This is a genomic window from Paraburkholderia phenoliruptrix, assembly GCF_902859825.1.
Classification (GTDB): domain Bacteria; phylum Pseudomonadota; class Gammaproteobacteria; order Burkholderiales; family Burkholderiaceae; genus Paraburkholderia; species Paraburkholderia phenoliruptrix.
Genome location: NZ_CADIKB010000048.1, coordinates 1 through 40,644 on the forward strand (window position 1 = coordinate 1; position 40,644 = coordinate 40,644).

The 40,644-nt window shown below is 59.1% G+C and carries 36 protein-coding genes; 26 read left to right on the forward strand and 10 right to left on the reverse strand.

The features are described from left to right. On the forward strand, positions 1-734 hold a 734-nt coding region (locus tag HV711_RS29000; protein WP_175145470.1), incomplete at its 5' end, for a DUF3443 family protein. Positions 735-937: 203 nt separating this feature from the next. On the opposite strand, the gene HV711_RS29005 is transcribed toward HV711_RS29000, so the two are convergent. Next, entirely contained in the window at positions 938-2,548 is a 1,611-nt protein-coding gene (locus HV711_RS29005) for a replication initiation protein (RefSeq protein WP_035479913.1), read from the reverse strand. 602 nt (positions 2,549-3,150) lie between these two features. Between HV711_RS29005 and HV711_RS29010 the strand changes: the two genes are divergently transcribed. Further along, complete coding sequence (locus HV711_RS29010) at positions 3,151-3,678, forward strand: hypothetical protein (RefSeq protein WP_035479915.1); 528 nt, start codon at positions 3,151-3,153, stop codon at positions 3,676-3,678. Positions 3,679-4,186: 508 nt separating this feature from the next. After that, on the forward strand, positions 4,187-4,471 hold the full coding sequence (locus HV711_RS29015) for a hypothetical protein (protein WP_035479917.1): 285 nt from the start codon (positions 4,187-4,189) through the stop codon (positions 4,469-4,471). Between the two features lie 347 nt (positions 4,472-4,818). Here the strand turns inward: HV711_RS29015 and HV711_RS29020 are convergent, their stop codons facing one another. The 3 genes from HV711_RS29020 to HV711_RS29030 all read right to left on the reverse strand — a co-directional run bounded on the left by HV711_RS29020 (position 4,819) and on the right by HV711_RS29030 (position 9,058). Beyond that, entirely contained in the window at positions 4,819-5,853 is a 1,035-nt protein-coding gene (locus tag HV711_RS29020) for a ParB/RepB/Spo0J family partition protein (RefSeq protein ID WP_035479919.1), read from the reverse strand. 13 nt (positions 5,854-5,866) lie between these two features. Beyond that, on the reverse strand, positions 5,867-6,532 hold the full coding sequence (locus HV711_RS29025; protein WP_035479921.1) for an AAA family ATPase: 666 nt from the start codon (positions 6,530-6,532) through the stop codon (positions 5,867-5,869). 1,188 nt (positions 6,533-7,720) lie between these two features. Further along, complete coding sequence (locus tag HV711_RS29030) at positions 7,721-9,058, reverse strand: replication initiation protein (RefSeq protein WP_082201438.1); 1,338 nt, start codon at positions 9,056-9,058, stop codon at positions 7,721-7,723. Positions 9,059-10,117: 1,059 nt separating this feature from the next. Here HV711_RS29030 and HV711_RS29035 point away from each other — a divergent pair. Both HV711_RS29035 and HV711_RS29040 read left to right on the forward strand, forming a co-directional pair. Continuing rightward, positions 10,118-10,321, forward strand: coding sequence for a hypothetical protein (locus HV711_RS29035; protein WP_035479922.1), 204 nt, complete (start codon positions 10,118-10,120; stop codon positions 10,319-10,321). Between the two features lie 318 nt (positions 10,322-10,639). Next, complete coding sequence (locus tag HV711_RS29040; RefSeq protein WP_244142755.1) at positions 10,640-10,993, forward strand: YcbK family protein; 354 nt, start codon at positions 10,640-10,642, stop codon at positions 10,991-10,993. Between the two features lie 11 nt (positions 10,994-11,004). Here HV711_RS29040 and HV711_RS29045 read toward each other — a convergent pair whose 3' ends face one another. Beyond that, on the reverse strand, positions 11,005-11,907 hold the full coding sequence (locus tag HV711_RS29045) for a PD-(D/E)XK nuclease-like domain-containing protein (protein WP_035479925.1): 903 nt from the start codon (positions 11,905-11,907) through the stop codon (positions 11,005-11,007). A 124-nt stretch (positions 11,908-12,031) separates the two neighbouring features. Between HV711_RS29045 and HV711_RS29050 the strand changes: the two genes are divergently transcribed. The 6 genes from HV711_RS29050 (at position 12,032) to HV711_RS29075 (ending at position 17,453) form a co-directional block, all read left to right on the forward strand. Continuing rightward, entirely contained in the window at positions 12,032-12,433 is a 402-nt protein-coding gene (locus HV711_RS29050) for a hypothetical protein (RefSeq protein WP_035479927.1), read from the forward strand. A gap of 1 nt (position 12,434) precedes the next feature. Beyond that, positions 12,435-13,184, forward strand: coding sequence for a hypothetical protein (locus HV711_RS29055; RefSeq protein WP_035479929.1), 750 nt, complete (start codon positions 12,435-12,437; stop codon positions 13,182-13,184). 66 nt (positions 13,185-13,250) lie between these two features. Continuing rightward, the gene (locus tag HV711_RS29060) at positions 13,251-14,516 is read left to right on the forward strand and encodes a recombination directionality factor (protein WP_051224061.1); all 1,266 of its coding nucleotides are present in this window, start codon (positions 13,251-13,253) and stop codon (positions 14,514-14,516) included. Positions 14,517-14,819: 303 nt separating this feature from the next. Continuing rightward, the gene (locus HV711_RS29065) at positions 14,820-15,434 is read left to right on the forward strand and encodes a hypothetical protein (RefSeq protein ID WP_175145472.1); all 615 of its coding nucleotides are present in this window, start codon (positions 14,820-14,822) and stop codon (positions 15,432-15,434) included. Beyond that, positions 15,431-16,126: a bactofilin family protein gene (locus HV711_RS29070; protein WP_051224065.1), complete on the forward strand. Its 696-nt coding sequence runs from the start codon at positions 15,431-15,433 to the stop codon at positions 16,124-16,126. Before HV711_RS29065 ends, HV711_RS29070 begins: the two co-directional genes overlap by 4 nt. 79 nt (positions 16,127-16,205) lie before the next feature. After that, entirely contained in the window at positions 16,206-17,453 is a 1,248-nt protein-coding gene (locus HV711_RS29075; protein ID WP_082201439.1) for a carbon-nitrogen hydrolase family protein, read from the forward strand. Between the two features lie 61 nt (positions 17,454-17,514). Here the strand turns inward: HV711_RS29075 and HV711_RS29080 are convergent, their stop codons facing one another. The 3 genes from HV711_RS29080 to HV711_RS29090 are packed head-to-tail and all read right to left on the reverse strand — an operon-like array spanning position 17,515 to position 20,551. Then, the gene (locus HV711_RS29080) at positions 17,515-17,913 is read right to left on the reverse strand and encodes a hypothetical protein (RefSeq protein ID WP_035479934.1); all 399 of its coding nucleotides are present in this window, start codon (positions 17,911-17,913) and stop codon (positions 17,515-17,517) included. A 43-nt stretch (positions 17,914-17,956) separates the two neighbouring features. Then, the gene (locus tag HV711_RS29085; RefSeq protein ID WP_035479937.1) at positions 17,957-19,798 is read right to left on the reverse strand and encodes an ATP-dependent helicase; all 1,842 of its coding nucleotides are present in this window, start codon (positions 19,796-19,798) and stop codon (positions 17,957-17,959) included. 3 nt (positions 19,799-19,801) lie between these two features. After that, a complete protein-coding gene (locus tag HV711_RS29090; RefSeq protein ID WP_051224071.1) occupies positions 19,802-20,551 on the reverse strand; it encodes a hypothetical protein in 750 nt (249 codons plus the stop codon). Between the two features lie 672 nt (positions 20,552-21,223). On the opposite strand from HV711_RS29090, the gene HV711_RS29095 reads away from it, so the two are divergent. The 15 genes from HV711_RS29095 to ltrA all read left to right on the forward strand — a co-directional run bounded on the left by HV711_RS29095 (position 21,224) and on the right by ltrA (position 38,887). After that, positions 21,224-21,487, forward strand: coding sequence for a hypothetical protein (locus HV711_RS29095; RefSeq protein ID WP_035479940.1), 264 nt, complete (start codon positions 21,224-21,226; stop codon positions 21,485-21,487). Continuing rightward, a complete protein-coding gene (locus HV711_RS29100; protein WP_035479943.1) occupies positions 21,484-22,107 on the forward strand; it encodes a hypothetical protein in 624 nt (207 codons plus the stop codon). The genes HV711_RS29095 and HV711_RS29100 overlap by 4 nt, the downstream gene beginning before the upstream one ends. A gap of 61 nt (positions 22,108-22,168) precedes the next feature. Next, positions 22,169-23,284 carry an AAA family ATPase gene (locus tag HV711_RS29105; protein WP_035479946.1) on the forward strand — a complete coding sequence of 372 codons (1,116 nt, stop codon included), beginning with the start codon at positions 22,169-22,171 and terminating at the stop codon, positions 23,282-23,284. 2 nt (positions 23,285-23,286) lie between these two features. Next, entirely contained in the window at positions 23,287-23,892 is a 606-nt protein-coding gene (locus HV711_RS29110; RefSeq protein WP_035479947.1) for a hypothetical protein, read from the forward strand. Positions 23,893-23,902: 10 nt separating this feature from the next. After that, positions 23,903-24,931 (forward strand): hypothetical protein, encoded by a 1,029-nt coding sequence (locus HV711_RS29115; RefSeq protein WP_035479948.1) that lies wholly within the window; start codon positions 23,903-23,905, stop codon positions 24,929-24,931. Between the two features lie 16 nt (positions 24,932-24,947). Further along, positions 24,948-25,421, forward strand: a complete 474-nt coding sequence (locus tag HV711_RS29120; protein ID WP_051224074.1) for a single-stranded DNA-binding protein — start codon at positions 24,948-24,950, stop codon at positions 25,419-25,421. Between the two features lie 112 nt (positions 25,422-25,533). Further along, positions 25,534-25,761 carry a hypothetical protein gene (locus HV711_RS29125; protein WP_035479949.1) on the forward strand — a complete coding sequence of 76 codons (228 nt, stop codon included), beginning with the start codon at positions 25,534-25,536 and terminating at the stop codon, positions 25,759-25,761. Between the two features lie 400 nt (positions 25,762-26,161). Continuing rightward, positions 26,162-29,002 (forward strand): ribonucleoside-diphosphate reductase subunit alpha, encoded by a 2,841-nt coding sequence (locus tag HV711_RS29130; RefSeq protein WP_035479950.1) that lies wholly within the window; start codon positions 26,162-26,164, stop codon positions 29,000-29,002. Positions 29,003-29,083: 81 nt separating this feature from the next. Continuing rightward, positions 29,084-30,157 carry a ribonucleotide-diphosphate reductase subunit beta gene (locus HV711_RS29135; RefSeq protein ID WP_035479951.1) on the forward strand — a complete coding sequence of 358 codons (1,074 nt, stop codon included), beginning with the start codon at positions 29,084-29,086 and terminating at the stop codon, positions 30,155-30,157. Between the two features lie 85 nt (positions 30,158-30,242). Then, positions 30,243-30,674 (forward strand): hypothetical protein, encoded by a 432-nt coding sequence (locus HV711_RS29140; protein WP_175145474.1) that lies wholly within the window; start codon positions 30,243-30,245, stop codon positions 30,672-30,674. A gap of 423 nt (positions 30,675-31,097) precedes the next feature. Further along, on the forward strand, positions 31,098-32,426 hold the full coding sequence (locus HV711_RS29145; protein WP_051224077.1) for a ribonucleotide reductase barrel domain-containing protein: 1,329 nt from the start codon (positions 31,098-31,100) through the stop codon (positions 32,424-32,426). A gap of 213 nt (positions 32,427-32,639) precedes the next feature. After that, a complete protein-coding gene (locus tag HV711_RS29150; protein WP_035479954.1) occupies positions 32,640-33,740 on the forward strand; it encodes a DUF3150 domain-containing protein in 1,101 nt (366 codons plus the stop codon). Between the two features lie 57 nt (positions 33,741-33,797). After that, a complete protein-coding gene (locus HV711_RS29155; protein WP_035479958.1) occupies positions 33,798-35,927 on the forward strand; it encodes a VWA domain-containing protein in 2,130 nt (709 codons plus the stop codon). A gap of 59 nt (positions 35,928-35,986) precedes the next feature. Next, on the forward strand, positions 35,987-37,060 hold the full coding sequence (locus tag HV711_RS29160; RefSeq protein ID WP_035479960.1) for a DUF7146 domain-containing protein: 1,074 nt from the start codon (positions 35,987-35,989) through the stop codon (positions 37,058-37,060). Between the two features lie 462 nt (positions 37,061-37,522). Further along, positions 37,523-38,887, forward strand: a complete 1,365-nt coding sequence (ltrA, locus tag HV711_RS29165) for a group II intron reverse transcriptase/maturase (protein ID WP_035479983.1) — start codon at positions 37,523-37,525, stop codon at positions 38,885-38,887. 208 nt (positions 38,888-39,095) lie between these two features. On the opposite strand, the gene istB is transcribed toward ltrA, so the two are convergent. Next, positions 39,096-39,851, reverse strand: coding sequence for an IS21-like element helper ATPase IstB (gene istB, locus HV711_RS29170; RefSeq protein ID WP_035479962.1), 756 nt, complete (start codon positions 39,849-39,851; stop codon positions 39,096-39,098). Positions 39,852-39,865: 14 nt separating this feature from the next. Beyond that, a partial coding sequence (locus HV711_RS29175; protein WP_175145476.1) for a Mu transposase domain-containing protein occupies positions 39,866-40,644 on the reverse strand: 779 nt, incomplete at its 5' end.

The following is a 40,644-nucleotide window of genomic DNA, read 5'->3' on the forward strand; positions in this document are numbered from 1 at the left end:
GGTTCTCCTTGGTTCCCTGTTCGGGAGGTTGGTCCTGGAAACCCGATTCTCTCGGATTCCACTGGCGAACCGCCGCCTTCAACCTTCAACTACGCCTGGGACATTGCCCAACGACGTCGCCGGGATGGTACTTCGCCTGTCCGGCCAACGCTACGACATGCCCTTCCACAACCGTTGCCCTGACAGACCAGGTGACGAATCCCGTGAGCATGTTTGCGCGCGACAACAATGGAGTCGTGCTGACGCTGCCTAGTGTTCCGTCGACAGGCGTGTCAAGTGTCACCGGGACGCTGACTTTCGGCATCGACACACAAGCCGATAACGCACTGGGATCCGCGAAGGTGTACACGCTGAACAGCAACTATGATCTGAGCACCGCGTTCAACGGCAATACATTCTCCGAATCATTCCTCGACAGCGGTTCGAACGGGCTCTTCTTCGACGACTCGATCACCACCTGTTCCGGGAGTTGGTTCTATTGTCCTTCCTCGACCATGAGTTTCTCGGCGGTGATGCAAGGCCTGAACGGCAACAACGTCTCGCTGAATTTTGACGTGGGTAATGCAGAGACAATGGTCGGCAATGGGGCGTACGCGATGAACGATTTCGCAGCTCAAGGCGGCTCGGCGAACATCTTCGATTGGGGCCTCCCCTTCTTCTACGGCCGGTCGATCTTTACCGCGATCGCAGGGACGGCTAATTCGGGCGGCACAGGACCGTTCTTCGCATTCTAGGCGCCCTTGCCCGCTTTTCTGAAAACCGGCCTGCTCGGCCGGTTTTTTTTCGTCTCATTGCTGCAAAATCGCCGGCTTCCTCTTATAAGCCGGTGTCCGGACGAATCTCCGATTCGTCCGCACGGGTGGGTGATGGCCGCGAAGGCGTATATAACCCACAAAGGTGAGGCTTTTCGGGATGCCTGCGCGCTGAGCGGCGCTGCCTACGCTTCGGCGTCTCCAGTCGATTGGGTAGTGAACTGCCATACGAGCCAGGTCTGGAAATCCCTGTCATGCAGTTCCGGAAGCCAGTGCTGAAAGAGGTCCTGCCGGGCGTTGATTAGCCACTGCTGGAAAAGGATGAGCCAAGCGGCACGGGTCTCTCCTTCCTTGTACAGCGCTCGATCGGCAGGACTGGCTTTCAGGTGCGCCTGAATAAGTCGGTTGCGCTCATCTTCAGGCAGCGACTGCAACCCTTTCGCGACCAACGAACGCTGATGCGACTTGAACCTGGCTTCCAATGCCTCTTGCCGGCGCTGCAACTCGGTCTGCTTTTGGAGGCGACGCGCCTCTTCCAGGGCCTTCTGATCTGCTTCCTCCGTCTGGTTCTGCTCATTCGACACATTGCGGAGGATTGCGCGGAAGAACGCCTCGCGGGACTGGATCTCCTCGCCTCGTGCTTTCAGCCGCGCCTCCGAGACCGCCATGCGGGACATTGCTTCTTTGACTTGGGGATGGGTATAGAGCTGGGCCAAGGTCGACATGTCCTTTTCCGTGAAGCCCATTTCCTTCAGCTTCTGGATGGTGTCATCTGGCCAACCAAGGGGCAGTTCGAAAGCTTGCTGGCGCTTTTCCGTGAACCTGAACCGCAGTTTGGTAACCTTGCGTCCGGACTTGAACTCTTCGACCGCGATCGTGTGAGTCAGCGCCGGGTGGGCGTTTAGCATCGCGATCGCCGGATTCAGATAAGTTCGCTTGAACTCGCCGTACTCGCGGGCCTGCTTTTCTTTCTTCTCTCCGATGATGACGAACCGCGAAGGCCCAAGAATCAGGTCAATCCACGTCGCGAGATCCAGAATCGGGGTGACCTTGGCGTTGGTTCCTATATACCGCCACGCGTTTTGGTATAAGCCGAACGCGGCCTCACCCGAGCCTGCATCACGCCCGAAGCTTGCCATTACCGACCAGTTGAGGTTCGCCCACATCGTCGGCTCGAGGAACCACAGAAGCACCTCGGGTTCGAACGCAAACCGGGTGATCCCAGCCTGATTGCCGACGCCCTTGTCGCGACGGATAATGAATGCAGCGATAGACTCGAACTCTACCTTGCCATCCTCGCCTAGCACATTCCAGATGAACTGGAAGTTGAGCAGTTCCGCGAGAGTGTCGTATATCCGATCCTTGTTCGTGGTAGATAGCCCTGCGAGCTCGGCTAGTCGGTGAGTACGGATTTCGAACAGGGGTGCCGCGCGATCTTCGCGGATCTTTCGGATCAGCGTTTGCGCTGCTTCCCGGCCGCGTGCGCGCAAGTCGAGTTGCACGGCAAGCGCGAGCGCGTCCATCAGTTTGCGGGCAGACAGCTTCAGGTTTTTGTCGCGCTGGACCGGAATAGCGTGAATCGCTGCGACGGGCTTCCGATACGTGCCGGGACGCTCGGGCAGGAACAGTTCGTCAGCCGAAAACAGCGGCGTCTGTGGCGTGCCCGGCTCCCCGTCACGCGCCAGTACCTCATAGCTGTCGCTATCCGGAGCGTTGTCCGGCTCCAGCCATTTAAGTTCGAGTTCGGGGTTCGGTTGTTCTGGTGCGGGGGATTGTCGGAGCGGCTTCTTTGGCATCGGTGCTGTGGTGTGGTCGCATGGCGAAACGCGTGACCATGATAGCGTCTTATGATGGTGAAGACCAGCGTTGGCCAACCATCGAGTGAGTTATCCACCGATTGCCTATGCCAAAATACCATCGAATAGGCTACTGAACATCATGGCTATGCCTAACTGCCATCGATGCCACGGCGGACCTACCATCATGGCCCGGCATAAGCACCATCCAGCCTATGCCAAAACACCATCATTCGGGCGGCAAAGCCTTGCCAGGCGGGGTTTCGGAACGTTGGAAGTGGGGAAGCTTTGAGAATCTATGTCTGGAACACATACGGTGGGTCCAGTATAAACATCCAACCCAAAACCCGCTCCGGTCTGGCCCTTATGGGACGTGGACATTCGCTCCAACCGCTGTCTCTGCCCCCGGTTCACGTCATTGATGGTATAGCCGCATAGCCTAAACACCTATGCTGCGTACCGCGGCTGCGTGGCTAAAAATGGTATTTCAGCATAGGGAATGCTATACCGGCCGGGTCCAGGCCCATCTGCATAGCCTGTTCCGGCGCATTGACTAGCCGCACATAACCTATGCTGATACACTCCAGACTGGAATCTGGACTATGTCATCTGACCTCAACGACGCGAATGCGCGCTTTCTGCTTGGCGAAGCCGTCCGGCTGCTCACGCAGTCGGGCGTGACCGGCGTTGCGCTGGCCGAATTCGTTCTTGGCTTTACGCCAATCGTGAATGAGAGGCTGGCGTCCATAGCGGCGGCAACATCGACCACCGCGGCCGGCGAGCGAGTAACGCGGGCCGACGTGAAGGACGCAGTGAAAGAGGCGCTGCAGGAAGTGGTATCTGCAACTGGTGAAGGTCAGGAAGGGCGAGCGAAAAAGCGGCAACGACGCAAGTCGGTTCCGGTGCGGCTCGCCGACGGCAGGCGAACGTCCCTATGGCTCGATACCGATCTCGTCGACAGACTCAAGGAGAAGACCAGCTCGCCGGCGGAGGCACGTCAAGTTCTGGGCGAACTCGCTGGTGCAGTGCCTGATTCCACAGAAAAGAGCAAGTCATCCTGGGTCGAGGAACAACTGGCCAAGCGACTGATGCTGCTCGAGGCGATGCCCACTACCGCCCACGCAAACTGATCGGACGCTTTGAGGCGCGACAATCGTAGTTCCTGTCAGGAAGCTATTCCTTGACTTTCTCGCTCCGCTCGAAAACAATAGGCCCATTGATGTACCGAGCAGCTGGAACTCGCACCTTTTCGAGCCCTTCCTAGAAAGCAGACCCTCCCGCGGAGATCTTGGGAAACGCATCAAGGCATTTCCCAAGATTTTCCAGGCCCTCCTGGGTTTGCACGCTTCCTCCGTTGCAAGCTGAATTCGGTGCACTTTGCGTGTACCCGGTTTTTCCGCGAGACCCACTGGATCTCGCTCGTCCCTTGGCGGACGGCTTGCTACTTCGGTAGCCTAGAAAATCCTTCGGGATTTCCTGTCTGACGTCGTCGTTTCTGGCGACTCGTCATCTGTAGTACCACTGCCGATGGCTGTATCTCGATTTGATCGAGATGTGGCTCAGGCGTGTTCTCAACCCGCGCGGGGACTCGATTCCCTCGTGGGGACGACGTCTTCGCAAGCTCCTTCGGAGATTGTCATGTCGAACGTCGTCCTGTCTGAACGTGCCCTGCGTCGTCAAGCTATTTCGGAGGCTCACAGCCACCTCCTCGAGGTCGCCGAGAAGTATCCGGAAAAGCTGCTCGAGAACTTCGGAAAGTATCCGTCCCTTGTGGGCGACCTTGCTTGCCTCGAGGAGGTTGTCGAAATTCTCGTGGAAAAGGGCTTTGGGAAGCAGTTGGAACTGCTGTGTGACGCGCCCGGGATCGGGCGCTATGCGAGCAGCGTTATCGCTCGGTTGGTTCTGATGCCGGCTCAGCCGTAATCAGTTCCCCTTCTGCAAGCCGTGCAAGAAACTCCGCGTCTGCGGAGTTTCCTTGTGCGGCGAGCAGATGGTAATGGTCGGCAGTTCGCTGGATGGCGGCGTTGTACTCTCGGACCGTGGCTGGCGCTTCGTGCCTACCGGTTAGCACCTTGAAGAACCGCGACTCGCTCGCATTCAATCGCAGTTTGTCTTTCAGACGTAGCATTCCTTCCCTCCCCTCCTTCCCTTCTGTCCCGTATCAAACCGGACATGCCGGTTCTGTACCAAGTTCGCTGGAACGCGTTGCTGGCGCAGCACAGAGGGTGTTAACGGCAGGGAACTCCCCGCCACAGGTCCCAAACGACCGGCTAACCGGCTTCCCCGTTCTGCGCCTCCTCCGCCGTCATAAACTCCCTCACGACCGCTTCTAGGCGGTCTCCAAGAACTTGCTGCTGCTGTTCCGTCAGGCCACTGAGCTTGAGTTCCGTGCGGCCGTCGCGAAATCGCTTCAACTGGCCAACTTCCCGCCCGTCCGCCGCCATGAATTGGGCCCGCGCACTGTAGTGTGACTTGGTCCGACCCGGTGATTCGCCGTCCCCTGCCCGCTCATTCAGCTCCTGGAGGCGCTTGACGCTCAGTTCGCCGCTGATGACTCGTTCGAGTACATCTTCGGCAAATGCCATGCCCTTTTTGTCATAGAGCAGCTTGATGTTGTATGCGTGCCCGAGCCCGATCTGGCTCTGCTCGGCCATTCTTCGCAAGAGGGTCTCCGGAAGCGCGGTCAACTGGAGCGTCTTGGAGATTTGCGCTTTGCTTAGGTCGAGGCTTGCCGCCAATGCATCCTGGTCCTCGAAAACACCCTCCTGCATCAATCGGTTCCACGCAAGGGCGTCGTCCATGACCGTCTGGGCGGTTCGATCCTTGTTGATCCGATTCGCGATCAGGTACAGGTCCCGATCGGAAAGCTCCGGCATTACCTCGGCGGCGATATATTCTTCGCCGAGACTCTTCTTCGCTCGATATCGATACTCGCCATCGACGATGACGTACTTATTGGGAAACCGGGTGTTGCGGGTGACCTTGATCGTCTCGTATTGTCCGTCCCGCTTGAGCTTGACGGCGAGGCCGTCGATTGCCTCAGGACTGTAGAAGGTCCTGGGGTTGAACGGATTCGAAACCAGCTCGCTCAATGGGAGCTGCAAGCGGTGGTTCACAGAAACCGTGTTGCTGCGACCGCCGTACTGGGGCGCTTCCGTGCCCGATGGCAGCTGAATTTCTCCGTTCGACTCTGTGGGTACGCGTTGGGCGTCTAGGCGCGCATCGACTTCGCCCTTCTCACTAGCCAAACCTTTCTTCAGAGCGCTACTTAGGCGCCCCCGATTCGCATTCACTTTGTCGGACATTTTAAATTCCCCTTTATCCCATAATTTCCAACATTTCCATCGCAACGCTCATAATCTCTTCGCGTGCCTGCTTGGTAGAGCGCTGTCCCTTTACGGTGAACACGGTTGTGCCGGTGCCGATGGCCGTCTTATAGACTTCGCGAAGCGCTATCGTGCTCTTCAGAATTGGGTATGGGTTCTCCTCGGCCATAGCACCGCTGATCTCCGCGTACGCGACAGTCTTTGTATTGACTCGGTTAAAAACGACGCCACAACGACTGGGATCGGCGCCGACAACTCGTCGAACCAGTCGCAGCATGCCTTGGGTGCTCCAGGCGTCTACCACCGAGGCGTCCATTGGAACCAATACGAAGTCTGAAACCGCAACCACATTTTCCGTATTCAGATTGTCGACGCTGGGCGGACAGTCCACGAGAATGAGGTCGTACGACTGTGCCATTCGCCGTATCTCGCGCCCCAGCCCTTTCCCCGCCGCAGCCAAGTTCGCGACTGTGAACGGGTATGGGTCCTCCCCTGCCCCGGACGCGCGCACGGACGTATTCTGAGAGTCCGCATCAACCACGAGGATCTTCAGAGCCGGATCATCGTGGGCATACGCTCCGGCGAGGTTCAGGGTGATCGTGGTCTTGCCACTACCGCCCTTCTGGTTAGCGACCGCAAAGATCTTTCCGGCTTCCATACTTTGACCCTCCAATAAATTCCTGAGAACAATAGCGTGAGGGACGAGTGGAAGCAAGATTGATCCAGCACTTTTTGCCAAAGTGTCGTGCAGTTTCAACGTTGAAACCAAGAAAGGCCCGAAACCCGATCGGGAGGAAGCCGGTCGGTTACGTCGTTGGGCGGACCGAGGGAGTTCCTCTCAGCCGAAGGCGATGAGCGCTCCCATCGCCTGAACGCGGCTCCGTGCGGTTTCAACGTTGAAACTGACCCTACGGGAACGTCGCTCATGCCCGGCAGTGCCCGGTAGATCACAGCGGAAATTGTGACTGAAGAACTTAGATCAAGTTAGCGCGGTCTCGCGGCTTGGGTATTGAGCGGAGGCGATAAGCGGATATTCGTTTAGAGCATTGGGCAAACCGCCGCCTATCGCCGGATTCTGCTCGCGACGGTGATGGGCGAAGCCTACGTCGATTTGCTGCAAAGGTGTCGGGAACCGTTCCACGTGCGCCGTTTGAGAATCTCGGGTGGTGCCGGTTTCAACGTTGAAACTGAGGCCTAAGACCGGTCGGGCGAGGTGTTTGTCCCCGGATCGGCGCTGCTGCAAGCCAGTTTAGGCCAGCTTCGTGCGGCCGATCGGCGCGTTATATTTGAAGGTCCGGTGATGCCCAGCGGCCGGTTTCAACGTTGAAACTACTCTGGCTCTTCGCGTGCCTCTCGCATTGGTCACGGAACGATCAGTCGGCGCGCAGCGTCCACGGCGGGCCTCATTGCCGGCACGCCACAATATTTCCGCGCAATCTCGGACACCTACTTGTTGATCGCCGAACCGAGTAGATCGCCTTTCTTGCCGGTAGCGAATTCGAATAGGGCAGATTGCGCTTAATGACGACTTATCTCCTAGTGCCGTGAGCTGTGGTTTGCGTTAAATTTCGGAGTGGCCAATCATCGTCCGTTAATGGCCAATAAGTGGCCTTGCGCGCAATTGAAAACGGCAATCCGGAAGTGTATCCGGGCGTCGCGACGACCGAGTGTCCGGAATACGGCCGATGGTGGCCAATAACTGGCCAGAGCTTCCCGATAGGTCCGAGAGCGCCGACGGCAGGGGAGGGCTGAGCCGAAATTGCCATTCGGCAAGCGGGAGATTATGAAGCGCGGGGATGCGGTGAGGCGGCCGGTAGCGACTGCACGTCCGCGAAACGTCGGTCGTTTAGGCGACCGCCTTCGGAAAGTGGAACGCGTAAATATCTGCGTCCGATGGCTCACCCCACAGACGTATATTCAGATAGCGAATAAATGCTGTCTTTGCGAGTTTCGAGTTCTTTGCGGGGTTATAGCGCAGCTGCTCATGGGTTGCGCTGGTGTTGTAGTCATGGAGTACGTTCGCTTGCTCGTCGAGCGCCATCGCCAGAAACGATGCCTCGGCCAGCGGGTCTCGGCTGCGTATGAAGCTTTCTCGAAGGGATGCGTCGGTCAAGAGGGGGGCAGACGGTCCAGTGGTGGCGACGCCCGGAGTGAGCGATACCTGTCTCGCATATCCTTTCTCCAAGCTGCAGATGAAGAAGGAAGCACGATTGTTTAGGGGCTCCTTGTTCGTTGCGGCATCGCGAAGTGCGGTGTGGTTCAAGGCCGCCCGAATGTCTTCGGGGGCGTGTTCATTGATGATTTGGGCTGCCCGGTGGGGCGTGACTCCGATTCGGAGCACATCCTCAAGGAGCGCCGTCACAGACGGGACACTATTCGGCTGCTCTGGTTCTTTCTCTGGAGCCGGTCGGGCTCCGTTCTTTCGACGCACCTCGAACTGAATTTGCTCGACAACGCGACCGTTCTTGTATTCCCTCAGCGTCACGTCGATGTCTGAGAGATCGTTGACCTCGGCGATCGCGCGCTTGAGGATTTTTGATTTGAAGAACTTGTATTGCTGGTATATCGAGCCTTCCTCAACGATGCCGACGACGGCGTGGCGGAAATCCTCCCACGCCCACCGACTCGTGAGGCCAGTCCGCTCGTAACGCTTGCACCACTCGTAGAGCGGCGCGGTGCCCATCGAACGGAACCGCTGAGAGATGGCAAGGTCGATGCGCTGCCAGATCTCTGGATTCAGGAGGACCTCTCGCAACTTCGGGCTGAAGGAGAACTCGTACGCACGCTGATCCACTAGGTGGGTCACGTCGGCTAGAAGGGTGGACGCTGACAGCCTTCGATCGAGGGGGTTCACTGTCGCGTCCCAGATCACATGGGCTTTCATCAAGCTGATGAGTTCGCCCATGATGTACCGGCGGTTGCTTGAGTCGTTGTAGCCGATGATTGGCTCGAGCTGCGACAACTGAACGACCCAGCTCTGGAGCTCCGGACTGCGCTGCGCGAAGTATACGCAAGCATTGAACAGACGGCGCTGCAGAACAGACAACGGCTTCTCCGGAAAGACGAAGATTGCTTCCTTCGCCTTTCGCATCGTCACCGAGGTGCTGCGCTTCTCGACAGGAACACTTGCCCTGGTGTTTGCGATTGCCAGTTGCCTATTCGAAGTTGTACTGATGTCGCTCATTGCCTGCCGATCCCAATACCGTGTAGCGCTCGCCCGCGAGCGCAAAATTACGTCCGACGACGGAAGTCACGCATTGCGCATATGTGCTTCGTGACGTGTCTGACTACCCGCCGAAGCGCACCTAACTTCCTGACTGGAAGTCAAAATATACGGAGCGCAAGTGAGAGGGAAGAGGGAAAGAAACCCCGATTCGGGGGCCTATTCGTGTTGGGATACTAGATGGCGGCTTTAGCCCGGACGGCGGTGACTGTGGGAGCGGGCTGCCAGTCGCGAGGAAGGAGCACCGTAGAGCTGGTTACCTGTCGTCAGCCCAACGCTTGCCAAACGCCCGTCTGGACTGATTGGTAACCGCTTTCACCGGCCCGGGCGCCGCAACTCAATCAGCACCAATCTGGAACCCCGCGTGGCGATAAAACTGGTTACCTTTGCTGCGAACTCTGTTCAGACCAAGAACTCAACAAGTTTCGATGAAAGCGCGAGAGTTCCGTTGCAAATACCCCACAGACTGACGGCCCGATTATGTCTTTTCGCACGAGACGAGTGGGGCAGACAGTAAATCAGGTCTCCTCCCGCCCACGCAATCCAACGCTCAACATCTGTGCAACGCCACTTCTTAGGTAACCGCTTTTAAGGACACGCCTGTAGACCCAGTCACCGACGCCCCCGAAAGGTGGCAACCTGGCGCTCAACAGGTACCGTGGAAATGGTTTCCTATCCTGTACGGGTAGTAACCAATTCCCCCGCGCGGGCTTGCTGCAGATGGACTTCAGCTCGGTAAACAATTAAAACAAGATCTGTAATCTTTAAAGGTTGTATACAAACGATTCTCCCTGTTGTAGATGTGGCAACCCTTCATCCGGCCCTGTGGATAATTCCTGCCAAGAAGCTCGATCGTTGCCATTGGCGACACGCTTCGCTACCATGACGTTTCACACTGAAGCAAAGATTCTTGTTTCAACTGACCAGCTGGGGATCCAGCCCATCCGGGAGACCGGCATTCCGACCCACGGGGCAACTCACCCCACGGGTTGAGCTGCTCCGCACCACCTAGGAGCAGAGATGAAAACGTTGTTTGAATGGGCCGTTGGCCTGTTCGTGCTGTTTTGCTTTATCGCCGGGTTTCTCGACCTCGGCGAGACGCCGAGGCAGAAGCGTGTGCGAGAACAGGCCGAATGGTACGCCGCGGAAGAAGATCGGCGGAACATCGAAGCTGACGCAGCGTACTACGCTGAGCAGAGCCAGCATGATCATCACCATGCGTGAGAAGGGGGAGGCCTAGGCTTCCCCCTTTTTCTTTTTCAGCATCAAATTCTTCGACCCATACTGTAGTCAGAAAGCGCCCCTGCATGGGCGTCGTTTCGCGCTGGTTAGCGTGTGAAAGACCACGAAAAATTAGGGGATGGAAAATCTCCCTATTCCCTCACCGATCGAAAGCCTGCCCAGGCGGCGATTCATGCAAAACGCCGCACTGCTGGCCGCTGCGTCGTGGGCACCCGAGATATTCGCTCAATCAAGCGGCGACTACTGGTCGAGGCCGCGACCGTGTACTGGGCCGACGGTCGGCTGGTCGTTGACGCTTACGTGCAGTGCTGCACTCTGCTGCGAGACGTCCGAGCTGACGCGGTGGTCCAGATGAACCCAACGCTCCTCGACATTCTTTGCGGTGTCTACGGTTGGTTTGCGCAAGCTGGGATGGAGAGGCCGATCGTTGTGACGTCCGGGTTCCGGACCAGCACGACGAACAGCATAACCGAAGGATCGGCCCGGAACTCAATGCACCTCGTTGGGCGGGCTGCGGATATACGGGTTCCTGACGTTCCGACTGACTATCTCGCCAGACTAGGCATGTATTTGCGAGGAGGTGGCGTGGGGTATTACGCCACGAAGCATTTCGTGCACGTTGATAGCGGCCGGCTTCGGACATGGGCAGGCTAGTGCCCCCCGGCTCAGTCGCCAAGAATATGATGGTTCGACTTGTACTCGTGCCAACGATCAATCTCGAGCACATATTCTCCGGCGTAGCCCGGCCACGAGTCGTGCTCGCGTGCATGCTTGAGCCGATTCAAGGCGTCTTCGAACTTTTGCGCTCCGTTGTCGAGCAGCGAGTCGCCGGCGGTGTACGTCATGACGCTATAGGGCGCATCTTTTTCGACTGGCACGAAAATGAATGGACGCTCGTCGCCGGTAAAGTACTGCACGCCCGTCTGGTACATAAACGCGGACATATCGTAGTGATAGTTTTGAACGGCCGAGCTGAACGAGCGGGGAAGCGCGTCGAGAGTCGATTTGAGATCGAAGATGAATTCCGGGTGCAGACAGTCGACCTTGACCCGGCATTTGACGCCGGTGACCCTCTCCACAAAGTAGATTGCCTTCTCCGTCTCACCTTCGTCGAACCATTCACCGAGAGAACGGCCGCGAAACCGATGCGAACGGACTGCATTCCGCATAGCCAGAAGCGCATCGTACTTGTCCTGGCCAATGACGATCTGATTCGGATGGTCGGCGACGAACTTCTTGCACTCGCGATAGCGCCGGTTGAACTCACCGACGAAGGGAAGCACGAGATCCTCGAAGCGCCACGGTTCAAACACGGCCATGTGCGCCAGCCTACCGAATTCAAGCGCTGCCGTATCCTTACCTGCACCCTGAACGGCCGCGAGAAAATGCTGTGGCGTTTTCAGGATCGATTTCAGTTGCGTCGACGAAACGTGCTCGGTATCTCCGTGATACTCGGCGTCGGTGACAGGCAGGGTATAGCTGTCCGCATCGCGGCCGAAGGTGATTTTCTTCTGTCCGCTCCAGATGGTTTGGCCGGCGTGGCGCGGGATCATCGCTTGTGCATTCATTCGACACCTCTCCTGTTTGAATACAGGGTACAGGCGAGCGTCCCGCTTTCAAGGGCCCGCGTGAGTTGGCCGTCCCTGCACGAGAGGACTAGATATAGGGATCTGATCGCGTATCGTCGATGCCATGAAACGCGTGAACTCTCTATCCCGGCCCGGCGCCGCGGATCTACAACAGTTCGTCGACCGGACGTTCAGTTTGTTCGGGAAAAGCTGCTTTGCTCGGCCCACCGACGTCTGCCAGAAAGTGCGATCGATCTACAACAACGTGGGCAACCCTCCGCTACTTCGCGCCCGGGCACTTGTCACGCTCCTGTCTGCGGCGGAGCGACATCCGGATCTATTGACGCTGAAAGACGAGAAGGGCTGCGCGGTCTCATCGCAGAGTTTTGGATTTACCGAATTTTGTAGGGAGTTTCCGAGCTTGGATCAAGCGGAGGTGGCGGTGCTCTTTCGTACAGTAGGGCTAGTTCGCGATGTTCCGAATGCGCTCGAACATACCAACAAATCATTCTTTCTGGGAATCTGACATGACCGAACACATAGTTGGAACACATAGCGGAGCTCTGTTTGGCGTGCCGATCCTTTTGCCCAGGAATCGCCGATGCCTGACGGAATCGATTCGCGGACAATATCTGTTCATGACGGAAGTGACACGGGTCCTTCGCGCAGCGACACCCTACCGGGTTCGCGCATTGGATCGCCTGATTCCTCTTACCGGCGCCACGGTAATTTCGCCGGAAACCATGAAGGAATTCGAACACGAGATGGTGTCTCTCGCCATGCACAACCGCACAGCAAGCATCGAGCGATATGTCCACGCGATCGGTCCCGGGGAGATCTGGCCCGAGGTCGTGATGGCGATCGGCGTTGTAGCACGAGAGGCAAACGTGAGCTCACGATTCAGTCTACCGGCGCCGGACGTTTGGCAGGCGGTCGTGCCGAGGCTGCAGGGTTACCTAGGCTTTCATATGACCGAGCTCGATGGTGCCGTTATTGGGCAGGCGAAGTGGATCGACGCCGCGATCGACGATGCGCGTCGGACGTTGATCAGCACGGGTACACGAACGATCGCTGAAGAGAGCGAAATTGACGGCGTCACGATCACGACCGTCGATCAAGCCTACCGTGTCCATCTGCACAATCGATCTGGTGTTCAGGTGATCGATGTGCCGGCACGAAACGGTGGAGACGTGGATAGGGAGATTGCGAGACTGGACGAAAGCATTCGCTTCCTGACGGGAAAGTCGGCCGTATGGGGCCACGAAACCCGCCACTGATCGTTAGGGCTAGAAACTGGATCGCAATCTGTTGAAATAACCTCCACTGAACTTACGGAGGAAGCAATGGTCACTGGACTCGAATTCGACACCCCCATTCTCGGCACAGTTCGCATGGGCGATGTTCGCCCAGGGGAGGCCGGCGCTCAGGACGAACTCGTGCACTTCGACTACTTTGAAGTGCATACGCGTCGAAAGAATGCGGATGGCACGTGGGCAAAGCATGCTCTGCACGAGAAGCTGCTCAACGGCCAGGAGGGGACCGGACAGGGCGACGGCGAACACGAACCGAAGAAGTTGCGTGAGATCCCGATCCTGTTGCCGTACAACAACCCTGACCTGCTGCTGACGCAACAATTCGAGGCCCGCCGCCTTTCGGACGGCAAGCGCGTTTGCGTGGGCGATGGTCGCCAAGCAATCAGGATAGTCGACTCGAACCGGAGTAGCGAAGCGACGTGCCCGGGCTGCGACCGCTGCCCGTTCGGCAACAGCGCAGATGTGTTCTGCCAGCGCCGAACGTCGTTTATCTTTCGTATCGATGGTCAAGGTGACCAGTTCTCGGTCTTCGTGCTTCACTCGGCCGGTAAGAACACCGGGCAGACGTTGGTCGCCAAGCTTCACGCGATGTATGGCGCATTTGGCGGAAAACTTGTCGGCATCCCGATGTCGTTGAAGATGCGAAATACGGCCTCGACGGACGCGATTCAAGGTCCGGTTTTCTACGCCGATCTGGTCTTGCGTGGAGTGAACCCGATCGAGGCAGTCAAGTTGGCACGGGAACACGAAAAGGAGCAGCTCGACGCTGGCTTTGATCAACAGGGACTGGAGGCGGCCATGCTTGAGCTGAAGAAGCATTCGCAATTTGCTCCGCCTGAGGAGTTCGGGCAGGTTCGAGACTTCTATGCGAAGGACGCTCGACGTTCTTCGCAGGAAGTAGCATCTCAACATTTCGCCGGCGCAGCCGTTAACTCCTGTGACAAGTTGGTAGAAGGGCAGGTTGAGGCCGGCGTACTGGAAGCGGACGGCGCAAGCGCGCGCTGGTCGGCGGTAGAGCCAGCTGCTGGAGCGCGGGAGCGGATGCGTGCAGCGGCAGCGGCAGCCGGTCGGCAAAGCAATACGTCGCCGGCGGCGGCTGACGGTGCGCCCGAGGAGGTAAAAGTGTCTGACGAGCGCCCGAAGACTCTCCAGCTCGTGCAACCGACGGCCAGGCATATCGCGGCCGCACCGGTCGCCCCGCAGGCGGCGGGAGCAGCGATCCCGCGAGTTGTGGCTACCGCCCTATCGGGTATCCCGGAGATGCCGCGTGCGAATGCGGTTCCTGCAGCGTTTTGATGGATCACAAGGAATGCTATGGCTTTTGAAGAACTTGATGCGCGAGTGATCGGGTCGACGATTTCGATCCGGCTCGATGGCCCGTCGCCTGGTGTTTCACAGAGAACTCCTCCCGCGCCGCCGAGTGTGCCACGGCCTGCTGCGGCTCCGGTTCAAACGGATCAGTCGAGGACGGTTGCATCAGACGCCGCGCGAACGCCGGGCGCCGTAAGCCCCCGACCCGCTCCAGACGGAGTCGCCCGATCGACGCCGAGTTCGGCCGAACCTCTCGTTGTGCCGAAACGCAAGGGGAGAGCGCTGTTCGTGATGAAGCCGCTCAATGCCGAAAGGATGCGAACCGCTTGGGCAGTCATAGCGGTCGTGTTCGTGGCGATGGTGATCGGAGATATTTGTTTGCGTGGCGGAGCGAAGTTCTTCGAGAATTTCCTTCCCACTGTGCACGTGCCGTCGAAAACCAGCGCGAACGCGGTAGCGACCACGGCACCGGCCCAGCGTGTGGCACCAGCGAGCGAAGCCACGGCGCCGAATAAGGCGGATGCTCCTACCGCTTCGGCGCCTGCCGCTCAAGCAAATGCTCCGATTGCGCAGCAACCGCAATCGCAGGCTCAGCCGGCAGCCGCCGCTGCGCAGGTCGCACAACCGGCCACCGTTGCTCCGGTGACTGTGAAGGCCGAGCCGGTTAAGACGGTGACGGTCAATCCGGTGCCCGCGACCGTGATGGCGTCGGCGGCCCCCGTCCTGCCAATCCCGCCGGCTGCGCCGTTGCCTGTTCATCGGCGCGGCCGCCCGGTTCCGGAAGCTCCGCGGCGCGTGGAACACGAGGCCAGCCAGCAGCCATCGGAACAGGCCTCCCCCATCCTGGTGGGTGGCCAGTACAGCAACAAAGCGACCGATTCGAAAGGGAGTGACTCCAAATGAGTAATGCAACGAGCAATGATCAACAGGTCGATATCGTGCCCTTCGTCCTAAATATCGATCCCGCGCGAGAACGCGTGACGACGGTCTTTCCTGCTGGAGCGACGATCGAATCCGACGGATCGTTGCGTCTTAAGGAAGGCGGCCGCATCGGCGGGGTGATCAAAGGCAACGTGTACTGTGAGAGCGGCACGCTCGTGATCGATCAAGACGCAATCATCGAAGGCAGCGTCTTCGCGAAAGGGCGGTGTCTCATATTTGGCCAGGTTGGTTTGCCCAATCGCAAGGCTTTGATCCGGTGCGAGATGGCCGATGGTCTGTTGGTGAGCCACATCGCACAGTTGCACGCAGATATTCTGCACAACGGCATTTCGTCGACGAACGTCGGCGGCCAGATTCAACGTATTGCGGACCCAGTTGCGCCGGCTGTTCCGACGACTCAGCAGGACCCTGCGGCGACGTGGCAACCGCCGGGCCATTCGGCGCAGCGCGAGCAGGCGCCGCCTCAGCAGACGCAGGGCGCCCCTTTGGCCTTGCCCAATAGCCCGTCTCCCATCGCCAATTTCGCGGCTGTGCCACTGCGCGTCGTGGTCGGTTCGGAGCCGGAACCGAGCCGCGGGGGCGATCAACATCATCAGGGCTATGGGAACCATGGCGGCATCGCGGCCGGAAATGGCTCGTCATATAACGGCTAGTCGGCCCCCGGGTTAGCAGGCAATGGCCGCGGCGTTGTCCTCGAGACCGCCGCGGTTTTTCTTTCTGGAGCAAGGTGGGATGTCGGATTCCGTTTTTACGTCTGCCGGTCAGTGGCGCAAGAGCCTCGACGAGCTGTGGAAGAACACGGTCGTGGCCTACGGAAGCACGTTTTTTCTCGGCGCGGCGGTATGCTCGATCAGCTGGCGCGGCGGGGCCGCGCCGCTGCTGGCCGCTTTGCTGCCCGTGTTTATGGTCATGTGCCGGTCCCGAGTGCAGGCCTGGCTTCTTGGGCTCGGATATGGCCTGAATATTGGACTTATGGGGTTTGGCGGGGCGGGACAGTTCTTCGGTGGCTCGTGGCTTTGGGGACTCGTCGCTGGCTCCGCCTATGGGTTGGTGTTCAGCGCGACGTTCGCACTTCTGTACCCCAAGAACACGCGTAGCGCAAAGAAGAAGGCTGTCGCAATTCTGGCATGGACGGTCCTGTGGGCATACCCGCCGGTCGGCGCGTTTCTGCCAGGCACGCTAATAGCCACGTGGGGGTTCTGGTTCCCGGGAACCAGGTGGTTCGGTCTGGGTCTGGGGCTTGGGTTGACGATGCTGCTCGGGGCGTGCGCGCACGCCAGGCGCGGACAGCTCGCGGTCGTCGGCGCGATACTGCTGTCGCTTGTGCTGTCGCCGATGCAGGAGAGCCAGCATTCACGGATTGGAGACTGGGTGGCAGTGTCGACCAGGTGGGGGGTGCAAACGCCGGAGACCGTCCCTGACACTCTGGTGAAGATGAATCGGGCGATCAGGGAATCGGCAAGAGCCGGGGCCAAGGTTATTGTGTTCCCCGAGAGCATCATTGGCACCTACGACGAGTCAGAGCAGGGTGCTATCGACGTCATGGTCGGTCAGGCGGCCGAGCAAGAAAAGGTATCGGTAATATTCGGCTCGAACGAACTCACTGACGCCGGGATGGCAAACCAGGCTCGAGAATACGAGTACTGGTCGCAGGGGCTACGCCAGTTCGTATTTGAAGCTCGCCAGACGGTCCCGATTGCTGAGTGGAACCCGATGTCGAAGTATCACTATCCCGCCAATTGGTTCGCACGTGGCGCGACGCCGATCGCCGGAAAGAGCGCGCTCTTCCTCTTTTGCTACGAGGAGTATCTGCCATGGGAAGTGTTGTATTCGATTGGCCGCGAGAAGCCGGATATGATCGTCGCCTTATCCAACCTGTGGTGGACGACGGGAACTAACGAGCCCGTGTTGCAACACCGTTATGTGGAGGGATTTGCGCGGCTCTTCGGCCTGCCACTCTTGATCGCCATGAATCAGTAGGGCGCTGCTACGGCGAGGTCCCGCGATGGTGTGTGGGATTTTGCCGTAGCAGAGAGGCGGGCTAGCGCCCGCTGCGGATGTCGTCCTTGATGTACTGGGCGACGACCTTTGCCGTGATCCGGCGCTTGATTTTCGCCGGCAGCGTCCACCGGTAGAAGAGCGCGTGTCCAAATACGCTCAGCGCGAAGAAACCGACGAAGTAACGGAACAGCAGCGCCTTCAGATCGTCGATGCTTCCCTGATTGAGAATCTCCCGAGCGTGCTGGAGATCCGAGGCAGCGACCCAGAACGCGACCACGGGCACGAGCACGACCGCGTATACGAGTCCTTTCCACGCGAGCACGCACGCGTCATAGAGCCACGCAGTGTCGGCCCACTTGTCCTCAGAATAGACTTCCGCCTTTTCCTGTTGGTAGAGGCGCTTGTAGTCGTCAACGGTTGGTAGCGCGATACGGTTCATCGGGGAGCTTTCTCTCGATTGAACGTCTATGCGGGAAACGGCGTTATTCCGGGTAGACGGTTGCAGGGTTGGAGATCAGGCCGGCCTCTGCGATATACGGGGTGTCGTTGGTCGGCGTGTGAAGGATAAATAGGCGATTCTTTGCTCGAGTCATGGCCACATAGAAGAGCCGCCTCTCGTCGACTTCCGTGCTGCCTTCACCGAGCGACGGGACGATGTCCTTGTCCGCGCCAATGATCGCGGTGTTCCCGAACTCGAGGCCCTTGCAGCTGTGCATGGTGAACAACCCGACCGAGGCGGGATCGTCCTTCCCCTTCGGCTTCTGGACACTCTGGACACGCGAGACGAGTGAGCCGGTGCGGCGCTTCAGGATGTCACCCGCTTTGCTCAAGTGTCTGGCCACGCGATCGCGGTAGTTCCCCGCGCGTAAGCCCATGGTCAGGAACGTCGCCGCGGAGTCGATTGCTTGATTGACAGCCCGCATTGGCGTGGTCGTGCCGGGTATTTTCCGGAACAGAGCGTCCTGGCGCCACGTGACGAGCAACTGCTGGAGAGCCCGCATATGCTCGGCGTCAATCTTGGCAATGTCGCCGTAGTCGTCGAAGTCCCGCTCAAAGAACGGCGCCATCGTCGCACCCGGGATGCGCTTATGGAGCTGATTCAGCGCTTCCTCGCTTGTGCCGACGAATGCCAGGGCATGGTCGATCCCGCTGCGGTTCATTGTTTCGACCGAAATCAGCAACTGCAGGTAAGTGTTGATGTAATCCTTGTCCCAGAACGATCCGCCGTTTCGCCTCGAGCGGATGTTGAACTGGTCCAGAACAGCCTCGACGGAGTCGAGAAGGAAGTTGGTGCGGGCAAGAATGGCCCATTCGCCCGGTTTGACCGCCAAGCGACCACCTGGCTGCTCTGCTTCAGGCAGAACTGCCTCCATGATGTACGGGACCAGGAACTCAGTCTGGAGCGCGACCGTATCGTGCTCCTCCCCGTCCTGACGGTTTGCGGCCGACACGGCATACACATGCGTTGAGCCGCCGGGCCCGCGTTTAGCAACCAGATCCTTTTCGACCCGCTGCCCGGCATTGTGACGGATCAATCGGTCAGCCGGGGCAAGGATCTCGGAGTGGGAGCGGTAGTTTTCTCCCAGCGGAATGATCTCGGCGCCCGTCTGTTCGACGAAGTCGATCATGCCTTTGTACCCGAGTGCGCGCCGCCACGCATAGATCGACTGATCGTCATCTCCGACGATAGTGACCGGAATGTCACGCTTGGCATGCGCCATCATCCATACGAACTGGATTTCGTCGCTATCCTGAAACTCGTCGACGAGAAGGTGCGTGACGGGCAGGGGAGGCAAGTCCCCGTTACTCATCTTCAACGCACAGTCGCGCATGACGTCGTAGAGATCGACGACGCGGTTGCGCTTTAGCATCTCGTTGTAAGCCTGGATGAACGGCGGAATCTCGCTCCCATCGGGCTGGATTGCGCACTTATAGCTCTCGAAGAGCTTGAACGCTTCTTCGTTGTCGACTTCGGTGTTCGTCGCCGAGATGGCCCGGCGCAGAAATGTCTTCTGCTCGGGCGGGGTGGCAATCTTGCCCAGCATCTTGTGTCGACGGAGGTGGTCGATCGACAGTTTGTGGAATGTGCCCAGGTCGACGCGCTTAAGCACGTCTTGGCCGAACTCCTTCACCAAGCGCTCGCGCATTTCGTTCGCGGTATCGCTGGTGAAGGTGACGGCTCCCACCCGGAATTTCCGATCAGCTTGCAGGATCACGCCGATCTTCGTGATGATCGTCTTGGTCTTTCCCGAACCCGGCCCGGCTACGGCAAGCATGTTGCCGAAGCCATAGGCCACTCGGTGCTGGGAAGGATTGAGACTCACGGATTAAGCCGCCTGAGCGTGGGCTTCGTCGGACTGCGCCGCCGATTCGGCCGGTGTGGCGTCCTTTGCTGCTGCAGTTGGTTCTATGGCTGCTGCCGCCGCTTGAGCGGGCGCCGCGCCGGCGGTCGCTGCGCCGGTCCGGGTCTGCTCCGTTGCCTGCCATGCGTTGAACTTCTTGTACGTCTGGAACTTGACGTCGCGGGCGAGGTTCGTGATCGAGCGGATGCGCTTACGGACCTTGAGCTCCTCGCCGTGGCGATCGCGCGCCGATACGAGGCCATTCAGGTAGGCGGACCATAGCAGTAGCATGTACTCGTCGGCGATGCGAAGCAGCTTGATGTAGTTCTTCGCGTGCGGCGACACATAGAAAAGGTCCTGCTTCAGCACGCTGGGGAACTCGGCATTCGGCTGGATTGCGTTCGCCTGGAAGAGTTGCCACAGTTGCTGCTTCAGATTGTTGACGTAGGTGATCGACTCGCCGATCTTCTTGCGGAACAGATCGTCGATCTCGTCGCACGTAGTCGTGTCATAGCGCGGCAACGTGCGCGGCGCATCGATCGCAAAATGGAGGTTCTTGTTGAGGAGCGTGTAGTCACGGCGGACGAACGACTGGACGATGCTCGAACCGAACTCGACCGGTTCCTTTTCCAACGCGCCGCGCATTTGCCGGCCGAAGGTCTCCCGCGCGAACTCCGCAACCTGCATGGTCACGGTAGGGCGCAGGAGGTTGACGCTTTCTGCGATGGTCATCATGTTTCCTCATAGGAAGTGGGTCAGCGTAGGGTAAGTCCCGGACTCTGCTGTAACAACGCTGAAACGTGAGCTAAGAGGGCGGTCTTTCCCCCAGCGCGGAACGGGCTTGTCCGTGCGACAGCAGAGGCGGAACAGGCTGGGCTGTCCAGGAGACTCGGAATTTCTTGGCAGGAATTCACTTGCAATTTCCATTGGGCCAGTAGAGAATCGACCCGTGTCGATAGAGAATCGGCGCCCAGCAGCTGGAGCTGGTACCCATCTCGAGCCCCCTTGTTGCGGACTGACGACGGTCGGTTCCTGGCAGGAAACTGCCAAATCGCTTTGTAAAAGGGTCCTGCGGACCCGGGAGTGCCTCAAGCACTGCCAGAAGTACTTGCCCCTGGGTGGTTCCCGGGGGCTTTCGAATAGGCGTTGTAACGCTTTCTCATTTCCTCCATTGTCTATTCCAAAGCCAGTATTTCTTGCGACGTAGCTGTTAGACGTCGTTGAAATGCCCTCTGTCCGTTGTCGTGTCAGGGGGTGAGTCCGGGGTTTCCACCCGGCATAGCTGGTCTTCCAGCCAATCTGTCTCAGGCATCGCCTGGCGTAGCTCCTTGCTGCGTATTCAACCCCTGCGGGAATCTCATTCCGCAACGGGGATGGGCTTCTCGCGTCTCTGTGATGGAGAAGCCTATGAACTGGACGGAAGTATCTCGTCTGAAGGGCAATTCTCGCGTCGAGTCCCGTGTCGAGGTCGATGACATCACCCGCGATCGGTTTTTCACGGTCTGGGAACTGTCGAACCCCAATGGATGCCTGATTTTCCACCGGGAGAAAAAGGACCACGGGCAGCATCACTACCTTAGCGTCAAGAAGGATAACCGTGGCCTCACGGATATCGTTCAAGCGTTGAGGCAGGGTGCGGAGCTGTTCGCCGATAAGGAGAACCGCTCATGAACGCGATCGACATGGTGCCGGTCCAAGGTACGTTCTTCTTTATTCCCGAACATGAGCAGGTCGTTCGGGAGGCGAAGGCGGATCAGGCGGCACGCGAGAAAACGGCTAGGCAGTCAGCCTACGCCAAAAGCAAGACGAAGGTTCGTTCGATTCCCGAAGGATTCGATGACCTGGATATGCCGCTGCTTCGCGATTCGTTTGCCGAGGTTTTCGAGGTGAGCGAAAGCGAGGTGGAGGTTCCGGTCGTCGGTGTCGTAGGGGAAGATTGTGCGGGAGAGGAGTGGAGCGATGAGGGTGTCAAGTGGCTCCACGCTTTGCTTCTCGAGCGTTCAATCGAACTGCTGTCGATGCGGGGTAACCTGGAAGAAAAGCAAGACATCCTTGATTGGGTGCTGAAGCCGAACTTCATGGGGTACCGGGATCAATTCCTTTCTGAAGTCAAGGAAGGGATTGTCGATGGCGAAAAAGCCAAAATCGTTGAGAAGCGTCGAATGCGGGTCAAGCTGTACCAGAATGAGATCCCATTCACCTTCGTTACCTGCTGCCGAGTCGCCGGCCTGAATCCTGATGAACTCAGGGAGCAGATCCGAGCGAGAAAGCCGCAGATCCTGAGTAGTTAAGCCCTCGGGGGCTCCAGTCCCCGAGAGGGCTGGAGTCTCCAAAAAACTTCTGGAGAATTCCATGACAACCCAAGCAACTCAAGCTGCCGGAGCGCCGGTGAAAGCCCGTAAAAAGGCTTCGCAGGCGCCAGCGTCGGTCGCTGCTGCTGCGGCCCCTGTTGAACAGCAGTCGGTCCCGCAATGGGTTCACTTCGACGGGTTCGATTGCTTCGGCATCGACCGCATGCGTGGTGCAAAGATCCTCGCTCTGAGCGAACCTTCGGTTTTTACTCCGGCAAAGGATCCGACGTACAAGTGGCCGATCGACAATCTTCGCGATCTGCTGCACTTCTACATGGCGGGCGGCAACGCCTTCTGCGCAATGGGCCATCCCGGCACCGGCAAGACGATGGGTGTTCAGCAGTTTCACGCTGCCCTCAATCTTCCGCTGCTCAGCATGTCCGCCAATCCCCGAACTCAGGCTTACCACCTGATCGGCCGCCTCGTCCCGAACAAGGACGGCGGTGTTTCGTGGGTTGACGGTCCCGTGCTGATGGCCGCTCGTCTCGGCATGTCGGTTCTCATCGACGAGTACAACGTCATCGACCCGGGTGAAATGACCGGACTGAACCTCCTTCTTGAGGGACGTCCGTACCTGGTTCCGGAAACTGGCGAGCTAGTTGTTCCGCGGCACGGGTTTCGCGTTTACGCAACCTGTAACCCGAAGGACGACAAGGGACTGGTGCAGGGTCGTCATACGCAAGACAACGCGAATGACGAGCGCTTCGAGTTCAGCTGGTTCGGATACCTCCCTCCGGAGACCGAAATCCAGTTGATCACGGAGATCATTGCTCCGTTCCAGCCGTCGTTGCCTGCGCAAGTACTTGCTGAGAAGTTCGTTTCCGTCGCCAACCAGGTCCGCAAGGTGTACGCGGGCGTGACCGACGATTCGAGCGCCCTCGACAAGACGATCTCGACGCGGGTTCTGCGGCGTTGGGTTTCGAAGGCGATGAGCGCTTCGACTCAGGGGAGCTTGGTCGAGTCACCGATGCACTACGGGCTCGAGCGCGCCTGGTCGCTTTCCTGTTCGGATGAAGTCCGAGTTGCAGTTCACGAACTCGTGACCCAGACGTTCGGTGGCGGCGACTACAAGTCCAGCAAGGACAACCTGCACACGATGCAACCCGCAGGTGCCTGACCATGAATCCCGTCCAGTTGTATCGCAAGATCTCTGACGGGATCGACGTCGCTGTGCCGATGGCCTCGGACTGCGCGACACGCATCTTCGTCGGCGTTACGGGCGGCCAACTGAAGGGCGAAGACGTAGCTTCGACTACGTCGGCAGCGCTTCAGAGTCAGCTCGAGGCTTTTGGCTTCGAGTTGATCGGCGAGCGATCGTTGAACGAGGGCTGCATCGAACAGGATCAGCCATCGGACCTTTTGGTGGTCGTCAACGGGTCGATCGACTCCACGTTCCGCGCGATGGTGGCGGAATACGTCGGGAGCGATCCTGACTGGAGTTGTGTTGAAACCTATGACGGTGTCACTGTCGTAGGTGAGCGTGCTAACGCGCAAACCGTTATCGGAATTCTGGGCGCTGCGATGCGTCTGGGAATTCAGGTAGCGAAGCCGGATAGCACGGTTGAAGATCTCGACGAAGTACCCATCCAGCGTGGTGGGAAAGAGATGTTGTCGTTCTTTGGCCGCGACCTCCTGATGGGGGAGCACCACGGAACATCTGTCAAAGCTGGACTGGTCACCACTCCAACGGTTTTCACGGTGGGGAGGTCATTGGTCAATTTCTAGAGAGGTAGATATGTCTCAGCAAGCTAGCACGGCTCGGAAGCCGCAGACCTTTTCCGAATCGTTGGTTGAACTCGTGTTCGTCCTGATTGAACTCGTGTTCAAGCTGACTTTCACGGTGCTGCGGGTCACGACGCGAGGTCTTCTGCTGTTGCTGCGTGCCGTTCTGCGGTATGCGAAGTCTTCCCGCAAGAAAGAAGTATCGGAAGTGGGGGCGGAGGAAGTCGCATCGGACAAGCCGGCAGAGACGTCGAAACCTGAAAGGGTGGAGGCGGCAAGGTCCGTGTCCGCCAGCGTGGCGTCGAAGGGGCCGCTTTCGGCTGCTTTCACTCGGACGATCACGTTCGAGAGAGGGTTCGGGGCAGTCCTGTTTTGGTTCTACCCGGGCGGTAAGGTCAGAAGGTTGGTGAAGATCTATGACCGCACCCTTTCCGAGCGTCTCGGTTTCGAGCGCCGTGAACTGGAAGAGGTCTCGTATTCGGGCATGTCCGAAATCGAGCCGATCCTCAAGGCGACCGTTGCGCAAGTGAATAAGCTTCTGCGCGGTGAACATGAGGTGAAGCTGCGAGTCGTCGCGTCGGGTTCTTCGGATCCCGCCGCTGCGTCGGGCTCGAAGGCGGAATCGCAAGGCCAGAACTCCACGAAGCGTAAGGCCGGTGATTCTTCGGAAAAGTCAGCCAAGCGCTCCAGGAAAGAGGACGGCGATGTTGCAGTCATGCCGAGCTCGTTCCAGGAGGCCGTGGAAAAGAAGCAGAAACGTAGCCGTCCGTCCAAGGTGTACACGGGCCAAATTGTCGAGATCGGGGTCAAGCCTCGCAAGCTCGACAACAAGGAGATCGAGCAATACTGCGTGACCATCGAAGCTGATGAGTTGCACGGTAACGTACTTCCGGTCTTTGGCACGGACCTCGAACGTGCGATCGCCGATTGTGGAGCGGAGGTTGGAAGTCGCGTGCGGATCGAACACCTCGGCCGTATCGAGTGGGAAGAACCGAACGGACGGAAGGCCTGGAAGAACGCCTACAACGTCGTGAAGCTTTGAAGAAAAAGGAATCCGTATGCGCAATACGAACGTCTGTTTTATTCACGGCCGGATCGGTAGGGACCCGGAAGTACGGTTCCTGCCGTCAGGTACGCCCCAGGCGAAGTTCTCGCTCTGTTCGAACGACGACTACTTCGACAAGAAGGCGGGCAGATGGGTGGAGGTCGCGGAGTGGCACGACTGCGTTGTGGTCGGCGACTACGCAGAGAAGGTGGCTGAGAAATACCAGCGTGGCGACGTCGTCAACATCACCTGTCGCGTGAAACCTCGTACCTACGAGAAGAACGGGCAGAAGGTCAAGGTGGTCGAGATGTACGTGCAGTCGATGGAGCTGATTGCCAAGAAGGGCGAGTTGGTTCGCCAGCAGTCCAACGGGCACACAGCTTCGCGAGGTAACGGTCAGCCGCAAGGCGGCAATGAGCAGTCCCGTGACGAAGGTCCGGCATATGCGAATGGCTACGGCGATGAAGATGGTGGTCCGGCCTTTTGAAGGTTGGGTCGCTGGCTGAATCGATTTGAAACTGAGTTTTTCCCGGAAGGGGGCACGTTCCCCGACCGGGGGACGTGTCCGCCTACCTCAATCCAATTTGACGGAGATGGACATGAATACTCAACGTGTGAAGTCGGGTGCTGAGCTGGTCGAATTCATCAAGAACGAACAGGTCATGCGCAATACGTTCGCAAGCGATGTGATGGTCAAAGCAGACGGCACATCGACGGTGAAGAAGATCGCTTACGACGGCATCGGTCTGGTCGTGGAAAACGAGTCCCTCGATCCCGACCAGTTCGTTTCCGCGAACAGCGTCTTCGTCGCCGCGGTGCTGGATTGACCGCATGTTATGCGTCTGGTACGTGTGCCGTACGCAAACCGAAGCCCGCTCGAAAGAGCGGACTTCCCCAAGCCGATCGCGGTGATCGGTTTCGGGAAGTGACCGGTTTTACTGAGCGATGTCCGCTCCCGAGCTGACGGATTCAGCCGCAGTCACTTAGGTGACTATCGTTTGAAGCATCACGTGCTTCCGGGATTTCGGTCCCGTTCTCCTGTTGTCGGTCGTAGAGGCCGGCGTTCTTTCACCCGGTGGGGAAGCATCTTCCCTCTGGGGAAGTTTCCTGCCGAATTCTTGTCACCCACTTGATTCGGGATCCACTTAAGCGATCTCGATGCGAGGCCGTTTAACTGGGCCTCGCGCCTTTTCACCTGGGTAACAACTCTTACAGTAGGAGCATGAAATGAAACGCGAAGATCTGATTGGTGCACACATGGTCATCCGCCGTAACGGCGAGACCGTACCGTTCGATAAAGCGAAGATCGCGAACGCGATCGCCAAGGCATTCCTGTACGACGCATATGGCAACTTGTATCGCGCTGGCGTGTCGTCTCTGAGTGCCGCGCAGCGCGTCAAGGTCGAGGAATTGACCAATGACGTCTGTGCTGCCCTGAATCGTCGGGGGGAGAGCGTAGCTTTCCGTATCGAGGATATCCAGGATCAGGTGGAACTCGCGCTTATGCGTAGCGGTGAGCATGAGGTGGCACGCGGGTATGTGCTTTACCGTGAAATGGCTGCGCAGAAGCGTACGCCGGCGGCGACGGTGGGTCAGTACGACCACATCAAGTTGTATCGCCAGCGTGACGGCGCGGTGGTGCCGTTCGATGCAGCCTTCTGGATCGCAATCATCGAGTCCGTGGTGTTGGGTCTCGAGAGCGTATCGGCGAAGGATCTGTTTGACGAAGCGGTCCGCAACCTCTACAACGAGGCCGAGGAAACCGAGATCGAGAACGCGCTGGTGCTTTCGGCGCGTACGAAGATCGAGGTCGAGCCGCAACACGCGAAAGCGGCTGCTCGCCTGGTGCTCGCGTTCCAGCTTGGCCACGATGTGTTCGGCAAGCCGGTGACGTTGGGCGAGGTGGCTGAAGGCTACGGCGAGGCGTTCATCCGCGGCATCGAGGATGGCGTCAAAGCGGAGCTGCTGACCGAGGACATGTCCAAGGGTTTCGATCTCAGTCGTCTTGCTTCGGCGATCCGGCCGGAGCGCGATCGACTCTTCGACTACCTCGGCATGCAGACGCTGTACGACCGCTATCTGTTACACGTCGAAGGGCGCCGTATCGAACTGCCTCAGGCGTTTCTGATGCGGGTAGCGATGGGCCTTGCCCGGAACGAAATCGAGCGCGAAACGCGTGCGATTGAGTTCTACGAAGTGCTGTCGTCGTTCGACTACATGTCGAGCACGCCGACGCTTTTCAACACGGGCTCGCGCCGGTCACAGCTTTCGAGCTGCTACCTTACGACCATTTCTGACGATCTCGAAGGGATCTACGATGGTCTGAAGGAGAACGCTTTGCTGTCCAAGTTCGCTGGTGGCCTGGGTAACGACTGGACGAACGTCCGAGCCATGGGTGCCTGGATCAAGGGTACCAATGGCAAGTCACAGGGCGTTGTCCCGTTCCTCAAGGTGGTCAACGACACGGCTGTTGCAGTCAATCAGGGTGGGAAGCGCAAGGGTGCAGTCTGTGCCTATCTGGAATCGTGGCACCTCGATATCGAGGAGTTTCTGGAACTGCGCAAGAACACCGGTGATGACCGCCGCCGGACGCACGACATGAACACGGCGAACTGGATTCCCGACCTGTTCATGAAGCGCGTGATGGAAGGCGGCGACTGGACGCTGTTTTCTCCGAACGACGTGCCGGATCTTCATGATGTTTATGGTGCGAAGTTCGAGGAACGCTACGTGCAGTATGAGGCGCAGGCTGATGCCGGCGCTATCAAGCTGCACAAGCGTCGTCCGGCCGTTGAACTGTGGCGCAAGATGCTCGGAATGCTGTTCGAAACCGGTCATCCATGGATCACTTTCAAGGACCCGTGCAATATCCGTTCCCCGCAGCAACATGTCGGCGTGGTGCATAGCTCGAACCTGTGCACCGAAATCACGCTGAACACGAGCGACGAGGAAATCGCCGTCTGCAACCTGGGCTCGGTCAACCTGATCAACCATATCAAGGATGGTCAGATCGACCACGAGAAGCTGCGTCGTACCGTTCGCATTGCAATGCGGATGCTCGACAACGTGATCGACATGAACTACTACGCGGTGGCGAAGGCTCGCTCGTCGAACCTGAAGCATCGTCCGGTAGGCCTGGGCCTGATGGGACATCAGGATGCGCTGTACATGCTCGGCATCCCGTTCGGAAGCGAGGCCGCGGTCGAGTTCTCGGACCGCTCGATGGAGGCTCTTGCGTATTACGCATACGAGGCTTCGTCGGACCTGGCCGTTGAGCGCGGCGCTTACTCGAGTTTCAAGGGGTCGCTGTGGTCGAAGGGTGTACTGCCGTTCGACTCGCTGAAGCTCCTGGCTGAAGCGCGTGGCCCTCAGTATCTCGAGGTCGATCAGAGTATCACGATGGATTGGGATGGCCTCCGGGAGAGGATCCTGAAGCAAGGTATGCGCAACTCCAACTGTATCGCGATCGCGCCGACGGCGACGATCTCGAACATCGTGGGGGTGTCCGCGTGTATCGAGCCTCAGTTTCAGAACCTGTACGTGAAGTCGAATTTGTCCGGGGAGTTCACTCTCGTCAACGAGTACCTGATTGCCGATTTGAAGAAACTCGGTATCTGGGACGAGTTGATGCTGGCTGACCTGAAGTATTACGACGGGTCTGTTCAGCGTATCGACCGCATTCCGGCGGAGATCAAGGCGCGCTATGCAACGGCGTTCGAGATCGAACCGAAGTGGCTCGTGGAGAGTGCGGCACGCCGGCAGAAGTGGATCGACCAGGCTCAGTCCTTGAACATCTACATCGCCGGTGCATCGGGCAAGAAACTGGACGAGGTCTACAAGCTGGCGTGGGTTCGCGGTCTTAAAACGACTTACTACCTGCGCACGATGGCGGCTACGTCCGTGGAAAAGTCGACCGTGGCATCGGCAACGCTCAACGCAGTCACACCGTCGGCTCCGGCCGCTGTCGCTCCGCAGTTCACCGCAGAGCCGGCGCTGGAGGCGGATGGTCCGGTCTGCACGATGCGCCCGGGCGATCCGGGCTTCGACGAGTGCGAGGCGTGCCAGTAGCTTTCGCTGGTGGACTCGTGATGTCTTAATTGCAGGACGGCCTTCCGGCTGTCCTGCCTCTTCTCGCTTTGGGAGTTTGAGATGGAAATATCTTCATCCTTCGGCGCGGTTGCTCACGCGCATGCAGGCGCTGCCACGGGTCGTGTCGATGCTGCTGACAAGCGGATTATCAATGGCAAGACCGACGTGAACCAGCTCGTACCGTTCAAGTACAAATGGGCATGGGAGAAGTATCTCGCTGGTTGCTCGAATCACTGGATGCCCCAGGAGATCAACATGGCGCGGGACATTGCGCTGTGGAAAGACCCGCATGGCTTGACGGCCGACGAACGTCGGATCATCACCCGGAATCTGGGGTTCTTCACGACTGCCGACTCGCTGGCTGCGAACAATATTGTGCTCGGTACCTACCGGCACATTACCGCACCGGAATGTCGTCAGTTCCTGCTTCGGCAGGCGTTTGAGGAGGCAGTGCACACGCACGCCTACCAATACATCGTGGAGTCCCTTGGACTGGACCAAGGGGAGGTCTTCAATGCCTATCGAGAAGTTCCTTCGATCAAGGCAAAGGATGACTTCCTGATCCCGTTTATCGAGACCCTGACCGACCCGTCGTTCACCACGGGTACGGTTGAGAACGATCAGAAACTGCTTTTGGGACTGATCGTCTTCGCATGCTTGATGGAAGGCCTGTTCTTCTATGTCGGCTTCACGCAGATCCTGTCGTTAGGCCGGCAAAACAAGATGACGGGAGCGGCGGAGCAGTACCAGTACATCCTGCGGGATGAGTCGATGCACTGCAACTTCGGTATCGACCTGATCAATGCGATCAAGCTGGAGAATCCGCACCTGTGGACGGAATCGTTCAAGCAGAAGGTGGACGAGGTATTCAAGGAAGCGGTACGCCTCGAATACCAGTACGCGGAGGACACCATGCCCCGTGGCGTTCTCGGTCTGAATGCCGATCTGTTCAAGGGCTACTTGCGTTTCATCGCCAACCGGCGGAAGACGCAGATTGGTCTCACCCCCGATTTCGAGGGCGAGACGAACCCCTTTCCGTGGATGAGCGAAATGCTCGATCTGCGGAAGGAGCGCAATTTCTTCGAGACTCGAGTGATCGAGTACCAGACGGGCGGCGCTCTTAGCTGGGACTAATGGTTGCGGTCGCTGGCACAGCCAGCAACGTGACTACGTGCGGCACCCGGGTTTCCGGGTGCCATTTTTTTATTCGGAGAAGTCTATGAAACATAACCGCAGTAAACGCAATAATCCACATGCAGTTCGCGTGGAGCAGGCAAAGGCTCGCGAGGCCAATGCCAGATGTCACCTTGAATCGACAAGGACCGAGTTGAAACAGGCCCGCAAGCGAATCAGGGACTTGGAGTTCGAAGTACAAGGTTTTCGCGAGAAGGCCGAGGGAAAAGGCTCCAACAAGAAGCTGGGCAAGGACGTGTTCCTGGACGGACTGTTCTTCTTCGTTATTGCCCTGCTCCTTGAGGTCGGGAAGCCCTTTCTGGAAACGGAGTTTGACGTTCGAGGTGAGAGCTCCCAGACGGCCATCATTGTTGTGGTCATGCTAGTGATGGCAATGCTGTACGCGGGTGCGAAGAAGGTCGATTCGAGGCGCGAGATTCGAGGGAGGCAACTCCTGAAACGTGCGTCTGGTTTGTAGAAGTGGTTACCTGTTCGACATCCATTGTGACCCCAGACCCTGCCTCGGCAGGGTCTTCTCGCAGGGCCACGAAAAATTCCCGTCAGGAATTCACCTGTACTATAATTTCTGCTACCTAGCTGGGGGTCTATACTAGCCTGAGCCGTAAATCGGTACATTTCCCTTTTCGAGACGTCACAAGCATGCATGGGTTGAATGCTTGTGAGGTTTTTTGTGCTCCGGCACAGAAGGGCTGCCTGGTATGCCCGTCCTGCTCTTGAGTTGGACTACCCAGGCCTCAGGGTTTATCCCTCACGTCTTGCCTCTCCGTTCTGGATAGGTACTTCTCCTGTCGAGTGTTCCTGGTTTCGAGGCCCCCCAGAGCGATGCCCAACGCTCTGGGGGGCCCCGATTCCGGGGTTCACGTTCGACAAGGAGATCAACATGAACGTCCAACCCCAGGTGTCTGATACCCAGATCATGGTGCAACAGGGGCGGGGGCTCCCCAGCATTGCTGATGGGCTTCCCCAACCCCGTGCCACCTTTCCTGCGTTGGCCCGTCGCGCGTTCGAAGACGAAAGCGCCACGGACCCATGTCTGAGCCCAAGACTGGCAATCAGTCTGGCTATTTCAAGCGAAAGTTCTGCATATGACGTCCTGGCCGAAGTCGTGATGGCCGGACGCGAGGGTGTCCCGCTGCTTGTCGATACGTCGGCGCCAGCAACATCCACGGATGAAACGATTTCCTGCGATTCTTCCCGCGGGTTGCTTCTGCACTCGATCGAACGGCTCTACGAGTCGTCGCAACGTGGCAGCCTGCGGGTCGGGACGTTTCCAATGGTCGTCATCAGCGAGGATCATCTTGCTGAAGCCGCTTCGTTGGGAGCCGTGGAAACGTATGTTCGTGTCGGCAACGGCCGGCGCGGATCAAGCGCGGTATGCGCGCAGTCGCTGCTCGCGTTCGAGTCTCTCGGGACGAGAGTTAGCGGCGTATTCTTCGATGAGAGTTCAGTGGTACGGGATGGCTGCGGCGGCATCTTCGGAACGAGTTCCGAATTTGTTGGCGCGAGCGAGGCGGTCACAGGGGTTGTGTTGAATCTGTGTGATTACCTCGTGGAACTTCCGGGCAAGAATGCCCAGCTCGACGACAGGCGGCTCAAAAAGCACGTCCGCCTGGCGGTTCGCGATCTTGACGCGATGCACGACGTTCATGCGATCGGCGGGAATCTGGAGCAATCCAGTGAGGCCCGACGTATCGCCATCGGAATCTCGGGCATTGCCTCGGCACTTCAGAAACTAGGGAGCGCAAGGGACGCGGATAAAGCCAACGCGGCGCTTGGACAGGTAGCTGGGATGATCCGTGACGAAGCCTATGACGCCTCGTGCGATCTCGCACAGGAACATGGACCTTCAACATGGTTCGATTGCGGGGACTTCGATGCCGGACCCATGTCGGACCTGCTGCCGCCAGAAGTGGTGCAGCGTGTCCGCATGTTTGGACTCAGGAACGTGCAGATTTTCGGGTGGGCCCTGGTAGCGGACCAGCCGGTTTCTGCGCACGCCGTCGGACTGACGTCAGACGGAAGTATCGATGCGGTGCGAACCGCGGAGGGGGTCGGCCAGCAGTTGCAATGGCATACTGCGATTACGGAAGCTTTCGGCACGAAGTATCTTGCAGAGGTACTGGTGCCGGACAACTGGGGCGCCGCTGAGGTGGGGAAACTCGCCGCACGGTGTTGGCAGGGAGGCTTCTGGGGCGTGGCGGTACGCTGATAGCGTACGGCGGCCGTGCGAATGGGCCTGGCCGGCCCATTGTGTCGAAAGACTTCTTCGCAAAATGAGGGCGTTTGCAAAGAGGTTTTTTGCGCGTAGCGCAGAAAGGGTAGCTGACACACCTATCTAAGTCAGCCGTTCGTTTGTCAACCCTACCGGGGATTTCATGCCCGGTAGGGGGCATGGAGTCTTCGGGGTTTCCAGGAGATCTCCATGTCGCAGCAAACCGAAGTCCGAACCCTCGAACGGGTTCTCTGTTTCAGTATCGAAGCCCATATCTGGTCTGGCCGGCGCAAGCTGAAAACGACCGACATTGGCGAAGTCGAGGATCTGCCGCACGGTGACCTTGCGTCGCTGGGCAGCAAGAAGGTCATCGACAGCGAGCACCTCAAGGTGTTCGACAAGCTCAAAAAGCGCGCGCAAAAGGCTTGTGAAAGCCGCGGCGTGCGTTTCCTGGGCGGCTATGCCATTCCGGCCGGGAAGGCAAAGCTTGTCGCCGATGATCTCGACGCAATCTCAGTCGAATACGAGAAGGAGCGTAACCATCTCGTATCGAACTACGACCGTCTGATTCTCGAGTGGCAGAACGCCCCGCAAAACCAGGAATGGGCTCACATCATCAAAGACGAAGCGCCCGAAAAGGCGTACGTTGAAGGTGCTCTGGGGTTCCGCTGGCAGGCGTTCAAGGTTCGCTCCGTGGGTGAGTCGGAAGAAGATTTCGACCAGCTCTCGGGTGGCCTGAAGCAAGCCGAACAGGGTCTCGCGGGGACGCTTTTCCGGGAGATTGCCCAGGAAGCGGCGGCCTTCGAGGAACGCACCCTGTCCTTCGGCGGCCAGAAGAACGGCCAGGCTCGGGAATACGTCACGCAGCGTTGCAAGAACGCGCTGCAGGCGATTCGCGAGAAGATGGAGGGCCTTGCCTTCCTCGACCCGTGTGTACGTCCGATCATCGAAACCATCGACTACAGCATTAAGTTGCTGCCGGAGAAGGGCAAGATCGAGGGCATCCACCTGACGACCCTTTGGGGGCTGACGGGGATCCTCAAGCGACCGGAGCGTATGCGCGCGTTTGGCCAGCAGTGTCTGGAGTCGGGTGACGTCGCCACGACGTTCAACCTCGCCGTCAGTCCGCGCTTCGGTGCGGCGGACGAAGAGGGGGATGCACCCCCGGTCGCTGTGCCGATGGCTGCTCCCATGCAGCCTGTTGTAAGCGCTGGTTCGCCAGCACCTGTCGGCCGTCCTGGCCCGGCAGTTCCGTCGATGCCGCTGCCTTTGCCGCCCCAACCGGGTATGGCGACGGGCTTCGGGATCTAAACCCGAAGGGGCGTAATAATCGCCCCTTCGGGGGCGATTCTTTCTCGAAGGAATCGCATGAACATCAATACGCTGAAAGGTGCCTTGCCGATCGCGGCCAGGCTGCTGGCGGAGAAGTGTGGTCTGAAGGTGCGCATAGGAGGCAATCGAGCCTACGCGAATGCCAGCGAGATCGTGCTTCCCGATCTTCCAATCGAAGTGGAAAAGGCTCGAGTCCTCGGTCTCGGGTTTGTTCTTCATGAAGGGGCGGGGCACATCGTCCATACCGACTTCGAGTCGGTGACGGCAATGGACCTCGAGGCTTTCACCTATCGGATCTACAACGCGCTCGAGGACGTGCGCATAGAAGCTCTGGTGGAGCGGCGCTACCCTGGTGCCAATCGGATCTTTACGGCAATGCGCGAAATCCTGTCGAAAGATGGGCAACTTCGCGAAATGTCGAATTCCTCCGATCTGGCTGAAGCTCTGATCACCGCGACGATGCATACGTTGAACTGGCGGCAGCTCAAGCGAACCTTCTTTCAGGGTCGCGAGGCTATCTCCGTGCAGTGGCTTACAAGTGCGTTTGGCAGTTCCTTTGCGGACGCATATCTGACGGTCATCGGCAAGGTTCAATTCGCACAATCGTCTGCCGATGCAGCCCGGATCGCTGTCGAGGCGGTTTCCCTCCTGCAGCAGTATGCAGAGGAGAACTCGGACCGGGAGCAGGATTCCCCGGAAGACGATGGGCAGGATGAGGCCGACGGGAACTCCCCGGAAGCTGATTCCGGTGCTAACGGCGAAGCAGGATCTGTCGGCGAGAGCAGTCAACCCGGTCCAAGCGGGCAAGACGGTGAAGCGGATCGTGAGGGGGACGTTCAGTCCGACCCTGCGTCGGCTGACCCAGCCGCGGCGAGCGCCAACGGTAGTGGATCTGCTGCGGAGGATGACGCGTCGTCGACTGACGAAGGGGAATCTTCGCAAGGTACCGCGGATGCCGAATCCGATGCGGCCGGGGATCCGTCCTCGGCGAAAGGCGGTTCTGCTGAAGCCGGCGGTAACGCCGAAGCGGAACCGGACGGCGACAAGTCACAGGGCGACGCCGCATCTTCAGCCGCAGTGGGTGATGGTGCGCAGTCGAGCGGTGACTCTCAGGCGGGCGATGGTGCTCAACTGAGCGACGCTTCGGGTCAGGAGTCTGGTGCTGTTGCTGCTACTCAAGATGGCGGGGGCGCGAGCGTCCCCGCTGACGACGGGCAGCAGCAAACGCTGGGGAATGATTCCGGAACGCCGTCGTTGGACCTGTCCCAGAAAGCAACGTCGTGCGATGTTCGTGCGGCGTTGGGTGCTGGCTACAACCCCGGAGAGGATCTCGGGGAAATAGTTCAGGGCATGCTTAACGGCATGGCGGCTGAGTCGGCGGAGCCTCCTGTCCTGTCGAATGCGATCCCGTTCACGGAGGAAATCGAAGACAACGGCGAGATCGTCCAGCGCGTCAAGCGCGAGTCGATAGCGCTTCGTCGGAGACTGACGACGGCTCTGGAAGCGGTAACGCAAACCAGAAGCTGGGACGCATATGCTGGTGAGCGGCTTTCCAATCTGGGTGCTCTCAGGCTGTCGACTGGCGACCTGAACATCTTCGAGCGGGAGTCGTCGCGCACCAGTATCGACGTGGCCATCCACCTGCTTCTGGATCGCTCCGGAAGTATGCGGGCGGAAGAGCGGATGACGCTTGCGATGGATACCTGCACTGCGCTCGGTATTGCTCTAGGGCAAATCGACGGGGTACAGGTGGCAACGTCTGCGTTTCCGGCCGGGTCGGACGAGTGCGATCGGGATGTTCTCGTTCTGAATCGCTTCGGCGAGTCAGTGCGCAAACGTGCCGGCCGGATCGCAGCGGTTCGTGCGGACGGTCACAACACGCCGCTCGCAGACGCGATGCTGTATGGCCAGTACTCGCTGTTGTCGGCCAAGGCGACCCGGCGGATTCTTCTGCCGATCACCGATGGCTTACCGGACAGCGCGGAAGGCGTGGTGGATGTGGTTGCATCGTGTCAGCGCTGGGGTATCGAGGTTATGGGTGTTGGTATCGGACTCGATATTTCCGGTGTGATTCCCAATAGCGTGTGTATCACGGAGGTTGCAGATTTGCCGACCCAGATGTTCGAGCTGCTGCGCAAGCAACTCGTCCTGAAGAAGGCGGCGTAGGTCGGGCCCGGGGGGATCTCCCCCCGGTTTATCAACTGCAGTAGCAAAAGGAGTAGACGATGAGCGTTGATGTGCTCGAGCGTCGGCTTGAAAATGAAAGGCAAGTCGCCGAAGCTCAGTCGCGTTCGCAGGATCGTTGGCCTGACTTGCTGCGGGTGGCCGGCCTGGACGAACAGTATCTGCGACTGAAGCGAAACGGTCCGTGTCCTTTTTGCGAGGGCACAGATCGATATGTCTTTACGGACAAGTATGGCGACGGCAGTTACTTCTGCCGCGGATGCGGCGGCGGCAACGGTCTCAAGCTGCTGAGCGTGGTGTTCCCGGATAAGACGTTTATGCAACGTGTTCGCTGGGTGTTGGAGTCGCTTGGGGCAGGGTTGCCCGAGGCTCCCGTGCGTCCACGCAGTGCGGAGGCGCCGCGCCGGTCTGGCGAGCCTATGAGCAAGGAGGAGTTTGCGCGACGGAAGGCTCGCCACGTAAAGTTGTGGAACGAGGCGCGGAGAATTTTGGTGGGAGACCCGGTCTGGAAGTATCTGACTGGGCGCCTTCCCGAACTTGATCCGGCTGATATTCCCGCTGTTCTGCGGTTTCACCCCGCGCTGCCGTACTGGGAAAAGGACGAGGACGAAAATTTTGTTCTTGTCGGGAAGTTCCCCGGTATGGTGGCGGCGATTCAAGGGCCGGACGGTGTCTGTTGCAACGTCCATCGCACCTTCCTCACTGAGGAAGGCACGAAGGCTCCGGTACCGAGCGTGAAGAAGAAGGAGCTCTCCCTGGAAATCAAGGGAGGTGCCATTCGACTCTACGCTCCGACTAGCCGGGAATTGAGCGTTGCGGAGGGAATCGAAACGTCGTTGGCTGTCCGGGTGTTTCGCCGTGAAACCTGCTGGTCTATGGTCGACGCCGGCGGGATGGAGGAGTTTGATTTCTCCGTGCTCGACGAGATCGATCTGCTTCGGATCTACCAGGACAATGATCTGCCCGACAATCGGGGAGTTCGTCGTGGGTTCCAGGCAGGCGAGAAGCTCGCTGAACGCGCGAAGGCGAAGGGAAAGCGAGTCATCAAGTACGCGCCAGCCAAGGCTGGGACGGACATGCTTGACTTTGTTCGTTCGCTGCCAACGCGGTCATAAAGACGGGTCGGAGACGACCCTGAACAGGAAGCGCCGGGGGAAACCTCGGCGCTTTTTTTTTTGTGCGCCCAGCATGGGCGCACTCCTGCGGGTGCAAGTCCCGCCATAAGCTGGTCACAGCGAATGAAGTGAAGCGCAACTGCATGAGGGCGACCGAGTGTGGGGAGGAAGCGTGGAGCGTAAATCGCGAGCCGATGAACAAGAATCGCATAGAAGGCGCTGCCGAGCAGGGCGAGCGGGCAAATCTCCGCGAAGCTCTCGTGACCAAGGCGAAGCGGCGTAGATGCGGCGGTTGTGCGATGAAGGAGTGCGTTCTTACCTGGGGACGCCTCGCCTCATGCCTGAAAGGGCGACGGTGCTGAACCGGAGCGAGGTCTCAGCAGAGGTCATAGTAGCCACAGGACAGGCCGGCGAGGCTGGAGCTGGTGGCGAAGGACCGAACGGAAAGGAGTGTTCAACGACATGCCGACGCAACAGGCAAGGCGTCAGATGCCCGCGCGAGCGGGGCAAGCGGTGGCGGCGCGCGGTGAAGCTGCGCGTGAAGCCGTGAGCGACGAAGCCTGGGGCTCGCGGTATGAGACGAAGAGCACAGGGTCAGCGCTGCTTGCTGCGGCGCTGACGAGAGAGAACCTGCAGCAGGCACTCAGACGGGTGCGGGCCAACAAGGGTGCGCCGGGCGTTGACGGGCTGGACATTGACCAGACTGCGCGACACCTGACGACAGCCTGGCCGGCAATACGTGAGCAACTGCTGCGTGGGACCTACCGGCCGATGCCGGTGCGGCGGGTGACGATCCCGAAACCGGACGGTGGCGAGCGCGAGCTGGGCATCCCGACGGTGACGGATCGACTGATCCAGCAGGCGTTGCTGCAGGTGCTGCAACCCGTACTGGACCCCACCTTCAGCGAGCACAGCTACGGCTTCCGGCCCGGGCGGCGTGCGCACGATGCAGTGCTAGCTGCGCAGTCGTACGTGCAGTCGGGGCGGCGGATCGTGGTGGACGTCGACCTGGAAAAGTTCTTTGACCGGGTCAATCACGACATTCTCATCGACCGGCTGCAGAAGCGTATCGGAGATCCGGGCGTCATCCGGCTGATCCGGGCGTACCTGAATGCGGGCGTGATGAACGATGGCGTGGTTCAGGAGCGGCATGAGGGGGCGCCCCAAGGCGGTCCACTCTCACCGTTGCTGGCAAACGTGCTGCTCGACGAGGTGGACAAGGAGCTGGAGCGACGGGGTCATTGCTTCGTCCGCTACGCCGACGATGCGAACGTGTACGTTCGCTCACGCCGTGCGGGCGAACGGGTGATGGCACTGTTGCGTCGGCAGTACGAGCGGTTACGCCTGAAGATCAACGAAGCCAAAAGCGCGGTGGCGAGCGTGTTTGGTCGCAAGTTCCTGGGCTACAGCCTGTGGGTAGCTGCGGGTGGCGCGATCAAGCGCAAGGTGGCAGTCAAACCATTGGCCACGTTCAGGCAGCGCGTGCGGGAACTGACGCGTCGGGGCGGACGTAGTCTGAAGCAGGTGGTGGAGAAGCTGCGTCCCTACCTGTTGGGCTGGAAAGGCTACTTCCGTCTGGCGCAGACGCCGGGCGTGATGCGGGACCTGGACAAATGGGTGCGCCATCGCCTGCGCGCGATCCAGTTGAAGCACTGGAAGCGCGGCACGACCATGTATCGTGAGTTGTGCGCACTCGGCGCGACTCATGACGTGGCGCGACAGGTGGCGGGGAACAGCCGTCGCTGGTGGCGCAACAGCGGCAAGCTGCTCAACGGCGTGCTGCCCATTGCATGGTTCGACCGACTAGGCCTACCCCGTCTCTCCTGACCTCAACTTCCCGAACCGCCCGGTGCGGACCCGCATGCCGGGTGGTGTGGCAGGGGCGTAGCCTGTTGGCTACCCCCTATGCCGATTGGGGCGCGGTCGTCCTCTTGCAACGAGGTTGCGGATTTCGGTGATGATGATCAGCCGTTCCGGTGAACGTGATCAGTATGGAAGCTGGTGTTGCGCGGTCAGGGAATTATAACGAAGGTGATCACGATGGGGATGAGGGAGATTGCTTGCCATTGGTCTTTCGCATCGAATCGCCTTTCAGTGGAAGCCTGTGGGCCTGATGCACGAGGCGGTCGAGTATTGCATCAGCGAGTGTGGGGTCCTGTAGCCACGCATGCCAGTGCTCAAGGGGTAACTGTGAAGTAATGATTGTTGAGCGGGAGCCCACACGATCGTCGATCACTTCGAGCAGGTCGTTTCGCGCGCCCTGGTCGAGCTCCTGCAGCCCCCAGTCGTCCAGCAACAGCACGTCAATCTTTGCGAGCTGCGCGAGACGGCGCGTGAAGCTGCCGTCGCCATGGGCGATGCGCAGTTCTTCGAACAGGCGCGCGGCGCGCACGTATAAAGCGGAGAACCCCTGACGGCACGCCTGCTGGGCAAAGGCGCAGGCAATCCAGGTTTTACCGGCGCCGGTTGGGCCGCTCAGAATGATGTTCTGGGCGTTGCGGATCCAGTCGCAACTGGCGAGGGTGGCGACCACGCGCTGGTCCAGGCCGCGGCTTTGCCGGAATTCAATGTCCTCGATACAGGCCTGCGGGTTCTTCAGCCTGGCGGCCTTCATCAGGCGTTCGAGACGGCGCGTGTCGCGCCAGGCCAGTTCGCGCTCGACGACCATGCCGAAGCGATCCTCGAATGACAGGCTGGTGCTGGCGCTCAGTGCGCTCTGCTCCTCGAAGGCGCGCGCCATGCCGTCGAGTTTCAGGTTCCTGAGCTGCGAGAGGGTTTGCTGCGTCAACATCGTGACCTCCTGGGTCAGTGGTAGTAGTCGGGCCCGCGCACATTCTCGTGTTCGGGGGATTGCCATTCGGTGAGCTCTATCGGGAGCGGAGACTGCCGGTCCAGTCCAGATTTGAGGATCGAGAGGACCGAGCGGCGCGTGGGGGAGCCGACCACCAGGGCGCGCTGACAGGCGCCTTCAAGGCGTTCACGGCCATATTTGCGGGCCAGCGCCAGCAGCCCCAGACAGGCCCGGTAGCCCATTTCGGGATGTGGCCGGTTGGTCAGCAGATGCCTGACGATCGCCTCGGCGCCGGGACCGACGGAGGCGCCCCAGTTCAGCAGGCGCCCGGGCGTCCACTCCATGTGGGCGCGATGGGCCACGGGCATGTGTTCGGGCAGCGTCGTGTACTTGCCGCTCAGCCGGCTGCGGGCGTGTGCCGCAACGCGCCTGCCGCCGTGCAGGATCTCGACACCGAAGCGGGTCAGACGGGCGTAGACCTGCTGGCGTACCAGGCTGTGCGGCACGCTGTAATAGTGGTGGTCGACTTCGACGTGGTAGTCGATGTTCACGACGCATTTGGCGAAGGTGGCAATCTCGTAGCGCTGGGCGGGCAGCGCACGCAGCGCGGGCTGGTCAAGCCGCTCGAACCATTCGCGGCGATTACCCTGAAGCTTCCTGAAGGGACGCTGGTTCAGATCGGCAATGAGACCGGTAATCGCCTTGTTCAGCTCGGCCAGGCTGAAGAAGCGGTGGTTGCGCAGGCGGGCAAGAACCCATCTCTGGACCACTTGAACTGCGACCTCCGCCTTAG

Excerpts from the sequence above, each read along its gene's own strand:
- HV711_RS29005 (WP_035479913.1), bottom strand. The coding sequence starts at position 2,548 with ATGCCAAAGAAGCCGCTCCGACAATCCCCCGCACCAGAACAACCGAAC.
- HV711_RS29010 (WP_035479915.1), top strand. The coding sequence starts at position 3,151 with ATGTCATCTGACCTCAACGACGCGAATGCGCGCTTTCTGCTTGGCGAA.
- HV711_RS29015 (WP_035479917.1), top strand. The coding sequence starts at position 4,187 with ATGTCGAACGTCGTCCTGTCTGAACGTGCCCTGCGTCGTCAAGCTATT.
- HV711_RS29020 (WP_035479919.1), bottom strand. The coding sequence starts at position 5,853 with ATGTCCGACAAAGTGAATGCGAATCGGGGGCGCCTAAGTAGCGCTCTG.
- HV711_RS29025 (WP_035479921.1), bottom strand. The coding sequence starts at position 6,532 with ATGGAAGCCGGAAAGATCTTTGCGGTCGCTAACCAGAAGGGCGGTAGT.
- HV711_RS29030 (WP_082201438.1), bottom strand. The coding sequence starts at position 9,058 with ATGAGCGACATCAGTACAACTTCGAATAGGCAACTGGCAATCGCAAAC.
- HV711_RS29035 (WP_035479922.1), top strand. The coding sequence starts at position 10,118 with ATGAAAACGTTGTTTGAATGGGCCGTTGGCCTGTTCGTGCTGTTTTGC.
- HV711_RS29045 (WP_035479925.1), bottom strand. The coding sequence starts at position 11,907 with ATGAATGCACAAGCGATGATCCCGCGCCACGCCGGCCAAACCATCTGG.
- HV711_RS29050 (WP_035479927.1), top strand. The coding sequence starts at position 12,032 with ATGAAACGCGTGAACTCTCTATCCCGGCCCGGCGCCGCGGATCTACAA.
- HV711_RS29055 (WP_035479929.1), top strand. The coding sequence starts at position 12,435 with ATGACCGAACACATAGTTGGAACACATAGCGGAGCTCTGTTTGGCGTG.
- HV711_RS29060 (WP_051224061.1), top strand. The coding sequence starts at position 13,251 with ATGGTCACTGGACTCGAATTCGACACCCCCATTCTCGGCACAGTTCGC.
- HV711_RS29070 (WP_051224065.1), top strand. The coding sequence starts at position 15,431 with ATGAGTAATGCAACGAGCAATGATCAACAGGTCGATATCGTGCCCTTC.
- HV711_RS29075 (WP_082201439.1), top strand. The coding sequence starts at position 16,206 with ATGTCGGATTCCGTTTTTACGTCTGCCGGTCAGTGGCGCAAGAGCCTC.
- HV711_RS29080 (WP_035479934.1), bottom strand. The coding sequence starts at position 17,913 with ATGAACCGTATCGCGCTACCAACCGTTGACGACTACAAGCGCCTCTAC.
- HV711_RS29090 (WP_051224071.1), bottom strand. The coding sequence starts at position 20,551 with ATGATGACCATCGCAGAAAGCGTCAACCTCCTGCGCCCTACCGTGACC.
- HV711_RS29095 (WP_035479940.1), top strand. The coding sequence starts at position 21,224 with ATGAACTGGACGGAAGTATCTCGTCTGAAGGGCAATTCTCGCGTCGAG.
- HV711_RS29100 (WP_035479943.1), top strand. The coding sequence starts at position 21,484 with ATGAACGCGATCGACATGGTGCCGGTCCAAGGTACGTTCTTCTTTATT.
- HV711_RS29105 (WP_035479946.1), top strand. The coding sequence starts at position 22,169 with ATGACAACCCAAGCAACTCAAGCTGCCGGAGCGCCGGTGAAAGCCCGT.
- HV711_RS29110 (WP_035479947.1), top strand. The coding sequence starts at position 23,287 with ATGAATCCCGTCCAGTTGTATCGCAAGATCTCTGACGGGATCGACGTC.
- HV711_RS29115 (WP_035479948.1), top strand. The coding sequence starts at position 23,903 with ATGTCTCAGCAAGCTAGCACGGCTCGGAAGCCGCAGACCTTTTCCGAA.
- HV711_RS29120 (WP_051224074.1), top strand. The coding sequence starts at position 24,948 with ATGCGCAATACGAACGTCTGTTTTATTCACGGCCGGATCGGTAGGGAC.
- HV711_RS29125 (WP_035479949.1), top strand. The coding sequence starts at position 25,534 with ATGAATACTCAACGTGTGAAGTCGGGTGCTGAGCTGGTCGAATTCATC.
- HV711_RS29130 (WP_035479950.1), top strand. The coding sequence starts at position 26,162 with ATGAAACGCGAAGATCTGATTGGTGCACACATGGTCATCCGCCGTAAC.
- HV711_RS29135 (WP_035479951.1), top strand. The coding sequence starts at position 29,084 with ATGGAAATATCTTCATCCTTCGGCGCGGTTGCTCACGCGCATGCAGGC.
- HV711_RS29140 (WP_175145474.1), top strand. The coding sequence starts at position 30,243 with ATGAAACATAACCGCAGTAAACGCAATAATCCACATGCAGTTCGCGTG.
- HV711_RS29145 (WP_051224077.1), top strand. The coding sequence starts at position 31,098 with ATGAACGTCCAACCCCAGGTGTCTGATACCCAGATCATGGTGCAACAG.
- HV711_RS29150 (WP_035479954.1), top strand. The coding sequence starts at position 32,640 with ATGTCGCAGCAAACCGAAGTCCGAACCCTCGAACGGGTTCTCTGTTTC.
- HV711_RS29155 (WP_035479958.1), top strand. The coding sequence starts at position 33,798 with ATGAACATCAATACGCTGAAAGGTGCCTTGCCGATCGCGGCCAGGCTG.
- HV711_RS29160 (WP_035479960.1), top strand. The coding sequence starts at position 35,987 with ATGAGCGTTGATGTGCTCGAGCGTCGGCTTGAAAATGAAAGGCAAGTC.
- ltrA (WP_035479983.1), top strand. The coding sequence starts at position 37,523 with ATGCCGACGCAACAGGCAAGGCGTCAGATGCCCGCGCGAGCGGGGCAA.
- istB (WP_035479962.1), bottom strand. The coding sequence starts at position 39,851 with ATGTTGACGCAGCAAACCCTCTCGCAGCTCAGGAACCTGAAACTCGAC.